The 57671-nt window shown below is 25.9% G+C and carries 60 protein-coding genes and 1 tRNA gene; 32 read left to right on the top strand and 29 right to left on the bottom strand.

Translation table 11 applies throughout. The features are described 5' to 3' along the window. From CP960_RS06985 to CP960_RS07000, 4 genes are all read left to right on the top strand, one after another. The coding region (locus CP960_RS06985) for an SPOR domain-containing protein (RefSeq protein WP_133121143.1) at window positions 1–477 on the top strand (477 nt) is incomplete at its 5' end. Then, window positions 474–2669: an EAL domain-containing protein gene (locus CP960_RS06990; RefSeq protein WP_101184702.1), complete on the top strand. Its 2196-nt coding sequence runs from the start codon at window positions 474–476 to the stop codon at window positions 2667–2669. The genes CP960_RS06985 and CP960_RS06990, both read left to right, overlap by 4 nt. Before the next feature lie 10 nt (window positions 2670–2679). Then, window positions 2680–3474, top strand: coding sequence for a hypothetical protein (locus tag CP960_RS06995; RefSeq protein WP_133121144.1), 795 nt, complete (start codon window positions 2680–2682; stop codon window positions 3472–3474). A gap of 1 nt (window position 3475) precedes the next feature. After that, window positions 3476–4414, top strand: coding sequence for an SEL1-like repeat protein (locus CP960_RS07000; RefSeq protein ID WP_101184704.1), 939 nt, complete (start codon window positions 3476–3478; stop codon window positions 4412–4414). 10 nt (window positions 4415–4424) lie between these two features. Here the strand turns inward: CP960_RS07000 and CP960_RS07005 are convergent, their stop codons facing one another. Then, window positions 4425–4709, bottom strand: a complete 285-nt coding sequence (locus tag CP960_RS07005) for a hypothetical protein (protein ID WP_101184705.1) — start codon at window positions 4707–4709, stop codon at window positions 4425–4427. Window positions 4710–4837: 128 nt separating this feature from the next. Here CP960_RS07005 and CP960_RS07010 point away from each other — a divergent pair, with 128 nt between their 5' ends. The 6 genes from CP960_RS07010 (at window position 4838) to CP960_RS07035 (ending at window position 8131) form a co-directional block, all read left to right on the top strand. Next, the gene (locus CP960_RS07010) at window positions 4838–5053 is read left to right on the top strand and encodes a DUF1104 domain-containing protein (protein ID WP_101184706.1); all 216 of its coding nucleotides are present in this window, start codon (window positions 4838–4840) and stop codon (window positions 5051–5053) included. A 1-nt stretch (window position 5054) separates the two neighbouring features. Further along, window positions 5055–5720 (top strand): response regulator transcription factor, encoded by a 666-nt coding sequence (locus CP960_RS07015; protein WP_101184707.1) that lies wholly within the window; start codon window positions 5055–5057, stop codon window positions 5718–5720. Then, a complete protein-coding gene (locus CP960_RS07020; protein WP_101184708.1) occupies window positions 5680–6873 on the top strand; it encodes a sensor histidine kinase in 1194 nt (397 codons plus the stop codon). Before CP960_RS07015 ends, CP960_RS07020 begins: the two co-directional genes overlap by 41 nt. Further along, on the top strand, window positions 6861–7193 hold the full coding sequence (locus CP960_RS07025) for a hypothetical protein (protein ID WP_101184709.1): 333 nt from the start codon (window positions 6861–6863) through the stop codon (window positions 7191–7193). The genes CP960_RS07020 and CP960_RS07025 overlap by 13 nt, the downstream gene beginning before the upstream one ends. Window positions 7194–7262: 69 nt before the next feature. Continuing rightward, window positions 7263–7568, top strand: coding sequence for a c-type cytochrome (locus CP960_RS07030; RefSeq protein ID WP_101184710.1), 306 nt, complete (start codon window positions 7263–7265; stop codon window positions 7566–7568). 41 nt (window positions 7569–7609) lie between these two features. Continuing rightward, on the top strand, window positions 7610–8131 hold the full coding sequence (locus tag CP960_RS07035; protein WP_101184711.1) for a glycine zipper 2TM domain-containing protein: 522 nt from the start codon (window positions 7610–7612) through the stop codon (window positions 8129–8131). A gap of 20 nt (window positions 8132–8151) precedes the next feature. On the opposite strand, the gene CP960_RS07040 is transcribed toward CP960_RS07035, so the two are convergent. The 8 genes from CP960_RS07040 to ectA all read right to left on the bottom strand — a co-directional run bounded on the left by CP960_RS07040 (window position 8152) and on the right by ectA (window position 14767). Further along, on the bottom strand, window positions 8152–8979 hold the full coding sequence (locus CP960_RS07040; RefSeq protein WP_101184712.1) for a flagellin: 828 nt from the start codon (window positions 8977–8979) through the stop codon (window positions 8152–8154). A 65-nt stretch (window positions 8980–9044) separates the two neighbouring features. Further along, window positions 9045–9941 carry a tetratricopeptide repeat protein gene (locus CP960_RS07045; RefSeq protein ID WP_101184713.1) on the bottom strand — a complete coding sequence of 299 codons (897 nt, stop codon included), beginning with the start codon at window positions 9939–9941 and terminating at the stop codon, window positions 9045–9047. 14 nt (window positions 9942–9955) lie between these two features. Then, complete coding sequence (locus CP960_RS07050) at window positions 9956–11335, bottom strand: aspartate kinase (protein WP_101184714.1); 1380 nt, start codon at window positions 11333–11335, stop codon at window positions 9956–9958. A gap of 21 nt (window positions 11336–11356) precedes the next feature. After that, on the bottom strand, window positions 11357–12271 hold the full coding sequence (locus CP960_RS07055; RefSeq protein WP_101184715.1) for a phytanoyl-CoA dioxygenase family protein: 915 nt from the start codon (window positions 12269–12271) through the stop codon (window positions 11357–11359). Between the two features lie 14 nt (window positions 12272–12285). Further along, window positions 12286–12588, bottom strand: a complete 303-nt coding sequence (locus CP960_RS07060) for a hypothetical protein (RefSeq protein WP_101184716.1) — start codon at window positions 12586–12588, stop codon at window positions 12286–12288. A gap of 1 nt (window position 12589) precedes the next feature. Next, window positions 12590–12985, bottom strand: a complete 396-nt coding sequence (locus CP960_RS07065) for an ectoine synthase (protein ID WP_101184717.1) — start codon at window positions 12983–12985, stop codon at window positions 12590–12592. A 4-nt stretch (window positions 12986–12989) separates the two neighbouring features. Beyond that, complete coding sequence (gene ectB / locus CP960_RS07070) at window positions 12990–14270, bottom strand: diaminobutyrate--2-oxoglutarate transaminase (RefSeq protein WP_101184718.1); 1281 nt, start codon at window positions 14268–14270, stop codon at window positions 12990–12992. Next, the gene (ectA, locus tag CP960_RS07075; protein WP_101184719.1) at window positions 14270–14767 is read right to left on the bottom strand and encodes a diaminobutyrate acetyltransferase; all 498 of its coding nucleotides are present in this window, start codon (window positions 14765–14767) and stop codon (window positions 14270–14272) included. Before ectA ends, ectB begins: the two co-directional genes overlap by 1 nt. A 277-nt stretch (window positions 14768–15044) precedes the next feature. Here ectA and CP960_RS07080 point away from each other — a divergent pair, with 277 nt between their 5' ends. Genes CP960_RS07080 through CP960_RS07090 form a run of 3 tightly spaced genes read left to right on the top strand, consistent with a single transcriptional unit; the run spans window position 15045 to window position 17536 of the window. Continuing rightward, complete coding sequence (locus tag CP960_RS07080) at window positions 15045–16043, top strand: amidoligase family protein (protein WP_101184720.1); 999 nt, start codon at window positions 15045–15047, stop codon at window positions 16041–16043. Continuing rightward, window positions 16025–16696, top strand: coding sequence for a gamma-glutamyl-gamma-aminobutyrate hydrolase family protein (locus CP960_RS07085; protein WP_101184721.1), 672 nt, complete (start codon window positions 16025–16027; stop codon window positions 16694–16696). The genes CP960_RS07080 and CP960_RS07085 overlap by 19 nt, the downstream gene beginning before the upstream one ends. After that, the gene (locus CP960_RS07090; RefSeq protein WP_101184722.1) at window positions 16697–17536 is read left to right on the top strand and encodes a GGDEF domain-containing protein; all 840 of its coding nucleotides are present in this window, start codon (window positions 16697–16699) and stop codon (window positions 17534–17536) included. On the opposite strand, the gene CP960_RS07095 is transcribed toward CP960_RS07090, so the two are convergent. Beyond that, complete coding sequence (locus CP960_RS07095) at window positions 17523–18476, bottom strand: hypothetical protein (RefSeq protein ID WP_101184723.1); 954 nt, start codon at window positions 18474–18476, stop codon at window positions 17523–17525. The two genes, CP960_RS07090 and CP960_RS07095, sit on opposite strands and share 14 nt — an antisense overlap. A gap of 130 nt (window positions 18477–18606) precedes the next feature. After that, on the bottom strand, window positions 18607–18768 hold the full coding sequence (locus CP960_RS13745; protein ID WP_162919083.1) for a hypothetical protein: 162 nt from the start codon (window positions 18766–18768) through the stop codon (window positions 18607–18609). Between the two features lie 106 nt (window positions 18769–18874). Between CP960_RS13745 and CP960_RS07100 the strand changes: the two genes are divergently transcribed. Continuing rightward, window positions 18875–21505 (top strand): diguanylate cyclase, encoded by a 2631-nt coding sequence (locus CP960_RS07100; protein WP_101184724.1) that lies wholly within the window; start codon window positions 18875–18877, stop codon window positions 21503–21505. Here the strand turns inward: CP960_RS07100 and CP960_RS07105 are convergent. From CP960_RS07105 to CP960_RS07115, 3 genes are all read right to left on the bottom strand, one after another. Beyond that, window positions 21506–21590 (bottom strand) — tRNA-Leu (locus CP960_RS07105). 72 nt (window positions 21591–21662) lie between these two features. After that, window positions 21663–21938, bottom strand: coding sequence for an HU family DNA-binding protein (locus CP960_RS07110; RefSeq protein WP_101184725.1), 276 nt, complete (start codon window positions 21936–21938; stop codon window positions 21663–21665). 120 nt (window positions 21939–22058) lie between these two features. Further along, window positions 22059–22637, bottom strand: coding sequence for a class II aldolase and adducin N-terminal domain-containing protein (locus CP960_RS07115; protein ID WP_101184726.1), 579 nt, complete (start codon window positions 22635–22637; stop codon window positions 22059–22061). 61 nt (window positions 22638–22698) lie between these two features. Between CP960_RS07115 and rsmH the strand changes: the two genes are divergently transcribed. Genes rsmH through CP960_RS07130 form a run of 3 tightly spaced genes read left to right on the top strand, consistent with a single transcriptional unit; the run spans window position 22699 to window position 26937 of the window. Next, the gene (rsmH, locus tag CP960_RS07120; RefSeq protein ID WP_101184727.1) at window positions 22699–23601 is read left to right on the top strand and encodes a 16S rRNA (cytosine(1402)-N(4))-methyltransferase RsmH; all 903 of its coding nucleotides are present in this window, start codon (window positions 22699–22701) and stop codon (window positions 23599–23601) included. Then, window positions 23594–23848 carry a hypothetical protein gene (locus tag CP960_RS07125; protein WP_101184728.1) on the top strand — a complete coding sequence of 85 codons (255 nt, stop codon included), beginning with the start codon at window positions 23594–23596 and terminating at the stop codon, window positions 23846–23848. Before rsmH ends, CP960_RS07125 begins: the two co-directional genes overlap by 8 nt. Continuing rightward, complete coding sequence (locus tag CP960_RS07130; protein WP_101184729.1) at window positions 23845–26937, top strand: efflux RND transporter permease subunit; 3093 nt, start codon at window positions 23845–23847, stop codon at window positions 26935–26937. Before CP960_RS07125 ends, CP960_RS07130 begins: the two co-directional genes overlap by 4 nt. A 12-nt stretch (window positions 26938–26949) precedes the next feature. Here CP960_RS07130 and CP960_RS07135 read toward each other — a convergent pair whose 3' ends face one another. The 3 genes from CP960_RS07135 to CP960_RS07145 are packed head-to-tail and all read right to left on the bottom strand — an operon-like array spanning window position 26950 to window position 30316. After that, a complete protein-coding gene (locus CP960_RS07135) occupies window positions 26950–27810 on the bottom strand; it encodes an aminotransferase class IV (RefSeq protein ID WP_101184730.1) in 861 nt (286 codons plus the stop codon). 3 nt (window positions 27811–27813) lie between these two features. Continuing rightward, window positions 27814–29103, bottom strand: coding sequence for a C40 family peptidase (locus CP960_RS07140; protein WP_101184731.1), 1290 nt, complete (start codon window positions 29101–29103; stop codon window positions 27814–27816). A 52-nt stretch (window positions 29104–29155) separates the two neighbouring features. Then, entirely contained in the window at window positions 29156–30316 is a 1161-nt protein-coding gene (locus CP960_RS07145; protein ID WP_101184732.1) for a TsoY family (seleno)protein, read from the bottom strand. Between the two features lie 138 nt (window positions 30317–30454). On the opposite strand from CP960_RS07145, the gene CP960_RS07150 reads away from it, so the two are divergent. Continuing rightward, window positions 30455–31297 carry a GGDEF domain-containing protein gene (locus CP960_RS07150; protein WP_101184733.1) on the top strand — a complete coding sequence of 281 codons (843 nt, stop codon included), beginning with the start codon at window positions 30455–30457 and terminating at the stop codon, window positions 31295–31297. A gap of 28 nt (window positions 31298–31325) precedes the next feature. Here the strand turns inward: CP960_RS07150 and CP960_RS07155 are convergent, their stop codons facing one another. The 5 genes from CP960_RS07155 to glmS form a co-directional block, all read right to left on the bottom strand. Next, the gene (locus tag CP960_RS07155; RefSeq protein WP_101184734.1) at window positions 31326–31613 is read right to left on the bottom strand and encodes a c-type cytochrome; all 288 of its coding nucleotides are present in this window, start codon (window positions 31611–31613) and stop codon (window positions 31326–31328) included. 114 nt (window positions 31614–31727) lie between these two features. Next, complete coding sequence (locus CP960_RS07160) at window positions 31728–33302, bottom strand: AMP-binding protein (protein ID WP_101184735.1); 1575 nt, start codon at window positions 33300–33302, stop codon at window positions 31728–31730. Window positions 33303–33311: 9 nt separating this feature from the next. Continuing rightward, window positions 33312–34493: a glutamate mutase L gene (locus tag CP960_RS07165; RefSeq protein WP_101184736.1), complete on the bottom strand. Its 1182-nt coding sequence runs from the start codon at window positions 34491–34493 to the stop codon at window positions 33312–33314. Next, the gene (locus CP960_RS07170; protein WP_101184737.1) at window positions 34490–35854 is read right to left on the bottom strand and encodes a methylaspartate mutase; all 1365 of its coding nucleotides are present in this window, start codon (window positions 35852–35854) and stop codon (window positions 34490–34492) included. Before CP960_RS07170 ends, CP960_RS07165 begins: the two co-directional genes overlap by 4 nt. Beyond that, a complete protein-coding gene (gene glmS / locus CP960_RS07175) occupies window positions 35851–36258 on the bottom strand; it encodes a methylaspartate mutase subunit S (RefSeq protein WP_099345511.1) in 408 nt (135 codons plus the stop codon). The genes CP960_RS07170 and glmS overlap by 4 nt, the downstream gene beginning before the upstream one ends. A gap of 122 nt (window positions 36259–36380) precedes the next feature. Here glmS and CP960_RS07180 point away from each other — a divergent pair, with 122 nt between their 5' ends. From CP960_RS07180 to CP960_RS07205, 6 genes are all read left to right on the top strand, one after another. Next, window positions 36381–36860, top strand: a complete 480-nt coding sequence (locus CP960_RS07180) for an RraA family protein (RefSeq protein ID WP_101184738.1) — start codon at window positions 36381–36383, stop codon at window positions 36858–36860. Further along, on the top strand, window positions 36860–37432 hold the full coding sequence (locus tag CP960_RS07185) for a gamma-glutamylcyclotransferase (protein WP_101184739.1): 573 nt from the start codon (window positions 36860–36862) through the stop codon (window positions 37430–37432). The genes CP960_RS07180 and CP960_RS07185 overlap by 1 nt, the downstream gene beginning before the upstream one ends. Then, window positions 37419–39632 (top strand): tetratricopeptide repeat protein, encoded by a 2214-nt coding sequence (locus CP960_RS07190; protein ID WP_101184740.1) that lies wholly within the window; start codon window positions 37419–37421, stop codon window positions 39630–39632. Before CP960_RS07185 ends, CP960_RS07190 begins: the two co-directional genes overlap by 14 nt. 11 nt (window positions 39633–39643) lie before the next feature. Further along, window positions 39644–41734: a 5-histidylcysteine sulfoxide synthase gene (ovoA, locus tag CP960_RS07195; protein WP_101184741.1), complete on the top strand. Its 2091-nt coding sequence runs from the start codon at window positions 39644–39646 to the stop codon at window positions 41732–41734. 105 nt (window positions 41735–41839) lie between these two features. Beyond that, window positions 41840–43258 (top strand): sensor domain-containing diguanylate cyclase, encoded by a 1419-nt coding sequence (locus tag CP960_RS07200; protein WP_101184742.1) that lies wholly within the window; start codon window positions 41840–41842, stop codon window positions 43256–43258. A 43-nt stretch (window positions 43259–43301) separates the two neighbouring features. Further along, a complete protein-coding gene (locus CP960_RS07205) occupies window positions 43302–44552 on the top strand; it encodes a ComEC/Rec2 family competence protein (protein WP_101184743.1) in 1251 nt (416 codons plus the stop codon). A 19-nt stretch (window positions 44553–44571) separates the two neighbouring features. Here the strand turns inward: CP960_RS07205 and CP960_RS07210 are convergent, their stop codons facing one another. The 5 genes from CP960_RS07210 to tatB form a co-directional block, all read right to left on the bottom strand. Beyond that, on the bottom strand, window positions 44572–45909 hold the full coding sequence (locus CP960_RS07210) for a sodium-dependent transporter (RefSeq protein WP_228152032.1): 1338 nt from the start codon (window positions 45907–45909) through the stop codon (window positions 44572–44574). A gap of 119 nt (window positions 45910–46028) precedes the next feature. Next, window positions 46029–46772, bottom strand: coding sequence for a 3'-5' exonuclease (locus CP960_RS07215; RefSeq protein WP_101184745.1), 744 nt, complete (start codon window positions 46770–46772; stop codon window positions 46029–46031). A gap of 30 nt (window positions 46773–46802) precedes the next feature. Next, complete coding sequence (gene queA, locus CP960_RS07220) at window positions 46803–47843, bottom strand: tRNA preQ1(34) S-adenosylmethionine ribosyltransferase-isomerase QueA (RefSeq protein ID WP_228152037.1); 1041 nt, start codon at window positions 47841–47843, stop codon at window positions 46803–46805. After that, window positions 47827–48567 (bottom strand): twin-arginine translocase subunit TatC, encoded by a 741-nt coding sequence (gene tatC, locus CP960_RS07225; RefSeq protein ID WP_101184747.1) that lies wholly within the window; start codon window positions 48565–48567, stop codon window positions 47827–47829. Before tatC ends, queA begins: the two co-directional genes overlap by 17 nt. Then, window positions 48567–49070 carry a Sec-independent protein translocase protein TatB gene (gene tatB / locus CP960_RS07230; protein ID WP_101184748.1) on the bottom strand — a complete coding sequence of 168 codons (504 nt, stop codon included), beginning with the start codon at window positions 49068–49070 and terminating at the stop codon, window positions 48567–48569. Before tatB ends, tatC begins: the two co-directional genes overlap by 1 nt. A 93-nt stretch (window positions 49071–49163) precedes the next feature. Here tatB and CP960_RS07235 point away from each other — a divergent pair, with 93 nt between their 5' ends. From CP960_RS07235 to CP960_RS07265, 7 genes are all read left to right on the top strand, one after another. Beyond that, window positions 49164–49919 (top strand): TerB family tellurite resistance protein, encoded by a 756-nt coding sequence (locus tag CP960_RS07235; protein ID WP_101184749.1) that lies wholly within the window; start codon window positions 49164–49166, stop codon window positions 49917–49919. A 126-nt stretch (window positions 49920–50045) separates the two neighbouring features. Next, entirely contained in the window at window positions 50046–50273 is a 228-nt protein-coding gene (locus CP960_RS07240; protein ID WP_101184844.1) for a (2Fe-2S)-binding protein, read from the top strand. 2 nt (window positions 50274–50275) lie between these two features. Next, window positions 50276–50494 carry a hypothetical protein gene (locus CP960_RS07245; protein WP_101184750.1) on the top strand — a complete coding sequence of 73 codons (219 nt, stop codon included), beginning with the start codon at window positions 50276–50278 and terminating at the stop codon, window positions 50492–50494. A gap of 20 nt (window positions 50495–50514) precedes the next feature. Next, a complete protein-coding gene (locus CP960_RS07250) occupies window positions 50515–51276 on the top strand; it encodes an NAD+ synthase (RefSeq protein WP_101184751.1) in 762 nt (253 codons plus the stop codon). 3 nt (window positions 51277–51279) lie between these two features. Beyond that, window positions 51280–52416, top strand: coding sequence for a DegT/DnrJ/EryC1/StrS family aminotransferase (locus CP960_RS07255; RefSeq protein ID WP_101184752.1), 1137 nt, complete (start codon window positions 51280–51282; stop codon window positions 52414–52416). 4 nt (window positions 52417–52420) lie between these two features. Next, window positions 52421–53383 (top strand): tetraacyldisaccharide 4'-kinase, encoded by a 963-nt coding sequence (locus CP960_RS07260; RefSeq protein ID WP_101184753.1) that lies wholly within the window; start codon window positions 52421–52423, stop codon window positions 53381–53383. Continuing rightward, window positions 53376–53873: a hypothetical protein gene (locus CP960_RS07265; protein ID WP_101184754.1), complete on the top strand. Its 498-nt coding sequence runs from the start codon at window positions 53376–53378 to the stop codon at window positions 53871–53873. The genes CP960_RS07260 and CP960_RS07265 overlap by 8 nt, the downstream gene beginning before the upstream one ends. A gap of 9 nt (window positions 53874–53882) precedes the next feature. Here the strand turns inward: CP960_RS07265 and CP960_RS07270 are convergent, their stop codons facing one another. Beyond that, window positions 53883–55061, bottom strand: coding sequence for a glutathionylspermidine synthase family protein (locus CP960_RS07270; protein WP_101184755.1), 1179 nt, complete (start codon window positions 55059–55061; stop codon window positions 53883–53885). A gap of 13 nt (window positions 55062–55074) precedes the next feature. Continuing rightward, window positions 55075–55710 (bottom strand): UPF0323 family lipoprotein, encoded by a 636-nt coding sequence (locus CP960_RS07275; RefSeq protein WP_101184756.1) that lies wholly within the window; start codon window positions 55708–55710, stop codon window positions 55075–55077. A 178-nt stretch (window positions 55711–55888) separates the two neighbouring features. Here CP960_RS07275 and thiI point away from each other — a divergent pair, with 178 nt between their 5' ends. After that, complete coding sequence (gene thiI / locus CP960_RS07280; protein WP_101184757.1) at window positions 55889–57367, top strand: tRNA uracil 4-sulfurtransferase ThiI; 1479 nt, start codon at window positions 55889–55891, stop codon at window positions 57365–57367. Window positions 57368–57671: the final 304 nt, after the last annotated feature.

Consider the following 57671-nt stretch of genomic DNA (forward strand, 5'->3'; position numbering starts at 1 on the left):
GAAAAAGAAAAACAAAAACCAGAGTATAAGATTATTACTAAATCAAAATTAGTAAAAGAAAATACTAAAGATATTGAAAAAAAAGATAGCATTGATAAAACAAAAAAGAGTCTAAATCAACAAACTAATAAAACAACTAATAGAAAATTAAATGATTTTGAAAGTATGTTTTTAGAAGTTCCAAAGAGTTATTATACAATTAATTTAGCTACAATTCATACAGTTAAAAAAGCAAAAGAGTTTACTTTAAAGTATGCAATTGAAGATAGTAGTTTTGCTTTTGAATTTGGGTATGATAATTTAGCTAAAGTTATGTATGGGGTTTTTGAAACATATGAACAAGCACAAAATGCTCTTAAAAATTTACCTTTGCAGTTAAGAAAAAACTCTCCTTATATAGAAAAAATTGGTAAAAAACAAAAACTTTATAAAAAATATCATCAAACCTCTTTTGAAAAAACAGGAGAGAATAGATGAAAACTTTAAAAAAGAATATATTAAATAAAGACTCTTATATAATTGCAAAAAATATAACAGTTGTTATTATTACGTTTATTGTTCTTTTCTCTTTAACTTTTTATATAATTTTTACAGATTTCAAAAATGAATTAATAAAAGAAGCAAAAATCAAATATGATTTACAAACTACAAGTCACTCTTTACAAATAAAGTCAATGATATTAAATCATGATATGAAAAGTTTAAATAAAAATTTAAATGAGATAATCTCAACAAATAGCTTTAAAACAATCAAGTTAAGTTTTAATGAACTTATTTTTAATAAAGAAGCTTTATTAAACAATACTCCAAATTTTAGTGATATAAAAGCAACTATTAGTGATGTGGCTATTGATATTAGATATGGAAGTATAAAAAAGTTAAGTGATAGTTATTTTTATTTTGTACCTTCTTCTTTTTTTAATAAAGATGATTTTATTAGTATTAGGTATCAAGCTTATAAAAATAATGAAATTAAAAATCTTTTTGCAAGTTTTGAGTTTAAAGATATTATTAAAGAGCAAACTTTATCAAAACAAAGAGTAAACTTTCCTTTTTGGTTAGAGTATATTTTTGATTATGATTTTAAAAATAGAAAAAAAGAGTTGTTCTTTAAAGATAAAAAAATTTTAACAATTGATTATATTCTTGATACTTATAATATAAAATATGAAGTTTATAGTTTTACTAAAAATCTATTTTTATACGCATTTTTTATGTTTTTCCCTGTATTAGTCTTTTTTAGATTTTATAACTATTATGTATTTAAAAGGTATGTAACAAAACCAATTCATAAACTAAATAGTTTACTTGATGATATTTTACAAAATAAGTTTCATAGAATAAAAGCAAAAGAGTTTGATGGAACCCAAGAGTTAAAGCAGATGGTTCAAAAAGTTTCGGAACTTTCAAATAAATTGGCTTCTAATGTAAATGAATTAAATATTAGTAAAGAGACACTTGAAAGAAAGAAATCAACGGATACTTTAACAGGTTTAGAAAATCAAAAGATTTTTGAACAAGATATTAAAGCTATGTTTGTTTCTTCAATATCTGGATATGTAATAATTCTAAGATTACCAACATTAAAAGAGTTTTCTTCTTTAAATGGAAGTAATACAACAGATACTTTTATTGAAAACTTTGTAGGTATTGTAAAAAATATAATTTATAGATTTAGTAAAATAGATGTTACTATGTATAGATTTTATGGTTCAGAGTTTGCAATTATAGCAAAAAGATTTGATAATATTAAAGCTAATCAAATGTGTGAAGCAATAATTAATACAACATTAAAAGAGTTGTCACAAAAATATAAATTACCAAATAATCTTTTAACTATTGCTGGAACACCATTTGATTTGTATGGTACTTTAAACTCTATTTTAAGTTCTGTAAATGAAGCTTATGAAGTTGCAAAGAAAAATCCAAATAGTTATCACTTGATTACAGAAGAACAAATTGAACATAATTATGCAACATTAGAAAAAGTTGTTTCTACTATTATTCATGATGCAAATTTTGATGTTGATTATGCTTCAAATAGTTATAGTTTTGATGATGAAAAGCTTGTTATGCAAGAAGTTTCACCAATTATTTATGATAACAATCAGCAAAAATTACCTATTGGTTCTTTTGTTTCAATAGCAGAAAAATTAAATGAGATAATTACTTTTGATAAATTAGTTATACAAAAAGTAATTGAGTATTTAAAATATTCAAAAGCAAAGCATGAAATTGCTATTAATTTAGCTGTGGATACTATTGCAAATAAAGAGTTTAATAGATGGCTTGAAGAGATTTTAAATGCAAATAAAGATTTAAAAAAGAAAATAGTTTTTAGTATTACTTCTTATACAGCATCTTTACATAAACATAAATTTAAAAAATTTGTAAAACATGTAAATGAGTTAGAATCAAAAGTTTTATTGAAAAGGTATAATACAAATGATTATCCTTTAGAAGAGTTAGAGAATATAAAAGTTGATTATTTAAGGATTGACAAAGAGTATACTACAAATCTTTCAAATGATAAAATTAAACGTCATAAGGTAAAAAATATTTTGATTTTTGCTCAATTAAATGATATGGAAATTTTAACAGATAGAGTAAAATCTGATAATGATTATGCTCTTTTAAAAAGGCTTGGTGTTTATGCTACAAGTAGGTAAAGGAAGAGTTTTGAGAATATTTATTGTTTTGATTTTTATGGTTTTTTTTGCTGGTTGTACTACAAATACTCTATCTTTAGAAAAACAAAATAGTTTACAAACTATTAAATATTCAAAAAAAGAGTTTGACAATATCTCTAAAGATGCAGTTTTAGAAGCTATTAAAAAAAGTTTTGCTTTAAGTAATAAAGAAAAACAGTTTCAAATAAATTCATATAGAAATCATATATTAATTCAAAGAATAACTCTTAATTATTTTATGTTTTCATCAGTAATAAAAGTTGAAAACTGGTTATTTGAATTGGAACAAAAAGAGAATAAAACTTTTGTTAAATTATCAATTTATAAACAAGATAGATTTGATGAAAACAAAAAAATCTATTATGAAAAAAAGTATCATGATATTCTTTGGAGTAGAATAGAAAATTTACTTGGATTAAATAAAAAATGGCTCTCTTGTAGAGGTTATATTTGTTCTATATTTAGTTCAAATGAACCTTCAAAGGATGATTATATAAAAGATGTTTTAATTTCACAAAGAAAAGCAAAATTGCAAGCAATAATACAAAAGAAAATAGAAGCAAAAAAAGCAAAAATAAAAGAAGATATTTTAAAAGAGTATGAGGCTTTTTTAGATTTTGAAGAAAAAGATGAAGAGATTAAAAAACAAGATGAAGAGTCTATAAAAATAAAAAATGAGTTTGATAAACTAATTTTTAATGACTCTAAAAGTTTGAAAAAACAGAAGCAAAGTGATACAATAGATAAAAAGCTTGATAAGATAGATACTAAAAATAGGATTTAAAATGAGACAGATTCTTTTATTTATATTTATGTCTATTTTTTTGTATGCATCTGTTTTTGATGAAGCAATCAAAGATTTAAAAGATAAAAAGTTTTTAAGTGCATATGAAAAGTTTAGTCAAGTGGCATTAAATGAAAAGAATCCTATTGCTCAGTACAATGTTGCTTTAATGAACTATAAAGGTTTAGGTGTACCTGTAAATAAACAACTAGCTTTTCAATGGTATGAAATGGCTGCAAATAATGGTAATAAACAAGCACAAAACAATCTTGCACATATGTATTATTTGGGTGATGTAGTAAAAAAAGATAAACAAAAAGCTATTTTTTGGTATGAAAAAAGTGCAAATCAAAATTATGCTCTTGCACAATTAAACTTAGCAATGATATATGAAAAAAATCATACAAAACAGAGTTTACAAAAAGCTTTTGCTTGGTATAAAAAAGCTGCTTTAAATGGTGTGATTTTTGCACAAAATAATTTGGGAAAACTTTACTATTTTGGTCAAGGAACAAAAAAAGATTTACAAAAAGCTTTTTATTGGTTTAAAAAGAGTGCTTTAAGTGGAAATGAGTTAGCTCAAATTAATTTAGCTATGATGTATTATAGTGCAGATTATGTAAAAAGAGATTATGAAAAAGCAAGATTTTGGTTTGAAAAAAGTGCAAAACAGGGAAATAAAACTGCAATTATAAAACTTGCAGATTTATATAGAAAAGATACAAAAATTAAACAAGATTACAAAAAGGCTTTTTATTGGTATGAAATTGCAGTTAAAAATTATGAAAGTTTAAAAGCTATGTATTATCTAGGATATTTTTATTATAATGGTTTGGGTGTACAAAAAGATAGACAAAAAGCTAAATATTGGATACAAAAGGCTGCTTCTAAAGGACATGAACGTTCTAAAAATTTTCTAAAGATTCATAATTTAAAATAACTAAGTATTTTTACTTAGTCATTTTTTGGCATATTTCAGTCTTCATTCCTTCATGAAAACTACAATTTAAACCACACTTATAAGTGGCTTTATTTGAGATATTTAACTCTTCTATTTTATTTATAGAAGCTTGTTTGCACTCTTCTAAACTATTATAAACTCCATTTTTCATACTTCTTTTAATATGGTTTTTATCTGGGTAAATCCAAGATGTCCATTGTTGTTTTTGATTGTTATTTGAACAAGCATTTAAAAACAGTAGTATTGAACCTAAAATTAATAGATTTTTTATCATTTTGCTCTCTTTTGATTTTAGTTTAATTGATTTTATTATAAAAGCTATTAAATCAACTAGAATAGTTTACGATTATTCTACTATTTTTATGTTATTATTACTTTTCAAAACAAAAAAAGAGAGTTAAAATGAAAATAGTTATTTCACTTTTATTAGCATGTACTATTATTTTTGCAAAAACAGATTATTCAGAGATGAGTACTCAAGAATTAATTGCAATAATGGGTTATGTAAAAAGTAGTGAGAAAAATGAGTTTATTAAAGAGCTTAAAAGTAGAGTACCAACTATGAGTCCTCAAGAAAGAAAAGCTTATATTAAAAATAAAAAGAAGTTAAATAAATAGTATGAAACAGAAATTACTTTTATTAGAAGATGATATAACACTTAGTGAAACAATTGTTGAGTATTTACAAGATAAAGATTTTGAAGTTATACAAGCTTTTGATGGAGAAGAGGCATTAAGTTGTGCATATGAAACAAAGTTTGATTTGTTATTACTTGATGTTAATGTTCCTTTATTAAGTGGATTTGAAGTATTAAAACAAATTAGACAAAATCAAGATAAAACACCTGCAATATTTATAACTTCATTAAACTCTATGAACTCTTTGGAAGAGGGATTTAATAGTGGCTGTGATGATTATATTAGAAAACCTTTTGCTTTAAAAGAGCTTTTATTAAGAGTAAAAACTATATTAAAAAGAGAGTATTTAAATAAAGAAGAGATTATAAAAATTGATGAACAATTAAGTTTTAATTTAAGCTCTTATGAGTTAAAAAATAGAAATGAAAAGATAAATTTAAATAATAAAGAGTTAAAACTTTTAAAACTTTTTTTATTGAATCAAAATGAACTTTTAAGTCATGAAAAAATTTATGATTATGTTTGGGATTATGAAGAGGAAGCTAGTGATACTTCACTTAGAACATATATTAAAAATCTTAGAAAAATAGTAGGGAAAGATAGAATTGTTAGTCTTAAAAAACTTGGATATAGATTTAATTCGTAGTGAAAAAAAGACTCTTTTAGGTTTTTTTTTACTTTATACTATACTTTGTATAGTTATTTTAACTTTTATATCATATTTATATTACTCTTTTCAAAAAGATTTAATGCTTCAAGAACAAAGAGTAAAACTACAAGAGTATTCAAATGATTTTGCATTTAGATTAAAAGATTTGCATATTAATTTTGATAAGTACAAATATTATCCAAGAGATGAGAAGTTTAATTCCGCAATTTTTGATAGTTCTAAAAAGCAGATATTCTCTACACTACAAGCAAAAAATGTAAATTTAAATAAAGTAATATATTTAGTTGACAATAAAATACACTTTGTTACACAACCTGAATCTTATTATCTTGGAACAAAATATATAGTAATTGAAATTTCAGAAGATAAATCATGGCTTGAAAACGTTTATGGTTTTTTAATCTCTTTTGTATCTGTTTCTTTATTTATTATGTTGATTTTAGGTTATTTTTTATTAAATCTTTTTTTAAAACCAATGAAAGATGCTTTATATTTACTAGATAGATTTATAAAAGATACTACCCATGAACTAAATACTCCTGTTAGTACAGTTGTTACAAATATTGAAATGATTGATAAAAATAGTTTAGATGAAAAATTAAGAAGAAAAATAAATAGAGTAGATATTGCAGCAAAAACTATTTCAAATATTTATGATGATTTAACATATCTTACATTAAATAATAAGATTATATCAGATAATAAAAAAGTAAATTTATCTAAATTGGTAGAACAAAGAGTAGAGTATTTTCATACTTTAGCAAGTGTTAAAAAAATAGATTTTGTTGTAAATATTAAAAATAGTATTTCTATTTTTATAGATGAAAAAAAGTTATCAAAATTGATTGATAATCTATTATCAAATGCAATAAAATATAATAAACTTTATGGTGTTATAAAAGTTAGTTTAGATGATAATAGTTTAATTATTGAAGATAGTGGAAAAGGTATGAGTAAAGAGCAACTTAATAATCTTTTTATAAGATATAAAAGATTTGATAAAAGTGTAGGTGGTTTTGGTATAGGTCTTAGTATTGTATCTATGATAGCAAAAGAGTACGATTTAAGAGTTGACTTTCAATCTAAACTTGACAAAGGAACAAAGGTAATAGTTACATGGGAAAATTAATTTTATCTTTATTTGTTTTATCTATTTTTTTAAATGCAAGTAATATATATGAAAAGAATTGCGTGACTTGCCATAAAAAGCTTCCTGTAACAATAGATAAATATTTTTATAGATATTTATTAAAATATAGTTCTAAACAAGATGTACAAGATGCAATGTTAAAATATATACTTAATCCTTCAAAAGATAAAACAGTTATGCCAGAAGCATTTATATTAAGATTTGGCATAAAAAAACCTACAACTTTATCAAATAAGCAACTTGAAGAGGCTATAGAAATATATTGGGAAAAATATAAAGTTTTTGGAAAATTAAAATAGTTTATATCTTTTCACAATCAATCCACAATTAGATTTTATACTTACAATATAAAAATTAAGGAGTATAAAATGACTACTACAAAAAAAATCTTAGTTTCAATGGTAATTTTAGGTACAACTTCACTTTTTGCAAATAGTGCAGAGGTTTTATACAAAGCTTGTGCTACTTGTCATGGTGCAAATGGTGAGAAACCAGCTTTAGGGAAAAGCAAGGTTTTAAAAGGTTGGGATTCTAAAAGAGTTCAAGACGCCTTAAAAGGTTATAAAGATGGAACTTATGGTGGAGTAATGAAAGGTGTAATGAAAGGACAAGTTACAAGATTAAGTGATGCTGATATTAAATTATTAGGTGATTATATCGCTTCATTTAAATAAAGTAGGGCTTTAATAAGCTCTACATCTTAGAAGGATAGTTTATGAAAAGAGTAATTGTTTTATTAGTTTTATTTTCAAATATAGTTTTTGCAAAATCTTTACAATCATCAGATTTTGTCAATGTAACTAAAAGTGTACCAATTTATAAGAATGTAACTATAAAAAAACCAATTCAAGAGTGTTATGAACAAAGTTATAATCAAAAAGTAAATATCGAATCTGAATATGATAATAATTCAATAGGTTTAGATACTATTATTGGGGCAACTGCTGGAGTAGTTATAGGAAATCAAATAGGAAAAGGCAATGGAAAAATAGCTGCACAAATTGTTGGTGGTTTACTTGGTGGAAAAGTTGCAAATGAAATAAGGAATACAAGTTCAGATGATTATTATTACGAAACTAAAACTAGAACGAAGTGTATTACAAAATATAAAACAGTAAAAAATAAGAAAGTTATAAAAGCATATAAAAACTATTTTATTTTAGATGGTCAAGAGTATTTTAAAATTACTAAAAAAGCAAAAAGTAGAATTAAAATTACTAAAACAATAACTTACTAAACACTTGAAACTTCAAGTGTTTAAGTAAGGAGTCTAAGAACTGATTGTTGTGTTATATTAAATTGTGATTGTGTATAAGCTCCAACTTGTGATAAAACATTTGATTTATCAAAGTTTGTAACTTCTTGAGCAATATTTGCAGCTGTAAGTTCAGCTTGTGCTGCTCTTGTTTGTATCTCTTGAGAGATTATATTTTTTCCTGTACTAGCAAGTTGGTTTTGTGTTGTTCCTAAATCAGCTCTGTAATTATTTAAAGTACCAATAGCATCATCTACTTTTGATAGATACTCTCTTGCATCTTGTGAAGTAAAAGTTGTTCCATCTTCTGTAAGTAAGTCATTAAGTCCTACACCTACACTATTTGATTGAATTGATGTGCTATCAATTGTATTTGAAGATTCTGTACCTATTTGATAAGCTTGTGATGTTGTAGCATCTTGATTTGTAGAAGAGGCTTGCAATAATGACTCTGAATTATAGTTTGTACTACTTGCTATTGCATCAAAACCTTTTAATGAGTTTTGAATATCTTGTAATAAAGCTTCTCTTCCTTCTTGTGAAGTTGTATCAGTTGAAGCTTGTAGTAGTTTCTCTTTTATATTATCTAAAATTTTAGATTGTTCAGATATTGCAGAATCAGCTATTTGTACAGATGCAATAGCACTATTTGTATTTTCTAAAGCTTGAGTATATCCATTTGCTTCTGTTCTTAAATTATCAGCAATAGATAAGGCTGAAGCATTATCAGAGGCTTTATTAAGTTCTAGACCAGTAGCTATTCTTTCTAAACTTCTATTTTGGTCTACATAAGGGCTTTGATACTGTGGAATATTATTATTTATTTCCATAACAAACTCCTTTTTGCATATATACAAATTGTATAGCAAAAAGGATTAAAGTAAATTTAAGTTATTTAAGTAGTTTCGTTTGGTTCTTGAGTATATTTTTTTATTAATGAAATAAATTTTTTATTATCATTTAGACCATCAAACTCTTCTTCATTCTCTATTTCTTCCATATATTGTTCATTAAGTTTAAGAGCTTTTTCTAAATCATTAATTGCAAAATCATTATATCCTAAAACAGCATGTGCTTTTGCTCTTTGATAAAAAGCATTTGGATAATCATCATCTATTTTTAATGCTTGGTTTGCAAGATGTAGTGCCCAGTTTGCTTCACTTAATTCTAAAGCTGCTTCTGCTTTATATGTTAAAGCTTCAGGGTCATTTGGTCTTAAATTTAATACATCATCATAAATTTCAATTTTACCACTTGCTGTTGTTTCTTGTGCAGCTCTAATCCATAAGGATTGAATAGTATTTGTTTTTTCAATCTCTTTTTGATTTTGAAGTACTTGCTTAGAACGTTTATCTAAATCTTTTTCAATTAAACTCATTCTTTTTTCATAATCATCAATTACTTTAGATACTTTTTCATCTACTATATTTCTAATTTTTTGATTTATATCTCTTATTGAGTTTAATCCAATAACTACCAAAAGAGAAGTAGCAGCAGCAATAATATAAAAAATATTATTTATAGTAGAAGTAGCGTAGTTTATGGCATTAGTAGATATTTCTACTTCCTTTTCTGCTAACCTTTGATAAAGCTCTACTTTTAGTTTTTTATTCTCTTCTCTTAGTTTTCTTAAATCATTTAGTATATAGTTTTCAACAAAAGGTGTATATAAAGGTTTTTCTAATTTATCTAACCTTTTTTGAACTTTTGTTTGTTCCTTCTTTGTCAACTCTTGAGCGCTTAGAGTTGACAAGAAGATAATTGGTACTAAAAGTAGTAGCAATCTTACCATTTAAATCTCCTATATTAACAAATACAATTATTCTCTTTTGCTAATAACTTATCATATAATGTCTCCAATGCAATATCAGAGATATTTTGAGCTACTCCTATATGAAATGAGATTTTAGATGGACTCATATCAAACATCTCAAATGCGATGTTATTCTCTTTAAGTGCAGCAATTGCATCTACAATAGTAAATGAATCCTCTTTTAATCCAATCCCAACAAGAGTAATAACAGATAAAGAGTAAGTAACAAATATATTATCTGGTTTTAATCTTTTATCTATCTCTCTTCTTAAGTTATTAATATTACCTTTTAGGTCTTCTTGCTCTACTAATATAGCTAAATCATCCTTATCAGTCGGATAATGATAAGTATTTATATGAAATTCTCCAAAGATTTTTAGTAGCTCAGCTGTAAAACCTATCTCTTCACCTAACATATCTTTTTGAATATGAATTGAAGCCATATTATCAAGCTTAGCTACTCCTACAAGTTTTTCCATAGGTACTCTTTCACTTAAAATTAGAGTTCCTTTATTTGTAGGATTATTAGTATTTCTTACTCTAATTGGAATTTTACTTTTTTTACAATTTAACATTGCATTAAAGTGAAATACGTTAAATCCTTTTGAACTAAGAAGTCTTAACTCTTTAAAAGTTAATCTTGGGATAACTTTTGCATCAGGAATAACTCTTGGGTCAACTTCATATACTCCATTTGTATCTGTCCAGTTTTCATACATATCAGCATCAAGAGCATAAGCTAATTCACCACCAGTAAGGTCACTTCCTCCTCTACTCATAACTGATATTTCACCTTTTGGTGTAACTCCATAAAAACCTGGAACTATAACTTTTTCATCATCTTTTAGTGTAAAATGCTTTTTAATATTATCATATGTTTGAGGTTGAACTTTTCCATCAGTATATTCATTATCTAATATAAAACCAAAATCTTCAGGAAGCATAAGTTTAATATTTAAACCAACTTTTTTCATATAATCAGCAATAATTTTTGCATTATAGTGCTCACCTCTTGATAGAAAAAAAGCTTGTTTTTTATCATCTTTTAAATCACAACTAGTTAAATCTTTTTTTAAAGCATCAAGTATTTTTTTCTTTTGGATACTCAAATCATCACAAAGTTTTTCATATTTTTTCATAATTGCATCGAAACTATTTTTTGTACTAATTTCAATCTTTTGCTCTAAAAAGTGAGAACCTTCAGTTGCAAGATTTAAAAGATGATCTGTAATTTTTTCATCATACTCTTCATCTCTACCTGGTGCTGAAACTACAATAACTTGTCTTTTTTCATCTCTTTTAACTATATCTACTATTTTTTTTATTTGAGTGGAGTTCTTTACCGAACTTCCACCAAATTTACATACTTTCATTATCTCTTTCCCTTAGTATAATTATTTTAAAGGTGTAAAATCTTTTAAGCATAAAAATTCTGCTCTATTTTTTTTCGCTCCAAAAGGTTTTACAGGTCTATTTTGGGTTGAATTATATACAAAAAATGAGTTTGTTCTACTATATGGCGACATGTTGTCACAGCTACCATGTAAAACATTACCGTCATGTATTACAAGAGTTCCAGCCTTACCAAAAGCTCCTGTTAATTCGCCTGTTTTCATAATCTGTTCAATTGCATTTGCACTAGGTACACCATACATTTGATTTCTCAAAGAGTTTTTATAGTTGTCATCTGGAGTAAATCCCTTACATGAAATATACTTTTTATGACTTCCTTTTATCAAAAAAAGAGGTCCGTTAAACTCTGTATTATCAGTAAGCATAATCCAAGCAGTTAAGCATCTACAGTTTGGCAAGCCATCTTCTGTGTGCCAAGTTTCAAAATCACTATGCCAAGGAAAAGCTTTACCTTTATATGCAGGTTTAATGTTTACTCTACTATGATGTATATAAACGTCACTTCCTAAAAGTTGTCTAACTTTATCTAAAATTCTTGAGTCTTTTGATACTTTATCAAAAACTTTACTAAATAGATGTTGGTTAAAAATTGTTCTTAACTCATTACTATTTGGTTCTTTAATAAACTCTTCGTTTTTTTGAAGTGTTTTATCTTTAGAAAGTCTTATTAACTCTTCTTTTAATTTTTCTACTTCTTCTTTTGAAAAAAGGTCTGGAAAAAGGATGAATCCATTTTTCTCATAACTTTGTAACTCCTCTTCACTTAATGAATGAGTGCCAACTTTTTCTTTACTAAAAACTGTCTTATCAATTCTATTAATTATTTCTTCTTTTTCTATTCTAGATGGATAAAGGTCAATTATTTGTTTAGTTCTAGATGGATATAAATCCGTCATTTCTCCTCCTATACTTAAAGTTTAATCTCTTTTTTCTTTTTATCTGAAAAAACTAAAATGAGTTTTTTTTCATTTTTAAGAATTTTTAAGATACGAAAAACTTCTATTTTTTCAAAGTTTTCAAAATAAGTATTAATTGTTTCTTGCAAACTATTTACTTCAAGACTTTTATCAAATTCAAGAATCAATGATTTATCATTAAGAATTATCTTTTGATTTGAAGGCACAAAAGATTTTTCAATTAAAAAATTGAAAAAATCTTTTTTTTGCTCTTTGTTCGTATTATCTAAGTAGTTTTTGATATAAAGAAAGTGCATCTTAATCCTCTAAAGGATAAACTCCATTTTCATCATGGTTTTCAGTACCTTTTATTGGTGGATTAAATACACATATAAGTCTCATATCTTCCGTACCACCATATAAGTTGTGATCATCATGTTCATTTAATGCATACATAACACCATCATAAATCTCATGAACTTCACCAGTTTTTAAATCTTCAATTTTTCCATTTCCAGCTACACAATAAACAGCTTCTAAATGGTTTTGATAATGTATGTGAGTTTTTGTATTTGCTCTTATGATTGTCTCATGGAATGAAAATCCCATATTATCACCTTTTAAAAGCATTCTTCTACTTGTCCATTGACCTTCTTTAGCATGAACTTCTTTTTGTGTACCTATAATATCTTTATTTATATCTCTAACAATCATATTATTAAAACTCTCCTGTTAATTTTTCTTTTTTGTCTGCAACTAATTTTTCAATTGCTGTATCAAGACGATTTAGACCTTCTACTAGAGTATCTTCATCAATAATTAATGGTGGTAAAAATTTTACTACTTGATCTTCACTACCACAAGTTTCTACAATTAGTTTCTCTTCAAAAGCATATTTTGAGATTTCACCTGCAACTGAATTATCACCTTTAATTTCAAATCCATAAGCTAAACCTCTACCTCTGATCTCTATTTCAAATGTATCTTTATATTTATCAGCAATTTTTTGTAAAGTGTCTTTTAATAAATTCTCTTTATATTTAACTGCATTTGTTAAATCATCATTCTGCCAATATTGTTCAATTGCTACTTTAGCTGCAACGAAAGCTAAATTATTTCCTCTAAATGTACCTGTATGCTCACCTGGTTTCCATTGGTCTAAATCTGGCTTTAAAAGTACAATAGCCATTGGTAAACCACCACCAATTGATTTTGAAACAGTTACAATATCTGGATTAATTCCTGCGAACTCAAAAGAAAAGAACTCTCCAGTTCTTCCATTACCAACTTGAATATCATCAATAATTAATAAAATATCATACTCTCTACAAATAGATTCTAACTCTTGTAGCCACTCTTTTGAAGCTACATTTATTCCACCTTCTCCTTGGATAGTTTCAACTATTACAGCTGCTGGAATATCAAGTCCACTACTGCTATCTTCTAAAAATTTTCTAAAAATAGCCATAGTATTCATATCTCCAAAGTAACCATCAAAAGGCATAAATGATACATTTGATCTACTAATATAACTCTCATCTCTATAATCATCATTTCCTGTAACTGATGATGAACCCTGAGTTAATCCATGAAAACCATTTGTAAAAGAAACAACATTACTTCTTCCTTTTACTAATCTTGCAAGTTTTAAAGCAGTTTCAACAGCATTTGTTCCAGTAGGGCCTGTAAATTGAATTTTGTAATCTAAATTTCTTGGTGTTAATATTGTGTCGTTAAATGTTTGTAAAAACTCTTTTTTAGCACTAGTTGCCATATCTAAACCATGAACAACACCATCTTTTTGAATATATTCAATAAGTGCACTACTAATATGTTCATTATTATGTCCATAATTTAATGTACCAGCACCAGCAAAAAAGTCAATATAATCTTCTCCTTGCTCATTTGTTAAAATAGCTCCCTTTGACTTTTCAAAGATTGTTGGGAAGCTTCTAATGTAACCTCTAACTTCAGACTCTAAATTTTCAAAAATTCTCATTATTTATTTCCTTTTTTAAATGGGCCTATTTTAAATAGTACCTCTTTTTCATGACCTTCGCTGAAATCTTCATTATCAAATAATACTGAAGTTTCAATATTTGCATCTAAATCTTTTGCAAATTTTTCAAAAAATCTTTTTGATGACTCGTTATCTGGTGATATAGTTGTGTGTATATACTCAACATCATTACAAAAATCTCTGTTAAGTATCTCTTGAAGTAATCTTTTAGCAACAGATTTCCCTCTAGCTCTCTCATCAACTGCAACTTGCCAAATAAAAAGTACATTTTTTTCATTTGGTGCTAAATAACCAGATATAAATCCTATAGCATCATTATCTAATGTAGCCACACTACAAGTACTTTTAAAATATGTACTTTGTAATAGATACAAGTATTCAGAATTTACATCTAGCGGTTTACATCTCTTAATTAAATTAAAGATATTTTTACCGTCACTTTTTACCGGTTCTCTTAATTTAATTTCGGTTTCCATTATTTATCCTTTTACATTATAGATGTAAAATATTTACAATTATTTTGTTAATTATTTACATCTTGAGTGTAAATTTAGCATAATAAACTTATAGAAAAATTAATTTTAAATGCTAAAACTATACAATTTGTAAATAAAATTTTATCATAATTAAGATGCAACTTTTGCATAACTTTTTAATTTTAGACTTTTTTTTAAAAGTAAATTTTATTTAAGAACTCATTGATATAATGATTATTAGCCCTTTTGAAACAATTTTAATAAAACAGGATTACAAATGAGTGACTTTAAAATGCCTAAATATATGAGTAATTATAAAGAAGAATTAAGAAGAGTTGGTTTTGAGTTAGAATTTTCAAATATTCAAATGCAAGAGATTTTAAACTTGTTAAAACAAACATACTCTTTAAAGGAGAAGAAAATAAATAACTTCTTTTATAAATTAGAGTCTAATTATGGAGATTTTGTCTTAGAGTTAGATTTTGAATTACTTACAAAACAAAAGTTAAAAACTAATGCTTTAGAATTCTTTGATAAAGTTGGTATAGATATTAATGAAACTAAGCTTGACGAAATTGAGAATATTTTAGGAACAATTTCTAAAGATTTAGTACCCTATGAGATAAGTACTCCACCAATTCCTTTAGATAAAATAGAACTAATTGATGAATTAAGTAAAAAGTTAACACAAGCAGGAGCTCATGGAACGCAAAAAAAAGTATATAATGCTTTTGGTTTACATATAAATGTTGAATTATCATCTTTAGAAGTTACTTCTATTTTAAATCATTTACAAGCATATGTAATTTTGCAAGACTTTTTAAATAAAGATGCAAAGGTTGATATTGCTAGAAAAATCACTCCTTATATAGATAATTTCCCAAAAGAGTATATTATTAAAATATTACAAGAAGATTATAAGCCTACGATGGAAGAATTAATACAAGATTATTTAAAGTTTAATCCTACAAGAAATAGGTCTTTGGATATGCTTCCTATTTTTGCATATATAAATGAAAAACAAGTTAGAAAGATATTACCAAAAGAAAAAATAAAACCAAGACCAGCTTTTCATTATAGATTGTCTAACTCTTTAATTGGACAAAAAAATTGGAAAATATCTCAAGAGTGGAATAGGTGGCTAATTGTAGAAAAATTAGCAAATAATCATAATGATTTGAAATATTTATCAAAACAGTATTTAGCTCATCTTGATAAATTAGTAAGTTTAAAAAAATGGGATGAAAAAGTAAGTAAATGGGTAAAAAACCAATAATAGGAATATGTTTACCTAATAAAGGTAATTTTTTTGCAGAATTATTCATACGCTTTAATCTTTACTTATCTAATGCAAAAGCTGTAAGTTTAAGACCTAATGAACATGAATTAAAAAATAGTATTGATGGTCTGATTTTAAGTGGTGGTAGTGATATTAATCCTTTGTTATATAAAGGAAGAAAAGATGCTCACAACACAAAATTAGATAAAAAAAGAGATGCTTTTGAATTACAGATGATAGCAACTTCTGTGAAAAGAAAAATTCCTATTTTTGGAATTTGTAGAGGGGCACAACTTTTAAATATTTTTTTTGAAGGTGATTTATATCCTACAATATTGGATTTTGATGAGTATATAATTCATAAAAACTCAATTTTCCCTATAAAAGATGTCTATATTAAAAGAAGGACAAAACTTTTTGATATACTAAAAAAAGATAAAGTAAAAGCAAATAGCATACATAATCAAGCAATTAATAAAGTAGGTAAGACTCTTAAAGTTACAGCTGAATATGAAGGACTTATTCAAGCAATAGAGAAGAAAAACTATCCTTTTATGGTAGCAGTTCAATGGCATCCAGAGTATCTATTTTATATAAAAGAGCATCGAGAATTATTCAATGATTTTGTAAAGGCTTGTAAGGAAAATTAAGTGAGTAGCGAAGAGATAGAAGATATTGTAGAGTTGGAAAATGTTGATATGAGCTTAAGCTATTTAAATAAGATATTATCAAATAAAAAAAGTTTTAATGAGGCAAAAAAAAAGTATAAAGATAGATTTTATTGTACTATGCTGATGATATTAACCCATGAAAAATATAAAGAGTCTAAAGCAAAAGAGTTGTTTAATGAAATCCAAACTCATAAAAAAGAATTAAAAGAGTTGTTAAATAGAGATGTTGGAATAGTTGTCGCAACGATGGACTATTTATACAATATTAAAAAAGAGTTATCAACACCTATGATAATAGAAGAGCAAAAAAGTGATGTTATTTCACAAAGTTCTGTAAAGGATAAACTAACAGGACTTTATGCTAAAGATATTTTTCAAATATTTTTAGATAAAGAGTTTAGTTTAGCATCAAGAAAAAGAAATGATTTATGTTTAATAATGCTTGATATTGATGACTTTAAAAAAATAAATGATAGTTTTGGTCATCAAATAGGAGATGAAGTTTTAGAAAAATTAGGGAAAACTATAAATAGTAATATTAGACAAATGGATTTTGCATGTAGGTATGGAGGAGAGGAGTTTGCAATTATTATGCCAAACTCAAATAAAAATGATGCAATAAAATTAGCAAAAAGATTAAGAAAAAAAGTTGAAGAGTTAAAATTTTCCAATTTTAATATTACAATTAGTTTAGGTATTTCAATACTTACTCAAAAAGTAAAAAATAGTAGTGATTTAATTAAAACTGCAGATAAAGCATTATATAGTGCAAAAAAAAGAGGAAAAAATAGATATGAGTGTTTTTCTACTCATAACTAATATAATTATTTTCTTTTTCAAAATATATTTCATAAAGATTTAAAAATCTTTTTAATGCTTGGTTTATCAACTCTAAAATATCTACTATTAATAAAGAACTAAAACTATCTAAAAATACCAATTCATTATTTATATATCTATAAATGTATATTTTTGAATCATCATTTGAATTATCATGTAGAACTAATGAGTATTCAGGAAGAAGTTTTGTTTCTTTTAATAATTTTTTTATAGGTGTGAAATTAAATTTTTTACCTTCATGGGAATTTGGAATCATATAAAGATTTTTTTCAATAAAATCAAACTTCTTCCCACTAAACTCTTCAACTAAATAGTAGTTTCTTAAAAAAGAGAGATTGTGAGTTTCATAACTTCCATCAATTAACTCAATATCAATTCTTTTTGAATTGTCAATTATCTCTACTATTTCACTATCTTGAATATCTTTTTTAATATCAACTTCATCCTCTTTCTCTTCTTCTGAAATTATTATTTCATTATTTAGATTTTTTTTAGAAATAAATTCTTTTAATTTTTTTGAGAATTCCGTATATGTTATGACACTCTTTTCATCATTTTTAACTTTTTTTAATGAACCTCTTGATAAAAGGTAATTATAGATTTTTTTTGAAGTTTCAAACTCCTCATTTAAAATTAATTGTAATATTGTATATTGATTATTTAAAAATACTTTATTTATATTGTGTTCATTATAGCTTTTACTAAAATACTTTAATAAAAAGTTTCTATATGTAAATACTGAAATGTCAACATTTAATTCTTGTTTTATTCTTTTGATTTGTTCTTTTAAACTTGGATTACCTTTTAGGTATGTTTTAATTTTATCTTTATTTTGTAATAAAACTTTATGTTTTTGTTTTAAAAACTCTATTTCTTCTTCATTTATATATTCACTTAAATCATACTCATCTTTTTTCATAATAGACCTTTTAATTAAAATAAAACATTTTTTTAACAAAATATAATATAATTTTAACAAAACAAAACAAAAAAATTATAAAAAAGAGAATTTTAATAGATAAAAATAGTAATTAAATTAAAAAATACATCTAATCATCATGTAAAGTAACAGACCAGTTTTTGTATTTTGGATTAGTATTTATCTCATCAATCTCTTTTTGTGTAAGATTTAAGTATTTCATTGATTTGCCATCCCAAACAATACAAGAAAAAGTTTTCTTTTTAAAAAGTGATTTTATTTTTTTCAACATTGTAACTCCTTAGTGCTAATTTTATAAATGAGTAACTTTTATGCAACTTATATTTGCTTTTATGTATTAAATATTGTAGAATGAACAAGTAGTAAAAAGGTGTCATATGAAAACTATTTCAAAAACAATTATAATCTACTTTTTTTTATTATCTATTTTGAATGCTAATGATAAAGTTATTCTACAACTAAAATGGTTTCATCAGTTTCAATTTGCTGGATATTATATGGCAAAAGAGAAAGGTTTTTATCAAGATGTTGGCTTAGATGTAATAATAAGACAAAGAGAATCAGATAAAAACAACATAAAACAAGTCATTAGTGGTGAAGCAAACTATGGAATTTCAGATTCTATACTTATGTTATATAAAGCTAAAGGAGAACCTGTAGTTGTTATTGCACCTATTTTTCAACATTCACCTAGTGTTTTAATGACACTTAAACAAAGTGGAATTGATACTCCTTATAAATTAAATAATAAAAAAATGGTATTTTATGAAGATGATACAGATGGCTTTTCTATTCTTGCTATGTTAAAAAAACTAAATATTAATCCTATATTTATTAGAAAAAGAGGAAAGGGAGATTATTTAAAACTAATAAATAAAGAGGTTGAGGCTTCTCCTGCTTATTTAAGTAATGAACCATATTATTTAAAGAAAAAAGGCCTGGAATTTAATATTATTAATCCTGCGCATTATGGTTTTGATTTGTATGGAGATATTTTATTTACAAGTGAAAATGAAATTAAAAATTATCCTTTTCGAACTAAAAAGTTTAAAGAAGCTAGTTTAAAAGGATGGGAATACGCATTAGATAATATTGAAGAAACTATTGAACTTATATATAAAAAGTATAGTAAAAATAAATCAAAAGAGCATTTACGACATGAGGCTAATGCTTTAAAAGATATGATAGTAAAAAATTCAGTTCCACTTGGAACTTTAGATAAAGGAAGAGTTCAATATATTTATAATATGTACAGAAGTCTTGGTCTTATTAATAAAGATTTAGATTTTGAAAATTTTATTTTTGATGAGTTTCAAGATAAGCATAAAATCATTTTAACAAAAAAAGATAAAAAGTATTTAGATGAAAATAGAGTTTTAAAATATTGTATTGACCCTTCATGGATGCCTTTTGAGGGGATAAATAAAAATAAACATACTGGAATAACAGCTGATTTTATAAAAATTTTTAAAGAAAAATTGCCAAATAATAAAATAGTTTTACATAAAACAAATACATGGACAGAAAGTTTAGATAGTATTAGAAAAAAACAGTGTGATTTTATTCCTTTATTATATCATTCAAAACAAAGAGAAGAGTATATATTTTTTACAAAAGATTATATTAAAGCCTCTTTAGTTATTGCTACAAAATTGAATGAACCTTTTATAAATGATTTTTCTAAGATTATTAAGAAAAAAATTGCACTATCAAAAAATTATGCATATATAAATGTAATAAAAGATAAATATCCAAATTTAAATATTGTTGAAGTTGATAATATTAAGCAAGGATTGTTAAAAGTTAAGAATGAAGAAGTTTTTGCATTTTTAGGTCTATTACCAAGTGTAGCTTATCACATACAAAAAGAGTTTTTTGGGGAATTGAAAATAACAGGAAAACTTAATGAAGAAGTTCCTTTATCTTTAGGTATAAATAAAGAATCTAAGCAATTAAGTTTAATTTTTGAGAAAGTTTTAAATAGTATTTCAAAAGAAGAACTTGAACAGATATTAAATAGTTGGTTATTAGTTAAATATCAAGATAGTATAGATTATAAAACAATTTTTTTAACAATAGTAGTTTTTACTATTATTATATGTCTAATTTTATATAAAAATATGACATTTAAAAAACTAAATAAAAAATTAAATGCTTATTTGAATATTATAGATAAAAATGTGCTTACTACAACTACTGATAAAATGGGTAATATTACATATGTGTCAGAAGCTTTTTGTAATTTAAGTCAATATTCAAAAGATGAGCTAATAGGTAAAAAATATAGTTTGGTTAAACATGAAGGTATGAAAGAAGAGCTTTTTAAAAAAATACAAAAAACAATAAATAGTGGAGAAATCTGGAAAGGAGAACTTAAAAATAGAAAGAAAAATGGGGATTGTTATTGGGTTTTTGCAACTATTTCACCTTTGTTTAATAGTAAAGGTGAAATTATTGGCTATACATCAATTCGAGAAGATATTACAGATAAAAAAAGAATTGAAGAGATATCTATAAAAGATGGCTTGACAAATATATATAATAGACGATTTTTTAATGATACTTTTTTTAAATTTGTAAATAGTTGCAAAAGAAGTGGCGAACTATTTGCTTTTATAATATTAGATATTGATTATTTTAAGCAGTATAATGATAATTATGGTCATCAAAAAGGAGATGAAGTATTAATAAATCTAGCAAAGTATTTAGATAATAATCTTAAAAGAAGTAGTGATTATTGCTTTAGATTAGGAGGAGAAGAGTTTGGAGTACTTTTTTCAACTAAGAGTAAAGAAAAAGCAATTAAATTTACAAACAAATTATGTAAAGGTATTGAAAATTTAGCTATTAAGCATGAACATAGTAATGCTAGTAGTTATATTACAGCATCTTTTGGAATATGCTGTGTAGAACCAAGCTGTATAAATAGTATCAATGAGATTTATAAAAAAGCAGATGAAAAATTGTATGAAGCAAAAGCACAAGGTAGAAATAGGGTTGTTTTTTAATGGTACCTGTGGAGGGACTCGAACCCTCAAGACCTAAGTCATCGGATTTTGAATCCGACGTGTTTACCAGTTTCACCACACAGGCATATATTTAGTTTTAGAAAAAAAAAGCCCATCCAATATTAATGGATAGGCTTTCAAAGCTTGATGCAAGTAATTACTTAGCTACTGCTTCTTTTAAAGCTTTACCAACTTTAAATTTTGCAACTGTAGTAGCAGGTACTGTTACAGTTCTATCAGTTCCTGGAACTTTAGCTGTTCTTTCAGCTCTCTCAGAAGTAGTAAATGTTCCAAATCCAATGAAACTTACAGAATCTCTTTTAACTAATGTCTCTGTAATAGTATCTAATACCGCGTCAACAGAATTTTTTGCGTCTTTTTTTGATAATCCAGCTTTAGCAGCTACTGCATCGATAAATTCAGCCTTGTTCATAGAAGAACTCCTTATATAAATTAAAATGTTATCAAACTTTATAGTATTTAACCTTTAAGAAAGCTAAAAGTATGCGTATATTGGGGTTCTAAGAGCAATATTTTAGAAAAATTTAATATTTTACTGGTAAGAAGACCTAATACTTAGCAATCTACAACTGTTTTCCATGATAGCAACTTTTCTTACTAATTCATTAATATCTCTATCATATACATACATTCCAACGCCTTTTATAATCATCACATGAGTATTAGACTCTTTTAAGTATTTAGTAATTTCAAGTGCGTTTCTATCATACCAAGTATTATAATCTCCTGGATTTATTATTGGCACTTCCCCAAAGGTAGTTTTACCAAAATAGTCATCAAAAACAATTTTGTCATGATCAAGTGTATATGCTGTTGTAAAAATAGGCACTCCAAATGCGATATATTTTGCTTCATGAATATTATTGTATATTGTTGCATGTATATGTGCTTCAATACTTGCAATATTCCAACGGTAGTCTTGTTTAGTAGTACTTAAATGGCAAAAAGAGTTTTCACTCATCTCATCAAAGATTGCATCTGCTGTGTTTATTATAAATGAATTATGGTCAACTTTTGCGGATATTGCACCATGATAAATACCAAAAAAGTTTTTTCTAAACATTGTTAAAGATAAGTTACTTAATAATTTAACTGTATTACTATCAATCATTTTAAAATGCCTTAAATTAAAATTTAGATATTATATATAAAATTTAATAAGGACCTTTTTAATGGACATTCCACACGTTCCCGTCTTGTATCAAGAGACCTTGGAAGCTTTTAATGATATTGAAGATGGATATATAATAGATTGTACAACTGGATTTGCAGGGCATAGTCAAGGAATTCTTGAAACAAATAAAAATATAAAACTTATATGCAATGATCAAGATGATGAAGCATTGGCATTTTCTAAGAATAGATTAAAAGATTATGAAAATAGAGTTACTTTCAATAAAGGTAACTTTGAAAATGTATTAATTAAATTTAAAGATTACAATATTAAAGGTATTTTAGCTGATATTGGAGTATCTTCTTTACAACTTGATAAACTTCAAAGAGGATTTGGTTTTGAAAGTGATACTTTAGATATGAGAATGGATCAAACACAAGCTTTAGATGCAAGTACAGTAGTAAATAACTATTCTCAAAATGAATTAGAAAAAATATTTAAAGAGTATGGGGAAGTAAGAGAATATAAAAAAGTTGCATCACTTATAGTAAATAATAGACCCTTTAGTTCATCAAAAGAGCTTGCAGATTTTTTATATAAAAATATGCATAAAGGAAAAATTCATCCTGCAACTTTACCTTTTCAAGCTATTAGAATTGAGGTTAATGATGAGCTTGGAGTTTTGCAAAGACTATTTGAATCAATACAAGAGATTAAACCACAAAATTGTATTATAGCAATTATCTCTTTTCATTCATTAGAAGATAGAATTGTAAAAAACTATTTTAAGAAGTGGACAAAATCTTGTATTTGCCCACCTGAAGCTTTTCGATGTACTTGTGGTAATAACCATGCTTTAGGTAAAATTTTAACTAAAAAACCTATAACACCAACAAAAGCAGAGATAAAACAAAACCCAAGAAGTAGAAGTTCAAAATTAAGGATTTTTAAATTTGATTAGACTTGATGCTAAGAATTCTATTTTAATAGCTTTTTGTATTCTATCTATTGCTTTAGTACTTTACGTACCAAAGATTTATCTTAGAAATAATATATATTATGTTAGTAAAGATGTAAATAGATTATATGCACATTATATATCTTTAAAAGAGGAAAATCGATTCTTAGCTCAACAATTAGAGGATATGAAGTTTAAAAATCAAATTGTTGACTCACTTATAATTAAATCACTAGAAGAGAAAAAATGATAAGAAATATGATAGAGTTTGCATTAAGAAAACCAGTACTAAATCATATGTTACTGGTCTTTTTGCTTGTTCTATCAATTTTTTCATATAACAATATTCCAAAAGAGATATTTCCACCTTCTTCTTTAGATGCTGTTTCTATTACTGGCTCATATTCTGGAGCTAGTTCTGATTTATTAGATAAGATTGCTGTTGAAGATATAGAAGATGAACTTTTAGGGCTTAGTGAAGCGAAAAAAATTACTTCAGTTATTAAAAATGGTTTTTTCTCTATAAAAGTTGATTTAAAAGATGGAGAAGATGCAAATTTAGTAGTTGATGATGTAAAAGATATTATTGCACAAATAAAAACAAATCTTCCTGCTGATATGGATGAACCTACTGTAAAAAGTATGGAGCATACTTTCCCTCTTATTACTGTATCTTTATATTCAAAAGATGGTTCTAAAAGTAAAAATGAACTTTTAGAGCTTGCAGATGATGTAAAATCAACAATTATGCAATTAAAAGATTTATCAGAAGTTACCGTATTTAGTAAAACAGATAAAGAGCTATTAATAAGCTTTGATGAAAATAAGATAGAAGCTTTAAATTTAAGTAAAGTAGAAGTTATTAATGCAGTAGGAAATATAAGTTCTATTTTTCCAGTAGGTATTATAAAAGATAGTACTAAACACTATTATTTAAGCACTTTTAATGGACAAAAAAATATTAATGATATTAAAAATACTATTTTAAAAGTTGGTGGAAAAAAACTATATTTAAAAGATATTGCAAATGTTGAATTTAAACTTGCAGATGTAGATGATATATCTCATTTTAATGCAAAAAGAAATGTAGCAATAGGAATTAATAAAGGGTTTGAAGGTGATTCAATAGAATTAGTAAAAAAGATTAAACAAATTACTAAAGATTATGAACAACTTTATTCTGATATAGAGTTTGATACTTATATTGATACTTCTATTTGGATTAAAAATAGACTTAATACTGTTGTTTCAAATATTTTATTTGGATTGATATTACTTTTTATAGCTTTACTTTTGTTTATTAATGTAAGAATAGCAATAGTAATTGCTATTGGTATTCCTACTTCTTTTATGATAGCTCTTATTGCAGCAGACTATTTAGGATATAGTTTAAATATGCTCTCTTTATTAGGTGCTTTAATTGCACTTGGAATGCTTGTTGATGAAGCAATAGTAGTTGGTGAAAATATTTATAGACATATGGAGATGGGAAAAGATAAGTTTAAAGCTGCAAGAGATGGTGCTTTAGAGATGTATCCTGCTGTTTTAACAGCAACAGCAACCACAATTTTTGCTTTTTTACCTATATTGATTATGAGTGGAGAAACTGGTAAGTTTATGCAAATACTTCCTATTATGATAACAGTTTTGCTTTTGTCTTCTTTAATAGAAGCTTTTTTCTTTTTACCTCTTCATTCGATGCAACTTTTAAAAGTTAGTAAAGAAGATAGAAAGTCTCATAAAGTCTGGGACTTCAATAAAAAATTGTATTCAAAAGTTTTAGAGTTTTTATTAAAAGGAAAATATTTTACTTTACTTATAATGTTAGTTGTAATTTTTTCTATAACTTTTATCTTATTTAAAAACTTAAAATTCCAATTTATGCCATCTTTTGATACTACGCAAGTATATATAAGTGGTTCAGTAGGAGTTGGTAATAAAATAGAGCAGACTGAAAAAAGAGTTTTTGAAATAGAGAAACTTCTTTTAAATAGCATAGATTTTAATACAGAAGTAAGCTCTATTAGTTCGGTAATAGGAATGAAACTTGATGGAAAGAATCAACCTCAAAATGAGGAGTTTTATTTTCAAATATTTGTAAATTTATATGAAAGAGCACCTCAAAATCTTTTTGATAAATATATAAATCCATATTTGTCTCCTAAATATGATGATACAAATATGATAAGACAATCAAGTGCACAAGAATTAGAACAAAGAATTAAAAAAATAATAGAAAAAAATATACAAACATCTAATTTTGATGAATTAAAGATTTTTACTCCAAAAGCTGGAATTGTAAAAAATGATATTGAAATAGCAGTTTCAGGAGAGAATAAAAAAGTTCATAAGGCAGTAAATATTATTAAACATAAGTTATCATCTATTAAAGGAGTATCAAATATAGCTGATGATGCACTTTTAGGAAATTATGAATTAAAGTTTAAAGTAAATAAGTATGGACAACAAATAGGAGTTGATGAGCAGACTATTCTTTCTCAGTTAAGACCTTTTTATTCAAAAGCTGCTTATTCAAAAATGTTTGATAAAAAAGGAATAGTTGAGATTGTTTTTGAAAGTAAAAATAAAGATATTTTACAAAGTCTTGATAGATTTGAAATAGTATTGCCAGATAAAAAAAGAGTACTTTTAAAAGATGTAGCTACTTTTGTAAAAATACCTGCTTATTCTCAAATATTTAAAGAGAATAATAGAAGAATTACTAGTGTAACAGCTTCTATTACAAATACTACTTCTTCTGATGTATATGAAGAGTTAACACCTGTTTTAAATAGTTTAAAAAAATTAGTAAAATTAGATATTAAAGGAGAACAAGAAGAGAACTCAAAGGTTCAAAAAGAGATGGCTGAAGCTGCATTAATTGCAATAATTCTTATTTTTATAGCTCTTGTTTGGATGTTTGATTCTATGATAAAACCACTAATTATTATAAGTACTATTCCTCTTTCTATTCTAGGTGTTTTAGTAGGGCATGTAATAATGGGAATTAATCTAACTATGCCAGGACTTATAGGAGTTGTAGGCCTTGCAGGTGTTATTGTAAATGATGGTATTATTATGATGGACTTTATAAAAAAGGCAAAAAATTTAAAAGAAATAAAAGAACAAGCAATATTAAGATTAAGACCTATTTTACTTACTTCTATTACAACTGTTTTAGGTTTGAGTTCTTTAATATTTTTTGCATCAGGTCAAGCTTTGATTTTACAACCAATGGCTGTTGCTTTAGGCTTTGGTATTTTATGGGCAACTATTTTGAATTTGTATTATGTTCCAATGGTTTACAGATTGATTTATTTAAGAAAGTGTGAAGAGTAATACAAAAAGAGCTTAGCTCTTTTTGTAAAAATTATTTTGAAGATACTCTTTAAATAATTTTTGAAGTTTTTTAGTTGTTTCTCCTACTTTTTGTTCATTAATAGATATATTATTGATTTTTACTATTGGTGTAACTTCAAGTGTTGTTCCTGTCAAAAATGCTTCATCTACTGTTTTTAATTTATCTACTGTTAATGGAAACTCACTAAGTTTAAAACCGTTTTCATTACATAAATCAATAACAAAATTTCTTGTAATGCCACTTAAAATTCTATTTGTTGCCCCATGAGTATATATAGTATTATCTTTTACAAAAAATACATTTGAAGCAGTAGCCTCTGTTATTACTCCATCATGGACAAATAAAGCATCATCAAAGCCATTATCTAAAGCATTTTGCTTAGCAAGGCAATTTGCAGTTAATGAAATACATTTTATATCACATCTTGCCCATCTATTATCAGGTGTTGTACAAACTTTTAAACCTTCATTATAAGCTTTTTCATTTAAAGGTTTTTTTGCCACAAAAGCATAAATTCCAACCTTAGTTTTTTCTTTTGGAAACGCATGGTCTCTTAAAGCTACACCTCTTGTAATTTGTATATAATAAAATAATTCATCACTATTTTTATAAGAGTTTTTTTCAAATAAATTTTCAAATATTGTTTCTAACTCATCTTTTAATGTATATTGAATTTTTAATTCATTTAAACTTCTTTGAAATCTTTGTTTATGTTCTTGAAATTTAAAAATTTTTCCATTATATACTCTAAAACCTTCATAAACTCCATCAGCAAGAAGGTATCCTCTGTCATTTACATTTATATTTGCTTCATTATCATTTAAATATTTTCCATTTACAAATACAATCATTTTTTACCTTTCATCTAAAATAACGATACCTTCTATTTTATCTAAAACAGTATTCATATCATCATAAGTTGCTAACTCTTTTCCAAACTCTAAACTACTAATTATATTTTTCCCAATTATATTTCTTCCTTTTTTATTTAAAAAGATTCTAGTTTTAACTCCCCACACATTATGCATAACTAAAGGTTCATCTTTTATATTTCCAATATAAAGCATAATATGTCCTTTTAAATATATTAAACTTTTAAAAGCTTTTCCATATTTTAAGATAAACTCTTTTTTCTTCTTGTTTGTAAACTCTTTTATTCTATAATATTTCCCATTATTTATTTGTTGTTTTGAGTTTCTATCAAGATATACTCCAAAACTTGAGAAAAAATCCTGAGTAAAACTTGAACAATCTCTAAAACCTAAAATGCCACCCCAGCCATACTGCTCTTTGATAAGTTCTTGTGCAATTTTTGTAAGGTTTTTGCTATTAAACTGTAGAGGTTCTAACGAGATATAGTTTTTATTTATTTGAATAGTTTTTATAAAAGCTTTTTGATTTTTGTCTTTTGCTGCAACGAAAAATTTATTTTTTTCATATGGAAAAATAGTTCCTAATTGTATATTTTCTATAAAATAGTTTTTATAGATATTAAATTTATCTTTTATTGCAACTGCATAATTGTTTGTTTTAAACTTCTTAATAAAGTTTTCATCAACATAAGCAATATCTCTTATATCTATCCAACCATAAAAAGAAGAAGTTTTTATAAAAGCCCATGCTTTATCTTTTGAGAAATGGGAGATTAAAATTGGAGTATTAATCTTAATGGAAGAGTTTTGGTTATAATCAAAAGGAAAACCTTGTCCTGCACTATATGGATTATAAAACATCATTTGTTTTGTTGGAAATACTCTTATATTACTATTTTTTATAGTAATAGCTTTTTTAAGCTTTGATTTAAACTCTTTAAAGTTAGAGTTTTGTATTTGTTTGTTAAACCACTGTTTTGATGCTTTTGAATAGTTTTGTAAATATATTTGTTTGTTTTTATATAAAAAAGCCCATGAAGCCTCTTTTTTATTTATTTCAATTTTTGGATTATCCCAAACTAAAAAATAGTTTTTATAAAACTTTTTATTATAAAAGCTTTGATTTTTAAATGTAAATGATTTATTTTTTAAATACTCTTTTGGATTTTGAGAGTAAGTTTTTAAATCTTGTATTTCTATATTTTTATTAGAGCAAGCTGTAAAAAATGAAATAATAAGTAGAAAAAAAATAACTTTAAATAGTTTATTCATGCTGTTACAATCTCCTAATATAATTTAGAAGATTGTAACACAAGCTATGTTGTTAAAAGTTGAATTTTCTTTTTAGTTTAAAGAAATATATTATAGTTCTATATTGTATAAACATAAATGGCAACATTAATACAAAATATGCAATAGAGTATTTAGAAACTACTTCATTAAATGTTAATCCAAAATTTATAAAGAACATTCCAAATACAAAGAAAGCAACACCTGGACAAATAAGAGCAAAAGATACAGGTGAACGGTCTTCACTTTCAATATATTTTTCAAAATAACCAATTTGTTTCATTACTTTATAACCTAAAAGACCAAAAATAATTTGAAGTGATACTATTACAGCTGTTAATGTAAAAAGTGAAGATTTAGCAAGTGGCGAATTAAAGTGATGGTCTAATCCAAAGCTAATTCTAATCATTGCAATACCAAGTAGTGTAAGAATTGGAAGAATTATCCAAAGTGATGGAGATGCTTCAACTGAAATACCTTGTTCAAACATATTTTTAAATCCCATTGTTAATTTTAATATTAATAACAAAATTGAAATAGCTGCAAAAAATAGTGAACCAAAAATACCAATTGCATTTATTGTAAGGTTACTACTCATAGCTCCAGGAGCTGCATAACCAACAGATACCATTGCAAATGCAAAGATAGAAATCATTTGTGATAAGTTATTGTTTTTTGTAAAGTCAAAATCACCGTTTGTAATAATTCTACTAAAATAGTCAATAAATATTTTTAGAGCAAAATATCCAGCAACTGTAAAACCAATCAAAGCAAATGGGAACATATATTCAACTACACTCCATAAATTTGGTACAAAAACAGCACCTAAAACAAAACATACATTAATAGTCATTGCATAAGTTAAGGGTATAGTCATTAGAGAAACTTCGCCATTTGATGAAATTAAACTTTTATATTTATCTGTTTTTTTAAACTCTAAAAACTGTTTTGTATTCCAAATTAAGAACTTAAAATGAAAAAATGCAAAAGCTATGATAAATACTAAAGAAAAGGCTATAACAAAAGATAACCAAGAACCTTCCATAAGTTTTGGGAAAATCTGTTCAAATATAGGCATTGGAGTTTCTTTATGTGGAACTAAAAACATTAGATACATAAAAAATGAAACAGACAAACCACCTGCTCCAAGTGAACCTAAAAAGCACATTGGCGTAAACTTTTCTCTTAAAGTCATATAAGAGCTCCTTATATTTTATTTTTGCAATATTAGTAAAACTAATATTAAAAAACGATAAAAAATAGTATTACTTTATCTTATGATATTAAAAAAGAAGTTACTATTATTAAGTATATTATTGATAATATTTGATTTATGTTTAAAATTTCTATTGATAAAACCTTATTTGAAGATATACTATTAAAAAAAAGTAAACTATTAAGAAAAGATGCATCAAAATATTGGAAAAAAGAGTTAATCGAACCAATAATAAAAGATGATAAAATCTCATATACTATTAAGCAAGTAGATAAATTAACTTTAACAAATGGTTTAGGTGATGATAAACCTTCTATTGTAATAGAGTGTAAAAAAGTAGATTATAGTCCTAAAACTAATCAATTTGAGTTTGAGTTAGGTAAAATAATTGAACAAAAAAATGTAGAAATTGAAGATGATTATAAAGATACTTTAATTGAACAACTGTTAAAAGAAAAAGCCCTACTTGAAGATAGTATAAATAAAGACCACTTAACAAAAGCATACAATAGAAGAAAGATGGAAGAGGATTTGTCCTCTTTTGTTACTCAAAATAACTCACATTTATTAAATGCTGTTTTTATTGATGCAGATAGATTTAAAAGTATAAATGATACTTTTGGACATGATTATGGAGATAAAGTTTTAGAGTATTTATCTGAAATGTTTATAAAATATGCTTCTATTTTAAATGGTGAAGTATATAGGTATGGAGGAGAAGAGTTTCTAATTCTTTGTTTTTGTACAAAAGAGTTTTTACTTAAAAATCTAAAAAATCTTCTAAGTGATATAAAGTTTAAAAGAGTTTTTCATCCAAGTAGGCCAATTGATGTAACTGTTAGTATGGGTGTAGCTTTTTTTGATGAATGTACTGATAAAAATCAATTAATAAAAAAAGCAGATGAAGGTGTATTATTAGCTAAAAAAAATGGTAGAGATAGAATAGAAGTTATAAGATAATAGCTTTTGCTATTACCTTATAGAAGATTTATTTAGCGATATGATTTGCAAGAGCCTCAATATCAGCATCACTTAAAGAAGCAACTTGACCTTTCATTAAACCTTTCATAGGTCCACCATAAGATCCGTCCTTATAACCTTTCATTGCTGAAATAAAGTCAGCTTTTGACATGTCTTTAATGATTTTACTTTTACCTAAAGCTTTTTTCTCACCGTTTACTCCATGACAAGAAGCACATTTTTTATATAATGCTGCTCCGTCTGCTGCGAAAACTGCACATGCGAAAAGCGAAGTTGCAATCAAAATCTTTTTCATTTTTACAATCCTTTTTTAATTTATTAGATATTTTATATAAACAATTCTTTTAAAGCTTTGATTTATATCAAAAATTCAACAAAATTTAAGATTAGAAGCTTCTTTTATACTCATTTAAATATTATTTATAATATTTTCCTTTAAGATTTCTTTATTTATCTTATTTTTATCACTTGGAACTAAAGGTAAAGACTTATTATAAAAAATCTTACTAGGTATCATATATGAAGCTAAATGTTTTTTTAACTCAAATACTATTTCATTTACAGGAAGTTCACTTCTACTTGAATAAACTAAGACTATCTCTTCTTCTATCTCTTGATTCTCAATAGAAAATACTGCACATTGTTCAATTTGAGGAATATTTTTGTAAACTACTGATTCAATTTCATAAGGGCTTACTCTAAAGCCTCTAGTTTTTATCATATCATCACGTCTTGAAACAAAATATAAATATCCCTCTTCATCTTTATATACATAATCACCACTTGCTACGACAATTTCATCACAAAGCTCTCCCTCTAAATTTATTACATCTTTTAAAATCTTAATAGATTTAAATCTCTCTTTTGTCTCAACAGGCGCATTCCAATAGCCTTTGTAGATGTATCCACCTCTATGAATAAGCTCTCCTACTTCTCTTGGTTTACACTCTTGTCCTTGCTCATTTATAATATATAGTTCAACATCTGGAATAGCTTTTCCTATTGAATCTGGTCTAATCCAAATTTGTGAAGGTTCAAGATATGTTGATCTAAAAGCTTCAGTTAATCCATGCATAGAATAAAATTTCGCATCTGGAAAATACTTATCTAAATCTTTTAACATTTTTTCAGTTACATTTCCTCCTGATGAAGTAATTACTCTTATATTTGAAAGAAGTTCAGCACTTGGTAGCTTATGCTCTTCTTCATCAAACATTTGTGTAATATTTATAGGCATTAAAGGCAAGATTGTAACTTTATCTTTAATAATATGATTAAAAAAATCCCCTGCTAATATAAATCTATGAAGTGCTAATGTAGCTCTTTTATATAAAGAACAAAAGATTTGATTTAACCCATAATCAAGATTAAAAATAAGAGTTCCAGAGATTACATCTTCTTCTTTTAATTTTAAATATTGAGATACAACTCTAGCTGAATCTATTAAATTTCTATGAGAAATTACTATACCTTTTGGTTTACCTGTAAGACCAAAAGAGTATGTAATAACTGCATTATCATGTCCATTTACATCACAAGTATAAGGTTTATTATAATATTTATAAATCTCTTCAAATGATGCTAAATTTTGTTCAGTTCTTTCATAAGAGATGATTTGTCCATTGAAATTGCTTTTTTCTATTTTTTCTATTTTTACTTTATCTGTAATAATACATTTTATATCACAATCCTCAATAATATATTCAATTTGTTCTGGTTGAAGAAGTCTTGTTAATGGTACTAGAATATAATCAGTTGAAAGAATTGCAAGTATTGCTATTACTTGATCAATGGATTTTGTTGAATAAATACCAATTCTACTATCTTTTGGTAAATCAAGCTCTTTTAGATAAAATGCTACTTGGTTTACTCTTTTAAATAACTCTTCATATGTTATTTGTTTATCATTATGTACTAGTGCAATTTTATCTTTGTGAGAAATATTTGCATCTTCTAATAGTGTTCTTATACAGTTTATAGACATTTTATATCCTTAATTTTGTGTTATACCTAAAGTCCAAATTTCATAATTACTATCTAATACAATATTTGGTTTTATTTGTGTGTTTAAGATTTTTTTATAGAAAAATCCCACTATATCTTCTACCTCATCATCTTTTAAAACTTTTGTTATTCCACCTGTTAATACAATAGATTTTAATAAATTTAGTTTAAGATGTACATATTGTGGGTGTGCTTCTGAAACCTTATATAAAACAAGAAAAATGGCAAGTTTCATAAGTGTTTTTATTGCTTTGTCACTTTGTTCTTGAAAAATATTTTCAGTTACATTCATATATGATAGTAGTTCATAAACAAACTCATTGTTTTTTGCTGCAAATATTAAAGACTCTTTTGATTTAAAAACTCCTAGTTTTTTAAATACTAATCTATCGTATTCACTGTTTTTTACCATATTGTCATTTACTAATGTTGTACTGTAATGTATATCTGTTGTTGCTCCTCCAATATCAACTAAAATAAATGGGTCTGCAACTTTTAACATATTGTTTATTACAGGAAGTGTTTTATTTACTATATAAGGTGTTGAATATATTTGATTAGATGTTATATTATACAAATTTTTAATATCTTCTTTACCCATTATATCAGCTTGATAAAGGTTTGTTAAATACTCTTTTAACTCTGCTTCATTTACTTGAAGCTTATTTGTAATAATATTTGGTAAAACTTTTAAGTTTTTAATATTTTTACTTAAGTAATCACTATCGTTTTTATTACCAACATATACAATATTTGAGTAGTTTAATTGCTCTAAATAGTTAAATAGTTTTGCATTAAAAAGATTATAAACACAATCAATCCCCCCTGCAATTATAACTACATCAATTAAATCACTAGGAATAGAAGTATTATCTATATCTTGATATAAAATTGTATCTATAATATTAATACCAGAATTAAAAGCAATATTTGTAGCAAACTTTAAAGAAAATGAGTTTGTAGCACCAATAATTAAAGTACTTAAGCCTCCATTTGCTGAAGAACAAATATAAATATCTTCTTTATTATATTTTTCTAAAATATCATTACATTTATATTTTAAATCATCAAATATATCTTTATTAAAATCTCTAAAATGTTGGTGTAACTCTTTATTGTCACATACTTTAAAATACGTACTTCCTATATCTATTAATAATCTGTTTTTCATTGCATAATCCCTATATCGTGTATAATATCGTTTACTATTGACGTAGCATCTTTATTTAAGTCACATTTTGATTTTTCAAATTCAAAACATTTATCACTAATAGGAAGTTTACCTCTTTTTATAATTCTTATATTTTTGTTTTTATCTCTTACTGTTACTACTTCATTATTATTTATAATATGAGGAGAAAAAGGTACATCTATTGTTCCATTTTTAATTGAGTTAAAAACTTTTCTCCATAAAGTATCTGCACTATCGTTGAATACTGCTTCCATTATGCTTTTAACTTCTTGTGTTAAAATCTCTTCTTCTACTTCATCAACGATATTTGGTAAACCTTGCAATATTTTAAGTGTATATTGTGTATTTGCAACAGTTTTTGCATTTGCCTCTTTTGTTGGAATACCAAAAGCTTCATCCCTTGTTTTTGTGATGATTTTATCTGCATTTACTAAAGCTGCAATTACAGTTGATGTATTTATTAATGACTCTGAATAGTCTTTATTTGAAGGGAAAGCTCCCATCCACTGATGATATACAAGATGTATTTGTGCATCATCACAATCTATTTGTTTTGCATAATATCGAGCCATTTTTTTTAAAACAGCACTTGTTACAATATCTTGATTTACTGAACCTGTTTGAGAAAAAGATACTGAAAATGATTTTACTCCTTCTTCTAAAGATAAAAGCATCTCTAAAAGTTGAATAACAATAGTAATACAAGGTGGAACTAAAGTTGCTGTTAAAGGTCCAAAAGATTCTCTATTTATTGGTTCATTTAGTTTAGAATAGTTTGCACATACTTTTTCTACATATTTCCAATATAAAAAAGCTTTATCTAAAGGAAAATTTTTAGAATAGGGCAAAAGATAAGTAATTGGACCACCTTCTATCTCAAAAATTCCTGAAGCAATAGCTGTTTCAACTAAAAGTCTTGCATCTGGTGTACCATGTCTTAAACTAACTGGCTTATCAAAATGAGTAATCATTTTTCTAGTAGTTCTATATCCATGATTTACAAGGGGATAGCCATTTAGCATATCAACTTCATTCTCTTCACTTAATCTTAACATTTTTTTTGACATCGCATAGTCATTAAGTCTTGTATTTGAATCAATTGTTAATGGTAAAACATCAACATTTGCTTTAACAAAAAACTCATTTAATGCAAACTGTTTTTGATAAGTTGGAAAACCACCTCTTGGTTGTACTAGCATCTTTTTTTTATTTTTAAAATTATGTGAAATAAATAGATTTTTGCTAGCATTTTTTACAAACTCTTCAATTTCTGCAAAATCGAAGCTGTCTGCATACTCATTTTGAACTATTATTTCTCTCTCTTCTTGCAGTAAACTCATCTGTTTGCCTTAACATATTTTTCTAATTCATCTAATCCTGTATTTAAGTCAACTTGGTGAAAAACTAAATCAAATCCATAATCTTTAAATTTTGGTACAATCTCTTGAGTTGTTCCTTCTCCCACTGCTAGATTACCACCTAACATAAAAACAACATCTTTTAACTGTTTGTATTTAGATTTTAGAATATTTAGCTCTCTACACCAACCTTCTGCTTCACCATTTAGTGATGAAATTAGTAATATATTGGCATCTGTTTCTATAACTGCATCTATAAACTCTTCAAGATAAGTATTAACTCCCAAATTAAATACTTCAAAACCTCTTGCTTGTAGTGATATTTCAATAAGTCGATTAGCTACTACATGAATATCATTTCCCACTACTCCTGTTACTACTTTCATATATAAACCTATTTTTGTTTTGTGTGTAATTATTATTATAAGAATACTATGCTAGCTAATTTTTGGTAAATTTAAGATAAGTAAATTATAATGGATAAATCAAATTATTTTTAAGGATATTTATGGAGTTTTTTACAGCTGATTTATGTGACAAATACCCAGATAAAACTACTATTTTAGGACCTGAGTTTAAATCTTTTGCAGCTATAAAGAAGTGTAAAGGGAAAGTAGTTACTGTAAAATTAGATAAAAACAACAAAGACCTTGCAAAACTTTTAAAAGAGCAAGAAGGAGAGGGTAAAGTTGTAGTTGTAGATGTTGACATGCAATATTATGCAGTAGTAGGAGATAATCTTATGAAGTTTGCATATGATAATAAGTATGAAGGTATTGTAGTAAATGGTTATGTAAGAGATAGTGTAACTGTAAAAGATTTTGATGTAGTACTTTATGCAAAAGGTACTTGTCCTAGAAAATATATTCCAGTTCAAGATGCAATAATTGGTTGTGATTTGCAAATTGATAATATTGTTATAAGTGATGGTGATTTTATTTATATTGATAGTGATGGAATAGTAATAACAAAAGAGGAGTTAATTTAATGTACTTATTTGGCTTTGGTTCATTAATAAATATAAAAAGTGCTCAAAAATCTTTTAAAAGAGTTTTGAAACAAGAAGATTTAATACCTGTTACAGCAAAAGGTGTAAAAAAAGTATGGAATTCCATAGAGCACATAGATTTTGAAGATAAAAAAGATGTAAATGGAGTTTTTTTAAATCTTGCTGTTGATGATAATTCAAGTGCAAATGGTGTGGTAGTAAAAGTAAGTGATGAAGAGTTTGAATTATTAAAGCAAAGAGAAAAAAACTACTCTAGTATTATTATAAAAAAACAGAACATTATAGGTTGTCAATTGGAAGATGATGTAATTGCATTTATGACTACAAATGAGGAAAAAATTGCAAAAAAAGGTGATAAAAACTGTTATATACCTGCAAAATACATAGAATTATTAACTGAAAGTTTTTCTTCTTATAGTAAAAACTTTATAGAAAAATATAAAGAAGAAACACTTGAAAATCTACCTTTTGAACTAAAACATGGAGTTTATAAATTCTCTGACCCTTTACAGAATAAATTAGCAAAAGAAGGTGTTAATGAATCAAACTAATTGTGATATTATCTCTTCACAACTATGTAAAACAAATAGAAAAACAAAAAGTGATGAGGCTTTTTTAAAAAATGGAAATAGTATTGATATTACTTATATTTTTAGCGACACACTAGATAATTTTGAAGCAAATATAAACTCAATTTGTGGAAACTCTTCAGGTTTTTATAGATTAAGAAAAAAAGTATCTTCATATATATTTTCTATAATTTCAGTTTTAGTAATAATGTTTGCACTTATTAGTGCATCTATATATGAAGATATCTTTAAAAAAATAATCTTTGAATTTCCTTTTGAGTGGCAAATAAACGATACTTTAGCTATTGTTTTTGTAGCTTTATTTTTTATTGGTTTAGTTATGATGCCTTCTATTTTAGATGCAGAGAGCTCTCAATTTAAGAATTTACTACAATCTTGGTTTAATAAAGAGACAAGAAGATTAAAAAGATTAAATGTAGCATTAAGTACTCTTGATAAAAAAACAGTGATAAATCTTTATAATTTTGATTTGGTTGAAAATGAACATTGGCTTTGGAAAGTTATAGTTAAAGCACTATTAAAAAGATTCACAAATGTTAATTTTTATATTAGAAATGACCAAAGTAAAATCATATATAGAAGATTAAAAGATTTAGGTGTATTAAATATACAAATAAAAAAATATTCTGACAAGTTTATTGATTGTGATGTAGATTTGCTTTTATCTCAAAAGGAGCAAAAACTATTCTCTCTTTTACAATTAAGTTCTTCTTTAATTATTAAAAATAGCTCTAATAAATTTATCTCTTTAGAGATTTTTGAATATTGTGGTAGAAATTTTTTAGATGAGACAAAAGAGCAATCAACACAATTGATTTCTGGATTTCAAAACTTTGTAAATAGAGCATTTGATGATTTTTATTTTTTGAAACAAGAAAAATCAATGCAAATTTATTTAACTTCAAATGCTAAAATTAAAAGATTGGAAGATGAACAAAGAAGACTCTCTTATCATCTAAGAAATCATATAGAAGAGTGTGTACAAGTCTTTGATAATCCTATTTCTCTTTTAATTTTATATTATTATGTAAAAGATATAGTTTTAGATGAGAAAAGATATTTAATTATTTTAGAAAAATTTATTGATGCTGTTTTTAAAAAACAACATTATGAGCTTATAGATGAGTATTGGTTTAAAATAGCAAATGAGATGTTTGACTCTTCAAATTTAGATAATTTTGAATTAACAAATAACTCTTTGTATAGAAAATTATCAATTAAATCTTTAAATAGATTAATTTTTCTTTTTGAAAGAAATGGGCATTTTGAACAAGCTTTACTTTTAGCTAAGTATTTATTTGAAATTAATCCAAATAAATACTCTGTAAATATATGTTCTTTATATGAAAGAATGGGACAATTTGATAAAGCATATGATAGTTTACCAAAAACATTAGTGATAAAAAATGCAAAAAAACCTTTGGATACACAAGTTAGATTTTTTCAAAGAAAAGCATGGATTATAGTAAGTCAAAGAAAAGTTGAAAAAAAACAAGAAGGTTTAGAGGCAATAGTAAAATTAAAAGAGTTACTTTTTATGCACAATGAAGATAATGAACCTTTATGGTTGTGGCATTATTATAATATAAAAGCAAACTATGCGGAGTGGGATTGTGATTATGAACAAGCGGTTAAATATTATAAAAAGTGTTTAGCTATACCAGCTCTTGGAGCTTTTGAATATGGAGCTACATTTTTAAATATGTCAATTGCTTTTAGATTTATTTATCTTACAACTACTACACAAAATGAAGATATAATTGAAAAATCAATAAAACTAGGTTCTATTGGAGTAACATTAAAAAGCTCAGTAGGTGATAGAGATGAGATGCCAGTAGTATTACATAATCAAGCATTAAATATTTTAAATAAAAAACAGCTAAATTTAGATGAATTACAAACAGTTGTTGATATGACAGATAATGGAATAAAAACTTTATCTACAACAAAGTCAATAAAAAGACTAGGTATGCTTTTAATAGAAAACTATTTAGCAAATAAGCTATTACAAAATGAGTGTAGCCATATAGAAGAGTTTTTAATAAATCATTGGTCAAAGATGGATAATAATGAATATGAACAGATATTAAATATATACAAACTATTTAAAATAAATCATAAGATTACAGGATTTAAATTTTTAGATGACTTAATTCAATAAAAAGGCAAAAAATGAAATACATAGCAGATACCATTAATTTAAGTAAAGGAACAGTTGAAGAAAAAAGAGAGCAAATAAAAAACTATTTTCTTCAAACTTATGAGTTAGATGAGAAGTTATTTGATTTGTTAAAAGATAAAAAATCTATATATGAACAACCAAATAGACTAAGACATCCTTTAATATTTTATTATGGACATACTGCTACGTTTTTTATAAATAAACTTATTGTTGGAAAACTTATAAATAAAAGAGTAAATAAACATTTTGAATCAATATTTGCAATTGGTGTTGATGAAATGAGCTGGGATGATTTAAATAGTGAGAATTATACTTGGCCTGAGTTTGAAGAAGTAAAAGCGTATAGAGATGAAGTAAAAAAACTTGTATTAAATCTTATTGATACAATTGAGTTTAAAATGCCTATAAACTGGGATACTCCTATGTGGGTTATTTTAATGGGAATTGAACATGAAAATATACATATAGAAACCTCTTCTGTACTTTTAAGGGAATTAGATATTTCACACTTTGGTAAAAAAGAGCTTTTTACATATTGTACTGAATATAAAAATGAGTACCCAAAAAATGAACTACTTGATGTAAGTGCAAATGAAGTTATTCTTCAAAAAGATAGAAAAAATCCTATTTATTATGGTTGGGACAATGAGTTTTCTTATCATAAGGCTCAAATCAAGGAGTTTAAAGCAAGTAAGTATTTAGTATCAAATGGTGAGTTTTTAGAGTTTGTAGAAGAGGGTGGATATTCAAAACTAAAGTATTTTTCAAAAGATGGTTTAAAGTGGTTAGACTTTTCTCAAGCTAAAATGCCAACATTTTGGATAAAAAAAGATAACAAATACTATTTAAGACAAATAGATAATATTGTACCTTTACCTCTAAATTATCCTGTTGATATAAATGTTTATGAAGCAGAAGCATTTTGTAAATATAAAAGTGAAAAATTAGGTTTTGAAGTTAGACTTCCAAGTGAAGATGAGTATTATAGATTATATGATTATGTAAATGCAGAAAATAAAGAAGCAAATATAGGATTAAAATATTTTAATCAAACACCAGTTGATAAATATAATTTCGATGGCTTTTATGATGTTAAAGGAAATGTTTGGCAATGGAGTATTACACCAACTTATCCTTTTGATGATTTTGAGACGCATCCTGTATATGATGATTTTACAACTCCAACTTTTGATGATAGACACGCTCTTATGAAAGGTGGTTCTTTTATATCTTTAGGTAATGAAACTTTAAGAAGTGCAAGATATGCTTTTAGAAAACATTTTTTTCAACATGCAGGATTTAGATATGTAAAATCTAATAATGATTATAGAACAAAACTTAATGATAATGTTTATGAAACAGATGAATTAATATCTCAATATTGTGAATTTCATTATGCACAAGAGTACTTTAATGTTAAAAATTTTCCAAAAAACTCTATTGAACTTTTGAAACCTTATTTAAAAGATGTAAAGAAAAAAAGAGCATTAGATTTAGGATGTTCTGTGGGAAGAAGTAGTTTTGAATTAGCAAAGATTTTTGATGAGGTTTTAGGAATTGATTTTAGTGCAAACTTTATTAATGTAGGAGTTAAGCTTAAAAAATATGATAATTTAATATACAAAATCAAGGTTGAAGGTGAGATTTTTGAAGATAAAAGTGTATCTTTAAAAGATTTGGGTTTAGATAAAGTAAAAAATAGAGTTGAATTTATGCAAGGAGATGCTTGTAATTTAAAAAGTATATATACTAGTTATGACTTAATATTTTGTTCAAACTTAATTGATAGATTATATTATCCACAAAAATTTTTAGATGATATTCCAAAAAGAGTAAATAAAGGTGGCTTATTAGTACTTTTATCTCCTTATACATGGCTTGAAGAGTACACTCCTAAGAGTAATTGGCTTGGAGGGTATTATAAGCATAATAAAGAAGTTAAAACTCTTGATACTTTAAAACAGAACTTAAATAAAGAGTATGAATTAGTAGATTTAATTGATGTTCCTTTTGTCATAAAAGAGACATCAAGAAAATATCAACACTCAATTTCGCAAATGAGTATTTGGAAAAAAAAGTAAAAGAGTAGTATATTACTACTCTTTTGCAACTATATTAACTTTTTAAACTCAATTTAAATCTAAAATAATAAAATAGTGACTCTACAAAAGGCCAATTGATAAAAAATGACAAATAAACAAAAATTGAAAATAATATATGTAGGAGCTTTTCTTACAATATTAACTTTAATGTATAATTTCAGCTACAACTATTTTATAAAAAACTATGAAACTATGGAGTTTGTACATAATAAAAAAAATGTAAAGAATCTAATTAAGAATTTAAATATGCAATTAGATTTTATAAATGCAACAGTAAACTCATATAGTAAATGGGATGCAGCTTATAATTTCTTAAAAGGAAAAAATAGTGCTTTTTCTCATGTAAATTTTAGAGATATAAAATTAGTAAAAGATTTGCCTTTAGATTTTATTATTTATACTGATTTAAAAGATAATATAAAATTAAGTATTTCTACAAAAGAGCATAAAAAAGAGTTTTTTGAAAAAGTAGTAAGAGTTTTAAATGTTAAAAATAATATGCAATCAATTTTTTCAGAAGAGAATCATATCTTTTATATATTAAAACAAAAAGTTTTACAAACAGATAGTAAGGGCGAAAAAGTAGGATACTTGTACGCTGGAAAACTTTTTGATAAAACACTTTTTGACTATATAAATTCAAGTTTTGAAAAAATTGATTTAATAAAAAAAGAGTTATATAAACATGATGGCTCAATTAGTTATAATGGATTAAATAATATAAGATATCAAGTAACTAAGCAAAACAATTATATAACTAATTATTTAGAGTTAAGAGATTATAAAAATAGATATATAGCTACAATTGAGGCTATTAGTTATAGAGATTATATTGTACAAAGTAAAAACACTGTTGTTTTATTTAATGTAATAATTTCAATTATTTTATTGGTTATTTTTTATTTAGCATATAGATACCAAACAATGATGCAAAGACATACAGAAAAACTAAAATATAATGTTGCAAAAAGAACTAAAGAATTAGAAAAATCAAATAAAGAGTTATATGAATTAGCATATAAAGATTTCTTAACAAAAATTGATAATAGAAGAAGTTTCTTTTTAAAAATGGATACTTTATTAAAAGATACAATATTTAGAAAAGATTTAGTTCATGTAGTGATGATTGATATTGATAATTTTAAACAAATAAATGATAAATATAGCCATGAAGTAGGAGATATAGTTCTTAAAAAATTTGCAGAGATTATAAAAAATAACATTTCTCATAAAGATTTATGTGCAAGACTTGGAGGAGAAGAGTTTGTAATAGCCTTTACAGACTTAAGTACCAAAGAAGTTTTACAAAAAGTTGAGAAAATAAGAAAAGAGACTGAACAAACTACAATAATATTAAATAGTAATAAGCAGTTTAATTTTACAGCAAGTTTTGGTATAAGTGATAATAAAAAAACAAATAATATAGATAAGATACTTCATATTGCAGATGCATATTTATATGAAGTAAAAACAACAGGTAAAAACAATATAAGATATAGATAATAAATAATATTATTTTTTACTTAATACTGATATAATATTTTGTATGAGTAAAGAGTCAGTAAATTTAATTGAAACAAAAAATGAATTACTATTTTTTATCTTTTTAATTTTATCTATTTTTTTAATTAATATATTTTATGAGTATTCTAAATATAAAGATATAAAAGAAGATGAAGTATTTCTATCAAAAGCTACTATATTAAACATATATAAAAAACACAATTATGATATATATAAATTAAAAACAATTAACAATGAAATAGTTTTTACAAAACTAAATAAACAAATAGACTTAAAGAAAAATAGTTTTGTTGAGATTTTATTTATTACAAAATATATAAGTTTTTATGAATACTTAAAAGGTTTTTTTACAAAAACACTATTTGTTAGCAAAATAGATAAAAAAGAGTTTGATTTACGTTCTTATTTGAGTGAAAAAATAAATAGCATGCATGAAGACAAAATAGTTGCAGAACTTTTTAATGCTTTATTTTTAGCTTTACCAATATCAACACAATTAAGAGAGTTTTGTACAAATTTTGCAATTTCACATCTTATTGCAATTTCTGGATTTCATCTAGGCATTTTCTCTTTTATAATTTATATTTTCTCTTTTTTAGTATACTTTTATATACACAAAATATATTTTAATCATAGGAATAGACGATTTGATATATTGATTATAAGTTGTATTATTTTACTGTTTTATCTTATTTTGATTGATTTTGTTGCTTCTTTTTTAAGGGCATTTATAATGTTTATTTTTGCAATTATATTTTTGCGTTCGAATATAAAGATTTTATCTTTTAATACTTTACTAATTACACTACTTTTTATAATCGCTTTTTTCCCAAAGTATCTTTTTTCTTTGTCTTTATGGTTTTCAGTTTTAGGAGTCTTTTATATATTTTTATTTTTACAATATTTTAAAAATTTACCAAAATTTTATATGTTGATTTTATTTAATTTTTGGATATTTTTTGCTCTTAACCCTATAATTCACTATTTTTTCTATGAAACATCTACTTTACAGTTATTCTCTGCTTTTATAACTCTATTTTTTACTGTTTTTTATCCATTGGAGTTATTTTTGCATTTTATTGGATTTGCAGACCTTTTAGACTCTTTAATAAAACAGTTTTTAACTATTCAATTTAGCTCATATACTGTACAAACATCTTTGTGGTTTTTTATTATTTATTTAGTATTTTCTTTATTGGCAGTTTTTAAAAAAGAGGCTTTTTATATAGTAAATATATTATTAATAGTTTTTAATGTATATGCATATATATAAAGGCAAAAGCCTTTATATATTAAAGTATTCCTAATTTATTTAAAAATAGTGTAATAATTGCAATTGGTACAATAAACTTAATTAAAAAATACCAAATGTTAAATACTAAATTAGATACATGTGCAGTAAAAATTCTTTGAAGTAACTCTTTATCAACAAAATATCCTAAAAATACACAAGTTAATATGGCTGCAAGTGGCATCATAACAGATGAAGTCATAAAATCCATCAAATCAAATGCATTCTTTCCAAAGAAAGTTAAAGACTCTGAATATGCAGATGTCATAGAAAGTAAAGCTACAATCCCTAATAAATAAAAAGTTGAACCACAAATAACTGTTGCTTTTCTTCTTGTAAAGTTAAATCTATCAATAAAGAATTTTAAAGATGGCTCAATCATTGAAACAGCAGATGTAATACCAGCAAAAACTAATGCAACAAAAAATGAAATAGCAATTACTTGACCTAAAAATCCCCATCCAGAAAAAATAACAGGTAATGAGATAAATACAAGCCCTGGACCTGCTGAACTTTGTGCTCCTGCTTCAAATAAAAATGAGAAAATTATTAAACCAGCAGTAATAGCAATAGCAGTATCTACAATAGCTACCATTATTGATGATTTTACAAAGTTCACATTTTTAGGTAATGAAGCTGAATAAGTCATAATTGTACCAACACCAAGTGATAGTGTAAAGAATGCTTGTCCAAGTGCAGCTAAAAGTGCATTACCATCAATCTTACTCCAATCAGGAGAGAACATAAAACTTACAGCAGTTGAAAAACTATCCAATGTAAATGAGTAAATTAATAAACCTAATAAAATAAGTCCTAAAAGTGGCATTAAGATAAGATTTATTCTCTCTATTCCTTCTTTTATACCTTTTAGTACAATAAAAATTACAGAACCTGCAACAATAGTATGATATGCAATTTGTGCAGCAATATCTTTTGAAATAAGTGTTTCAAAAGCAGCACCTGCTGTTTTTGCATCACTTGGTAGTGTTCCAAATGAAGTAAATACATAACTTAAAATCCAACCTAATACAACAGAGTAAAAAGATAAAATTATTAACCCAGAAAAAAGAATAAATCCTGCAAATTTCCAGTTTTTATTTTTTGACTTTGAAGTTTTAACAAAAGAGGTCGCTACATCTGCTTGTGCATTTTGTCCAATTACTGCTTCGGCAAGAAATACCGTAAGCCCTATAAATAATATAGCTAGTAAATAAACTAATACAAATGCTCCTCCACCATACTCTCCCGTAACATAAGGAAATTTCCAAATATTACCCAATCCAACAGCTGAGCCTGCAGCTGCCAAAATAAAACCTATTCTTGAAAAATGATTTTTCAAATACATACCCTTCTTTTTAAATTGTGTAATTATAAAGTAAATTATATGAAATTTATATGAAATTTATATGATAAGCTATAAAAAATAACTAAAAAGTATATTTTAGTTATTTTTAAGAATTAAATTTGATTAAGAACTTTATCAAGTGTATATTTTAAGTCTTCATCCAACTTTAAATTACTTCTCATCCAGTTTAAATAGCCACTATCTTCTTTAGCAACTTCAACTACATCTTTGTCTTTATATTTACCAAATTTAAATGTTGAAATAAATACAGGAGTTTTTGTTAGTTCTACTAATTTTTCCATAGGATTATAATCTGGATACTGTTTTCTACACTCTTTTACAAGTTTTGATAAAAATAGTTTCATTACTAATACATCACCAATTGCATCATGCGCTTTAATAGTGATATTATGTTTTTTTGCTTCTATGTCTTCAACTTTATAAAGTTCTAATGCATATCTTAAATATTGAAGTCTATGATAAGGCATTTGAGGGAAAAGATGTTTTGCACATCTTAGTGTGTCAATTAATTGAAAATGATTTTCAAAACCTTCTTTTTCAATCATTGATAAATCAAAATTTATATTATGAGCAATTAAGAAATTCTCTTCATTATTTAACTCAAGTAGTTTTTTATAAAAAGTAGTTTCTGTTGCTTTTGGTTTATTTTGTATTAAATTAGGAGTAATATTGTGAACTTCCATAGCTTCTAATTTTATTTCTACATCACTGTGACAAAGTTCATCGTAAGCTTCTACTTTTCCTGTTTGGTCAACAATCATAGCTCCAAATTGGATGATTCTATCTTCTTCTTGGTTTCCGGTCGTTTCTGTATCAAAAAGTACATATTTTGGCATAAGTTTATTCCTTAAAATTTCTTGTATATATTATATGATTAGCATTCCATCGCCATATGAGTAAAATCTATACTCTTGTTTTATAGCTTCTTCATAAACTTCTAAAGTTTTTTCTAATCCAATAAAGGATGCAATTAACATGATTAAAGTTGACTTAGGTAGATGAAAGTTTGTAAGTAAGTGATCTACTTTTAATGGTTTATTAGAAGGATTTAAGAAAAGGTCACACTCTCCTTGAATTTTATTTGTTCTTGCATAATATTCTGCCGTTCTTGTAACTGTTGTACCAACTGCTAATACTTTTTTTGCATTATCTAAAGAAGCTTTTGCTTTAATTCCTATTTCAAAATATTCACTATGCATTGGATGGTTTAAAATATCTTCAGCATCGACAGGCTTGAAAGTTCCTGCTCCAACATGTAAAGTAAGATAATCAATACTAAATTTATCTTCTAATTTTTTTAAAAGTTCAGGTGTAAAGTGTAAAGAAGCAGTTGGAGCTGCAACTGCACCATAATTTTTTGCAAATAGTGTTTGATAATTTTTATTATCTTGCTCTTCATCTTCTCTATTCATATAAGGAGGTAAAGGAAGATGTCCTATTTGATTTAAAATATCAACTAATTGTAAAAATTCTAAATTCTTTTTATCTTCTAAATAGAAACTTACAACTCTACTACCATCTTCATTTATTTCTAAAACTTCAGCTTTTAAACCTTTTTTGAAAGTTAAAACTGTTCCTTTTTTAACTTTTCCTCTAATCATTACTAAATATCTATTCATAAATAGCGGTTTATTTAATAATAATTCTACTTTTCCACCTGATTGTTTATGCCCAAATATTCTAGCTTTAATTACTTTTGTATCATTTAAAAATATAGAAACATCTTCTGGAATATAATCAAGAAGGTTTTTAAATGTAGTATGTATAATCTTGTCTTTTTGTCTATCATAAACCAGAAGCCTAGCACTATCTGCTGGGCTTACGGGGTGAGTTGCTATGAGTTTTTTAGGAAGCTTGTAGTCATAACTTGAAGTTTTTAATGGGTCTAATTTACTCTTCGTCATCATCTTCTTCATCTAATTTACTTGCAGGATTAAATACTTTTGCAATATATATTGAAACTCCATAAAGTATAATAAGTGGACCTGCCATTAAAAATTGTGTTAAAACATCAGGTGGTGTTAAAAGTGAAGCTACTACAAATATTATAACAACAGCATATTTGAAAAAGTCTTTTAACATTCTATCATCTACAATTCCAATTTTTGCTAGGAAAAATGTAACAACAGGTAATTCAAATGCAATACCAAAACCAAATAATAATTTTGTAAAGAAACCTACATATTTACCAATACTTGGTAAAATTGTTACAACAGCTGAACCAAAATTAATTAAGAATTCAAAACCATATGGAATAACAATATAATAAGCAAATGAAGCACCAATTAAAAACATTAATGTTCCAAAGAACACAAAAGGAATAACAAGTTTTTTTTCATGGTCATAAAGACCAGGAGCTAAAAATAACCATAATTGCCAAAATATAACTGGAAGTGTTAAAATAAATCCTGAGAAAAAAGCAACTTTAAGTGCTGTAAAGAATGTTTCTTGAACTTCAACTGCAACCATTTGAGATTTTTCAGGAAGTACAGCCTCTACTGGAACCATCATCCATTCTAAAATGGGTTCATAAAAGAAAAAACATATAAAAAAACCAATTACAAGAGCAATTGTAGCATTAATCAATCTTTTTCTAAGGTCAGCAATATGCGGTTTTAAATCTTCTAACATTAACTATTTTCCTTTACTTTTTCAACATTTTTGTCTTCTTTTTCTTCTTCAAACTTTACTTTAAACTTATCAGATGGATTCTCTTCTGTTTGTAAAGTCTCTTTTTCTTCTTCTTTATTGTGACTATTATCAATCTCTTTTTTTTCTTGAGATTTTTTCTTTTTCTTTTTTTGTTTTTTTGACGTCTCTTCTTTATAAGAAGCTATCTCATTCTCTTGTGAGTTTGTGTCATTCATAATATCATCAAGACCTAAATCCATATTATTTACATTTACTGATGATTTTGCATCTTCAATTTGAGCTTTAAATTTGTTCGCTTCTTCTCTCATATCAGATATACTTAATTCATTATCTAATGTAGTTTTTGCATCTTCTACACCTGATTTGAATTTCTTTAAAAATCTAGCTATTTCTACCATAGCCTTTGGTAATTTTTCAGGTCCTAATGCAATAATCGCAATTACTGCAACAAGCATTATCTCAAAAAAGCCCATTCCAAACATATAATTCTCCAAAATAGTATTAAAAGAAAAAATTTTACCTAATTTTTGATAAAATCTCACTATTAAATCAAATAAATAGTTTAAGGGAAAATAATGAAATTTATAGTTCTATTGATAATTGCAGTTGCATTGTATTTTATAGCAAGAAATTATAAGACTGAAAAGTTTGCAAATATAAGATTAGATGTAAAAGAGAAGTTTGAAGGTGACCTAATGCAACATGAAGCAGGTTTATTAGTTGCATTAATGGCAAAAGTAGCTAAAGCAGATGGTCAAGTATGTGAACTAGAAGCACAACTTTTAAAGCATACATTAAATGATATTTCAAGACATTTTGAAAATGAAGAACAAATAAGACAGAAATTAACAACAATTTATGAGGAAGAGAAAAAAAGTTTTGAAAATACTATTGAAATTTGTCAAAATTTATACAAGTTAACTAAAAATAATTATAATAAAAGAGTTAAAATTATGGAGTATTTATTAAATCTTGCTTTCATAGATAAAGATTTTTCAAATACTGAGTTTATGATAACAGAAGATATTGCTAAGTTTTTGCAAATAAAAAGAGAAGATTTTGAAAGATTAGTTAATGCTTTTGAAACATTTTATAAAAAACAAGAAGAGGCAGAAGGTATCTCTTTAGATAAAGCATATGAAGTTTTAGGTGCTACAAAAGATGAAACTAGTAATGAAATAAAAAGAAAATATAGAACTTTAGTTAAAAAACATCATCCTGATATAATTGCAGGACAAGGAGCAAGCCAAAATATTATTGATGAGGCAACACAAAAACTTCAAGAAATCAATGAAGCTTATGAAAGAGTTAAGAAATCAAGAGGCGAATAATTGCATAGTTTTGATGATACTTATGAAGTTTGTAATTGTAAAAATGTTACTGTTTCACAAATAAAAGAGGTTTTAAAAAAAGAGTTTATTGCAAAGATATATTAGATGATTTTAAAAGGAGAGTTGATGGCTAAAAGTTTTCCTCATTCTTATGAGGTTTGTAACTGCAAACATGTAACTTTAGGTGAAATTATATATGCAATCAAAGAAAAAGATGCTAAAACATTAGAAGAGTTAGGAAAAATTACTGATGCAGGAACAGCTTGCAAATGTTGTCAAGATGCAAGTTGTGATATTGGTGAAGAGAAATTAGAACTATACTTAACACAAATATTAAAGAAATTTGAGAAATAATTATGGAAGAAAAAGAAGAGTTAATAGAAGAGATTAAAAGATTAATTGCAGTAAATGAAGATGATAAAGTAGAGATAAATCCTAACTTTTTAGACTATTTTGATGTAGAAGAACTAGAATCTATAAAAAATAAGTTAAAAGTAAAGAAAAGTAATATTTCTCAAAGTAGTTTAGGATATTTAGATAAACTTTATGAAAAAACAAAAAAAGATGAGATATAATAATTATCAAAGGATAAAAATTGATTAACTGGAACCATATAGAAGAACAATTAATAGATTTTTTAAAAAAACAAGTAGAAAAAATAGGCCTTAATAGAGTAACCGTCGGATTATCAGGAGGATTAGACTCAGCAGTAGTTGCAGTACTTTGTAAAAAAGCTTTTGATAAAAATATGAGTTGTGTACTTATGCCTTCGCAGTTTTCTAGTCAAAGTAGTATTGATGATGCAAAAAAACTTTGTGAAAAGTTTTCAATAGATTATGAAGTTGTAGATATTTCTGCAATGGTAAATGCTTATATTGATAAGATGGACAATGATAAACTTAGAATAGGAAATTATTCTGCTAGAGTAAGAATGTCAGTTTTATATGACATCTCTTCAAGGGATTCATCAATAGTAGTTGGAACATCAAATAAAAGTGAACTTCTTTTAGGATATGGGACAATTTTTGGAGATATTGCTTGTGCAATCAATCCAATTGGAGAGATTTATAAAAGTGATGAGTTTGAGTTTGCTAAGCATTTAGGTGTTATTGATGAGATTATCAATAAAAAACCAAGTGCAGACTTATGGGAAGGTCAAACGGATGAAGATGAGTTAGGTTATACATATAAACAAATGGATGATGCTTTAAAACTATTAGTAGATGATAATGAAAATGAAGAAGAAATTATAGCTTTAGGGTATGAAAAAAAATTAGTTGATATGTTAAAATATAGAATTAAAGCAAATGAATTTAAAGGTAAATTACCTGTTATTGCAAATATTAAATGGAGTTAGCACATGAAAGAAATCTCATTTTACAACTCATCAGTTAATGATGAAGAGTTAAATCAAATTAAATCAGTTTTAGAAAATAGTAAAGATGGTTCTAAAGTTTTAGAATTCGAAGAAAATATGGCAAAGTTTGTTGGTGCAAGGCATGCAATAGCTACTTGTAACTCAACTTCAGCAATACACCTTGCTTTAAGTTCAATAAAGCTTAAAAGAGGAGATAAGATTTTAATGTCTGTTAACTCTTTTGTTAATATTCCTGAAGTTGTGAGACATTTTGATGCTGAACCAATCTTTATTGATATTAATAATGAAGATATGAATATAGATTTAAATAAATTTGAAAAAGCTTTAGAAGAGAATAATTCTAAAAAATTAAGAGGTGCAATTATTTCATTTATTGCAGGTCAAACTCCAGATTTAGATAGATTATATGATATTTGCGAAAAATATGGAATAATTTTAATAGAGGATGCAACTTCTGCACTTGGAGTAACTTTCAATGATGAAACTGTTGGTTCTTTAAGAGCAGATATGACAATTTTTTCTACAAACCCATCAAATGGGAAACATGCTTTAAGTAGATCAGGTGTAATTGTTACAAATAATGAAGAGATTGCTTCAAGAGCAAGATTATTAAGAACTCATGCTATTACAACAACATATGATGATTATGGTAACTTAGATTATATATATGATGTTGTAGATATTGGACACAAATATGATATGAGTGAGTTAGATGCAGCTTTCTCTTTAGCACAACTTCAAAAAACAAATAAGTTTATAAAAAGAAGAAAAGAGATTGCAAAAATTTATAAAGATAGACTTTCTGATGTTAAGCATATTACTATTCCTAAAGCAAAAGATGAGCATATTTTTACCCACTTTATAATTAAAATCTCAAGAAATAGAGATGCTTTTGCAAGAGCTTTAAAAGAGAAAGGAATTGCAACAGGATTGCATTATATCCCTTTACATCTTTTAAGTTATTATAAAAATAAATACTCTATAAAAATTACAGAGTTTCCAGCAGCTTTAACTTCTTATCAGCAAATTTTATCAATTCCTATGTATCCAAGTTTAACAGACGATGAAGTTAATTATATTTGTGATACTATCATTGAAATTGCTTCTGAATGGATATAAATAGTTGAAACAAAGAGTCTTTTTGTGGATAGAAGATTATCTCTTCTATCCAAACACTTTTCAAAAAATTATTTCTTTTCTCTTGTTGCCTTTTACTTTAGTATATCTTTTTATAATATTATTAAAAAGAGGAGTAGCGAAGCCTCAAGATTTTGACATACCTGTAATTAGCATAGGTAACTTAATTGCTGGGGGAAGTGGAAAAACTCCTTTGACAATTGAGTTAGTTAAAAATATAAATGATGCTTGTGTAATACTTAGGGGATATGGCAGGAAATCAAAAGGACTTTATGTTGTATCAAAAAAGGGTAAAATTCTTGAAGATATAGAAGTAAGTGGTGATGAAGCTATGCTTTTAGCAAATGCTCTTTGTAATGCTACTATTATTGTAAGTGAGAATAGAGTTGATGGTATTAAAAAAGCTAAAGAGTTAGGTTGTAAAGTTGTATTTTTGGATGATGGTTTTTCAAAATATAACATAAATAAATTTGATATATTAATTAAGCCTAAAGATGAACCTACAAATATATTTTGTTTACCAAGTGGTGGATATAGAGAACCAAAAATGTTTTACTCTTTTGCACAAATTGTTTTACAAGAAGGGAAAAGCTTCAAAAGGTTTGTTTCATATAGTTTAAACGAAAAAAGAGTAAATGTTTTACCCCATAAACTACTTTTAGTTACAGCTATATCAAAACCAAAAAGATTATTAGATTATCTTCCAAAAGATGTAAAAATGGTTGCTTTTGAAGACCATCACACCTTTACAAAAGAGGAGATAGAAAAAATTAAAAATGAGTATAAAGATTACTCTTTAATTACTACGCAAAAAGATTATGTCAAATTAAAAAAGTTTAATTTGACAAATGTATACTTAATGAATTTAGAGTTACAACTTGATAATAAGCATATAGATTTTTCACTAATGAATGAATATATAAATAGTTATAGGAAAATAAATGAATAATATATACTATTTAGAAGAAGAGATTTTAAATCACTATGATGGTGCAAAAGTTATAAAATCCTTATTGTGGAAACTTATGTATAAAAGAGTTCAAAAAAGATTAAAAAAATCAATAATAACAGTTGAAAATGTTAGAAAGATTTTGCATAATTCTCATAATTCAATAGGGTGTACTATTGATGCACCTTTAAATTATGTGATGTTTAGAAATGAACCTATTTGGTATTATGTTGAGGGTGAAAGAGAATACTATATTCCTTTGAGTATTGGTTTTGCAAATACAAAAGCCTCTTATGATATAGTACTAATCAATGGTAAATTAGATATTAGAGATAGTTCTATTAGAAGACTAAAACCAAAAGATAGGCTTAGCCATTCACCTGTTTTATCTGTAAAGAACTTTAAAATAATAGAGCAAAGTTTTAAACTATTATTAGCTCATATTGAAAAAGAAAATAAGTTATATGAAAAGAGTAAACCAAAGATTTAAATCTTTGATTTACTTGATAATATGACCTACAAATTTAGACATATTATCTAAGATTTTACTTCCTTTTCTAAAGCCTAAACCACAAGCTTCATAAGCAAAAAATACTCCAGCTTGATAACTGTTTCCTTCACTATCTTTTGGAAGTTCTACATACTCTTGATATATTGGTTTATGACCTTCATAGTCACCTTTTGTTTCTTCATCAATAGTTCCATCTTCATTTATAATTTTAGTATTTGCACCTTCTCTTCCAAAGCATCTTTTTTCAACTTGTTTTTTACCCTCTAAAGGTTCGAAAGAAGTCTCTAAAAGTAGTGGATGATTTGGATATAAATCCCATAAAATTTTCATAAAACCTTTTGATTGGAACATCAAAGTATAAGCAGGATTAAAAATAATCGCTTTTCTATTTTCAATTATTTCTGTTAATAATAAAGCTAATTCACTTTCATCAATTGCAATATCTTCCCATGGTATTAGTTTGAACCAAAATTCAAAACTTTGTTCTTTTGCAAAAATACCATCATCGCTAAATTCTACTTTATCAATATATTCAAAATCTGTATTAAAACCAGCTTCAGTTGCGATATGTTGAAGAAGTTTTGTAGTATTTTCATCTTCAGCAGAGCTTGCAATTGAAGAAAATAGTATTTTCCAACCTAGATTTTGATAATGTTCTTCAAATTTATCTATATCAGTATCAAGAGTAATTATTCTTTTAAAATTGTCTTTTAATGCTTCATAAACATTATTAAATTGGCTAGCTTCATCTAAATGATTTGCTTTTAATAAAGCCCATTGAATTATTGCTGTTTCAAAAAGCGAAGTTGGAGTATCTGCATTAAACTCTATTAGTTTTATTGGTTTTTCATCAATACCTCCAGCTAAATCAAATCTAGAGTATAAATGCCAATGAACATCATTTTCCCAAGACTCTTTAATAACATCAACTAAATTAAAAGGAATATTTATTTCATGAAACAGATTATTTTCTACTACATAATCTCCAGCTTCACAAAACATATCATATAACTCATTACACGCTTCATAATAAGCTTCGGCTTCTTCAGGTGTAATTTGAACTACTTCATTTGCAATATATGAAGTCTCATCTTCATCTGTATGCCATACAAAACCAATTGATTCTAAATACTCATTTGTTAGAGCTTGTAGTTTTTCTAATTTCATGTTTGACCTTTATTTATCCACCAAAAAATGAACTTGATGATTTTCTTGTACTAGTAGATTTATTTCCAAAAAATCCACTTCTTTTTGTAGCACTTGATTTGTTGGCTGATGTAGCAGCTTTTTTAAATGAACTTTGAGAACGGCTATAAGTTTGTGGAGATTTGTATTGAGTCTTTCTTTGGTTTTGATAGTTTTGATTATTAAATAGTTTATTTCCAATCCATGATCCAATCATCGCTCCAGCAATTGATGATAATAAAACACCTCCAAGTCCCATACTTCCACTTGACATTTCAGGGTTTGTAAGAGCAGATGTTCCTGCATCTATTTTTGCTGCTTCTTCTTTTACTAATTTATCAATCTCTTGTTGTGTTAATATTCTTTCAGTTCCATCAGGTTTTCTAAGCACAATTGTAGTTTTATTAGCTGGGAACTCATCTACTATTGTATAACCACCTTTATTTGGTAACTCTTCAATTACTACAAATGCGTTTTGTTTTTGAGAAGCATCAGTAAAAGCACCATTTTGTGTTTGTTGTTGTTCATTTGTTTTTTCTTGACAACCAACAAGTCCAGTTACTAAAAGTGCTCCAAGACCTCCAACCATAGCATAGTCGGATATTTTTTTAATGTGACTTTTCTTTTTCAAGTTTATAATCCTTTTACAATCATATAGTTTTAAAAGTGAGTGTATAATACTAAATAGTTTCTATAAAATAGATGAAGGGGAAAATAGCGAAATTTTTTTCTTATAATAAAGGATATATTTCTAAGATTAAAACTCTTATGTTATAATTGCGCGATTAAAATATGAAGGTTTTCAATTAATGAATAGTAATGAAGTAAAAACACAAAAATTTATTATAAAGTTTTTTCCAGAAGTTATGATTAAGGGCCAAAAAGCCAAAAGACAAATGGTTGCTCAAATTTATAATAATGTAAGAACTTTAGTAAAAAGAGTATCTGAAGATATTACATTGAAAAAATTTTTTGATAAAGTAGAAGTAGTTTGTCCTGTACAAGTAGTACCTGAAATAAGACAAATATTAGTAGAAACACCAGGAATAGAGCAAGTTTTAGAAGCTATACAAATTGATGATATTAATACTTTAGATGAAATAAAAGTAAAAGTAAATGACTTAATGGCAAAAGAAATAATTGGTAAAACTTTTGTTGTAAGAGCTAAAAGAACTGGTGAACACGATTTTAAATCAACAAATATTGAACAAACTGTTGGTGGATATATGCTTGCAAATAATGAAACAAAAGGTGTTGATTTAAGGAATGCAGAAGTAACTATAAATATAGAATTAATTAATAACCAATTAAATATTATTACTTTAAAACATAAAGGTTTAGGTGGATTTCCTTTAGGAACACAAGGAAGTATTCTTTCTTTGATGTCAGGTGGATTTGATTCAACAGTTGCAAGTTATATGACTATGAAAAGAGGAGTTAAAACACACTTTATTTTCTTTAATCTTGGTGGAATAGCTCATGAAATAGGAGTAAAACAAGTAGCATATTATTTATGGAAAAGATTTGGTTCTTCTCATAGAGTTTCATTTATTTCTGTTCCATTTGATGATGTTGTAACTGAAATTTTCAATTCAACAAGTGAACCTTATATGGGAGTAACACTTAAAAGAGTAATGTTAAAAGCAGCAGAAAAAGTAGCAAATGAGATGAAAATTGATGCACTTTTAACAGGAGAAAGTGTAGCTCAAGTATCAAGTCAAACTCTAAGAAATCTAGCTTTAATTGACCAGTTTACAAATAAATTAGTGCTAAGACCACTTTGTACTATGAATAAACCAGAAATAATGGAAATAGCTGCGCAAATTGGTACTAAAAAGTTTGCAGAATCAATGCCTGAATATTGTGGAGTTATCTCTAAAGCACCAGTAACTCATGGTTCATATGAAAGAATGGAAAAAGAATCAAGTAAATTTGATTATTCTGTGGTTGATAAAGCAGTTGAAAATAGACAAATTACAAATATTGATGAGATTATTGCTGATATATCTGAAATAGGGCAGATGGAAGTGGTGTCAAATCTGGAAGAGACTAAGAAATATACAATAATTGATATCAGACAAGGTCAAGAGTGTATCAAAGTAGAAAATCAAGAAGTTTTAAAAATACCATTTTTTAATCTTAAAAAAGAGTTTAAAAAACTTCCACAAGACAAAGAGTACCTTTTTTACTGTGAAAAAGGAATACTAAGTCAATTACATGGACAGTATTTAAGAGATGCTGAAAACTACACAAATATTAAAGTTTATAGACCTCAAGAATCAAAATAACCAATAATTCAAAGGTTAAAATACCTTTGAATTATATTGTATAGATAGTTGTTATATTTATAGTGATAATGAAACTACTGCATTAAGTGAAAGAATTGAACATTTTAAAGAAATCATTAGAAAAATAAAAGAGATTTTTTAATATCTCTTTTATTTTAACCTAGATTGTCCAAACTTTTATGTCGCAAAGTACAAATTGTTGAACTTCCATATATTTGATTCATATTTGTTATAATTTATCTTCATTTTTTATGTTCTATAGACTGTTGACAGATTAATAGTGATGTTTTTAGGATAAAAAACA

It is taken from the genome of Malaciobacter halophilus (assembly GCF_002837275.1).
Taxonomy (GTDB): domain Bacteria; phylum Campylobacterota; class Campylobacteria; order Campylobacterales; family Arcobacteraceae; genus Malaciobacter; species Malaciobacter halophilus.

What these genes read in the sequence shown, in the direction of transcription:
- CP960_RS07150 (WP_101184733.1), top strand. Translation starts at nt 30,455, where the DNA reads ATGTTTAAAATTTCTATTGATAAAACCTTATTTGAAGATATACTATTA.
- CP960_RS07235 (WP_101184749.1), top strand. Translation starts at nt 49,164, where the DNA reads ATGAAATTTATAGTTCTATTGATAATTGCAGTTGCATTGTATTTTATA.
- CP960_RS07000 (WP_101184704.1), top strand. Translation starts at nt 3,476, where the DNA reads ATGAGACAGATTCTTTTATTTATATTTATGTCTATTTTTTTGTATGCA.
- CP960_RS07160 (WP_101184735.1), bottom strand. Translation starts at nt 33,302, where the DNA reads ATGTCTATAAACTGTATAAGAACACTATTAGAAGATGCAAATATTTCT.
- CP960_RS07240 (WP_101184844.1), top strand. Translation starts at nt 50,046, where the DNA reads ATGGCTAAAAGTTTTCCTCATTCTTATGAGGTTTGTAACTGCAAACAT.
- CP960_RS07265 (WP_101184754.1), top strand. Translation starts at nt 53,376, where the DNA reads ATGAATAATATATACTATTTAGAAGAAGAGATTTTAAATCACTATGAT.
- CP960_RS07005 (WP_101184705.1), bottom strand. Translation starts at nt 4,709, where the DNA reads ATGATAAAAAATCTATTAATTTTAGGTTCAATACTACTGTTTTTAAAT.
- CP960_RS07270 (WP_101184755.1), bottom strand. Translation starts at nt 55,061, where the DNA reads ATGAAATTAGAAAAACTACAAGCTCTAACAAATGAGTATTTAGAATCA.
- CP960_RS07010 (WP_101184706.1), top strand. Translation starts at nt 4,838, where the DNA reads ATGAAAATAGTTATTTCACTTTTATTAGCATGTACTATTATTTTTGCA.
- CP960_RS07215 (WP_101184745.1), bottom strand. Translation starts at nt 46,772, where the DNA reads ATGCCAAAATATGTACTTTTTGATACAGAAACGACCGGAAACCAAGAA.
- CP960_RS07255 (WP_101184752.1), top strand. Translation starts at nt 51,280, where the DNA reads ATGAAAGAAATCTCATTTTACAACTCATCAGTTAATGATGAAGAGTTA.
- CP960_RS07245 (WP_101184750.1), top strand. Translation starts at nt 50,276, where the DNA reads ATGGAAGAAAAAGAAGAGTTAATAGAAGAGATTAAAAGATTAATTGCA.
- glmS (WP_099345511.1), bottom strand. Translation starts at nt 36,258, where the DNA reads ATGAAAGTAGTAACAGGAGTAGTGGGAAATGATATTCATGTAGTAGCT.
- ectB (WP_101184718.1), bottom strand. Translation starts at nt 14,270, where the DNA reads ATGAGAATTTTTGAAAATTTAGAGTCTGAAGTTAGAGGTTACATTAGA.
- CP960_RS13745 (WP_162919083.1), bottom strand. Translation starts at nt 18,768, where the DNA reads ATGTTGAAAAAAATAAAATCACTTTTTAAAAAGAAAACTTTTTCTTGT.
- thiI (WP_101184757.1), top strand. Translation starts at nt 55,889, where the DNA reads ATGAATAGTAATGAAGTAAAAACACAAAAATTTATTATAAAGTTTTTT.
- CP960_RS07155 (WP_101184734.1), bottom strand. Translation starts at nt 31,613, where the DNA reads ATGAAAAAGATTTTGATTGCAACTTCGCTTTTCGCATGTGCAGTTTTC.
- CP960_RS07080 (WP_101184720.1), top strand. Translation starts at nt 15,045, where the DNA reads ATGAGTGACTTTAAAATGCCTAAATATATGAGTAATTATAAAGAAGAA.
- CP960_RS07110 (WP_101184725.1), bottom strand. Translation starts at nt 21,938, where the DNA reads ATGAACAAGGCTGAATTTATCGATGCAGTAGCTGCTAAAGCTGGATTA.
- CP960_RS07100 (WP_101184724.1), top strand. Translation starts at nt 18,875, where the DNA reads ATGAAAACTATTTCAAAAACAATTATAATCTACTTTTTTTTATTATCT.
- CP960_RS07170 (WP_101184737.1), bottom strand. Translation starts at nt 35,854, where the DNA reads ATGAGTTTACTGCAAGAAGAGAGAGAAATAATAGTTCAAAATGAGTAT.
- CP960_RS07015 (WP_101184707.1), top strand. Translation starts at nt 5,055, where the DNA reads ATGAAACAGAAATTACTTTTATTAGAAGATGATATAACACTTAGTGAA.
- tatB (WP_101184748.1), bottom strand. Translation starts at nt 49,070, where the DNA reads ATGTTTGGAATGGGCTTTTTTGAGATAATGCTTGTTGCAGTAATTGCG.
- CP960_RS07040 (WP_101184712.1), bottom strand. Translation starts at nt 8,979, where the DNA reads ATGGAAATAAATAATAATATTCCACAGTATCAAAGCCCTTATGTAGAC.
- CP960_RS07145 (WP_101184732.1), bottom strand. Translation starts at nt 30,316, where the DNA reads ATGACTTTAAGAGAAAAGTTTACGCCAATGTGCTTTTTAGGTTCACTT.
- CP960_RS07205 (WP_101184743.1), top strand. Translation starts at nt 43,302, where the DNA reads ATGAGTAAAGAGTCAGTAAATTTAATTGAAACAAAAAATGAATTACTA.
- CP960_RS07085 (WP_101184721.1), top strand. Translation starts at nt 16,025, where the DNA reads ATGGGTAAAAAACCAATAATAGGAATATGTTTACCTAATAAAGGTAAT.
- CP960_RS06990 (WP_101184702.1), top strand. Translation starts at nt 474, where the DNA reads ATGAAAACTTTAAAAAAGAATATATTAAATAAAGACTCTTATATAATT.
- ovoA (WP_101184741.1), top strand. Translation starts at nt 39,644, where the DNA reads ATGAAATACATAGCAGATACCATTAATTTAAGTAAAGGAACAGTTGAA.
- CP960_RS07165 (WP_101184736.1), bottom strand. Translation starts at nt 34,493, where the DNA reads ATGAAAAACAGATTATTAATAGATATAGGAAGTACGTATTTTAAAGTA.
- CP960_RS07185 (WP_101184739.1), top strand. Translation starts at nt 36,860, where the DNA reads ATGTACTTATTTGGCTTTGGTTCATTAATAAATATAAAAAGTGCTCAA.
- CP960_RS07065 (WP_101184717.1), bottom strand. Translation starts at nt 12,985, where the DNA reads ATGATTGTTAGAGATATAAATAAAGATATTATAGGTACACAAAAAGAA.
- CP960_RS07115 (WP_101184726.1), bottom strand. Translation starts at nt 22,637, where the DNA reads ATGATTGATAGTAATACAGTTAAATTATTAAGTAACTTATCTTTAACA.
- tatC (WP_101184747.1), bottom strand. Translation starts at nt 48,567, where the DNA reads ATGTTAGAAGATTTAAAACCGCATATTGCTGACCTTAGAAAAAGATTG.
- queA (WP_228152037.1), bottom strand. Translation starts at nt 47,843, where the DNA reads ATGATGACGAAGAGTAAATTAGACCCATTAAAAACTTCAAGTTATGAC.
- CP960_RS07050 (WP_101184714.1), bottom strand. Translation starts at nt 11,335, where the DNA reads ATGAAAGTATGTAAATTTGGTGGAAGTTCGGTAAAGAACTCCACTCAA.
- ectA (WP_101184719.1), bottom strand. Translation starts at nt 14,767, where the DNA reads ATGGAAACCGAAATTAAATTAAGAGAACCGGTAAAAAGTGACGGTAAA.
- CP960_RS07135 (WP_101184730.1), bottom strand. Translation starts at nt 27,810, where the DNA reads ATGATTGTATTTGTAAATGGAAAATATTTAAATGATAATGAAGCAAAT.
- CP960_RS07045 (WP_101184713.1), bottom strand. Translation starts at nt 9,941, where the DNA reads ATGGTAAGATTGCTACTACTTTTAGTACCAATTATCTTCTTGTCAACT.
- CP960_RS07200 (WP_101184742.1), top strand. Translation starts at nt 41,840, where the DNA reads ATGACAAATAAACAAAAATTGAAAATAATATATGTAGGAGCTTTTCTT.
- CP960_RS07055 (WP_101184715.1), bottom strand. Translation starts at nt 12,271, where the DNA reads ATGACGGATTTATATCCATCTAGAACTAAACAAATAATTGACCTTTAT.
- CP960_RS07060 (WP_101184716.1), bottom strand. Translation starts at nt 12,588, where the DNA reads ATGCACTTTCTTTATATCAAAAACTACTTAGATAATACGAACAAAGAG.
- CP960_RS07030 (WP_101184710.1), top strand. Translation starts at nt 7,263, where the DNA reads ATGACTACTACAAAAAAAATCTTAGTTTCAATGGTAATTTTAGGTACA.
- rsmH (WP_101184727.1), top strand. Translation starts at nt 22,699, where the DNA reads ATGGACATTCCACACGTTCCCGTCTTGTATCAAGAGACCTTGGAAGCT.
- CP960_RS07095 (WP_101184723.1), bottom strand. Translation starts at nt 18,476, where the DNA reads ATGAAAAAAGATGAGTATGATTTAAGTGAATATATAAATGAAGAAGAA.
- CP960_RS07035 (WP_101184711.1), top strand. Translation starts at nt 7,610, where the DNA reads ATGAAAAGAGTAATTGTTTTATTAGTTTTATTTTCAAATATAGTTTTT.
- CP960_RS07025 (WP_101184709.1), top strand. Translation starts at nt 6,861, where the DNA reads ATGGGAAAATTAATTTTATCTTTATTTGTTTTATCTATTTTTTTAAAT.
- CP960_RS07130 (WP_101184729.1), top strand. Translation starts at nt 23,845, where the DNA reads ATGATAAGAAATATGATAGAGTTTGCATTAAGAAAACCAGTACTAAAT.
- CP960_RS07190 (WP_101184740.1), top strand. Translation starts at nt 37,419, where the DNA reads ATGAATCAAACTAATTGTGATATTATCTCTTCACAACTATGTAAAACA.
- CP960_RS07140 (WP_101184731.1), bottom strand. Translation starts at nt 29,103, where the DNA reads ATGAATAAACTATTTAAAGTTATTTTTTTTCTACTTATTATTTCATTT.
- CP960_RS07180 (WP_101184738.1), top strand. Translation starts at nt 36,381, where the DNA reads ATGGAGTTTTTTACAGCTGATTTATGTGACAAATACCCAGATAAAACT.